The organism is Alistipes onderdonkii (assembly GCF_025145285.1).
GTDB lineage: Bacteria > Bacteroidota > Bacteroidia > Bacteroidales > Rikenellaceae > Alistipes > Alistipes onderdonkii.
Genome location: NZ_CP102251.1, coordinates 2361052 through 2418722, shown reverse-complemented (window position 1 = coordinate 2418722; position 57671 = coordinate 2361052). Strand labels below are relative to the sequence as shown.

51 protein-coding genes and 1 riboswitch (1 of these 52 running past the window's edge) are annotated in these 57671 nt (G+C 59.7%); of the genes, 23 read left to right on the top strand and 28 right to left on the bottom strand.

Annotated elements, in window-relative coordinates; translation table 11 throughout:
- The 5 genes in view from NQ559_RS09835 to NQ559_RS09815 are tightly spaced (at most 46 nt apart) and all read right to left on the bottom strand, a layout consistent with a single transcriptional unit that may run on beyond the window.
- A protein-coding gene (locus NQ559_RS09835) for a 4Fe-4S binding protein (RefSeq protein ID WP_018694765.1) crosses the window boundary here: on the bottom strand, positions 1-1441 show its 5' portion. Its footprint begins 512 nt before the window's first position; the window shows 1441 of its 1953 coding nt (coding positions 1-1441); the start codon lies at positions 1439-1441; the stop codon falls past the left edge of the window.
- Between the two features lie 46 nt (positions 1442-1487).
- The gene (locus tag NQ559_RS09830; protein WP_154653986.1) at positions 1488-3092 is read right to left on the bottom strand and encodes a fimbrillin family protein; all 1605 of its coding nucleotides are present in this window, start codon (positions 3090-3092) and stop codon (positions 1488-1490) included.
- Between the two features lie 17 nt (positions 3093-3109).
- Complete coding sequence (locus tag NQ559_RS09825; RefSeq protein WP_026318175.1) at positions 3110-4609, bottom strand: DUF6850 family outer membrane beta-barrel protein; 1500 nt, start codon at positions 4607-4609, stop codon at positions 3110-3112.
- Positions 4610-4612: 3 nt separating this feature from the next.
- Positions 4613-5845: a DUF4876 domain-containing protein gene (locus tag NQ559_RS09820; protein WP_026318174.1), complete on the bottom strand. Its 1233-nt coding sequence runs from the start codon at positions 5843-5845 to the stop codon at positions 4613-4615.
- Positions 5846-5850: 5 nt separating this feature from the next.
- Entirely contained in the window at positions 5851-8682 is a 2832-nt protein-coding gene (locus tag NQ559_RS09815) for a TonB-dependent receptor (RefSeq protein WP_026318173.1), read from the bottom strand.
- Positions 8683-9122: 440 nt separating this feature from the next.
- Between NQ559_RS09815 and NQ559_RS09810 the strand changes: the two genes are divergently transcribed.
- From NQ559_RS09810 to NQ559_RS09785, 6 genes are all read left to right on the top strand, one after another.
- Positions 9123-9812, top strand: coding sequence for an ABC transporter ATP-binding protein (locus NQ559_RS09810; protein ID WP_018694760.1), 690 nt, complete (start codon positions 9123-9125; stop codon positions 9810-9812).
- On the top strand, positions 9809-11062 hold the full coding sequence (locus NQ559_RS09805; protein ID WP_018694759.1) for an ABC transporter permease: 1254 nt from the start codon (positions 9809-9811) through the stop codon (positions 11060-11062). Before NQ559_RS09810 ends, NQ559_RS09805 begins: the two co-directional genes overlap by 4 nt.
- Positions 11063-11067: 5 nt before the next feature.
- Positions 11068-12327, top strand: coding sequence for an ABC transporter permease (locus tag NQ559_RS09800; protein WP_018694758.1), 1260 nt, complete (start codon positions 11068-11070; stop codon positions 12325-12327).
- A 25-nt stretch (positions 12328-12352) separates the two neighbouring features.
- The gene (locus tag NQ559_RS09795; protein WP_018694757.1) at positions 12353-13462 is read left to right on the top strand and encodes an efflux RND transporter periplasmic adaptor subunit; all 1110 of its coding nucleotides are present in this window, start codon (positions 12353-12355) and stop codon (positions 13460-13462) included.
- Between the two features lie 6 nt (positions 13463-13468).
- Positions 13469-14857: a TolC family protein gene (locus tag NQ559_RS09790; protein ID WP_018694756.1), complete on the top strand. Its 1389-nt coding sequence runs from the start codon at positions 13469-13471 to the stop codon at positions 14855-14857.
- Positions 14858-15242: 385 nt separating this feature from the next.
- Entirely contained in the window at positions 15243-16904 is a 1662-nt protein-coding gene (locus tag NQ559_RS09785; RefSeq protein WP_018694755.1) for a putative transporter, read from the top strand.
- Here NQ559_RS09785 and NQ559_RS09780 read toward each other — a convergent pair.
- The 7 genes from NQ559_RS09780 to NQ559_RS09750 all read right to left on the bottom strand — a co-directional run bounded on the left by NQ559_RS09780 (position 16873) and on the right by NQ559_RS09750 (position 26032).
- Positions 16873-18195, bottom strand: coding sequence for a mechanosensitive ion channel family protein (locus tag NQ559_RS09780; protein WP_018694754.1), 1323 nt, complete (start codon positions 18193-18195; stop codon positions 16873-16875). The genes NQ559_RS09785 and NQ559_RS09780 overlap by 32 nt on opposite strands.
- 246 nt (positions 18196-18441) lie before the next feature.
- A complete protein-coding gene (locus NQ559_RS09775) occupies positions 18442-18945 on the bottom strand; it encodes an NUDIX hydrolase (protein ID WP_018694753.1) in 504 nt (167 codons plus the stop codon).
- The gene (gene araJ / locus NQ559_RS09770; protein ID WP_018694752.1) at positions 18932-20089 is read right to left on the bottom strand and encodes an MFS transporter AraJ; all 1158 of its coding nucleotides are present in this window, start codon (positions 20087-20089) and stop codon (positions 18932-18934) included. The genes NQ559_RS09775 and araJ overlap by 14 nt, the downstream gene beginning before the upstream one ends.
- A 137-nt stretch (positions 20090-20226) precedes the next feature.
- Positions 20227-22731 (bottom strand): OstA-like protein, encoded by a 2505-nt coding sequence (locus NQ559_RS09765; protein WP_026318172.1) that lies wholly within the window; start codon positions 22729-22731, stop codon positions 20227-20229.
- Between the two features lie 3 nt (positions 22732-22734).
- On the bottom strand, positions 22735-24141 hold the full coding sequence (locus NQ559_RS09760; protein ID WP_018694750.1) for a peptidylprolyl isomerase: 1407 nt from the start codon (positions 24139-24141) through the stop codon (positions 22735-22737).
- Entirely contained in the window at positions 24141-25031 is an 891-nt protein-coding gene (locus tag NQ559_RS09755; protein WP_026318171.1) for a hypothetical protein, read from the bottom strand. The genes NQ559_RS09760 and NQ559_RS09755 overlap by 1 nt, the downstream gene beginning before the upstream one ends.
- Positions 25032-25090: 59 nt before the next feature.
- A complete protein-coding gene (locus tag NQ559_RS09750) occupies positions 25091-26032 on the bottom strand; it encodes a CPBP family intramembrane glutamic endopeptidase (protein ID WP_196012304.1) in 942 nt (313 codons plus the stop codon).
- 182 nt (positions 26033-26214) lie between these two features.
- Between NQ559_RS09750 and NQ559_RS09745 the strand changes: the two genes are divergently transcribed.
- Genes NQ559_RS09745 through mnmE form a run of 5 tightly spaced genes read left to right on the top strand, consistent with a single transcriptional unit; the run spans position 26215 to position 31766 of the window.
- On the top strand, positions 26215-26985 hold the full coding sequence (locus NQ559_RS09745; RefSeq protein ID WP_018694747.1) for a ParA family protein: 771 nt from the start codon (positions 26215-26217) through the stop codon (positions 26983-26985).
- A gap of 9 nt (positions 26986-26994) precedes the next feature.
- The gene (locus NQ559_RS09740; RefSeq protein ID WP_018694746.1) at positions 26995-27870 is read left to right on the top strand and encodes a ParB/RepB/Spo0J family partition protein; all 876 of its coding nucleotides are present in this window, start codon (positions 26995-26997) and stop codon (positions 27868-27870) included.
- A 1-nt stretch (position 27871) separates the two neighbouring features.
- Entirely contained in the window at positions 27872-29032 is a 1161-nt protein-coding gene (locus tag NQ559_RS09735; RefSeq protein WP_018694745.1) for a DUF5683 domain-containing protein, read from the top strand.
- Between the two features lie 3 nt (positions 29033-29035).
- The gene (locus tag NQ559_RS09730) at positions 29036-30409 is read left to right on the top strand and encodes a lytic transglycosylase domain-containing protein (protein ID WP_018694744.1); all 1374 of its coding nucleotides are present in this window, start codon (positions 29036-29038) and stop codon (positions 30407-30409) included.
- A 1-nt stretch (position 30410) separates the two neighbouring features.
- Positions 30411-31766 carry a tRNA uridine-5-carboxymethylaminomethyl(34) synthesis GTPase MnmE gene (mnmE, locus tag NQ559_RS09725; protein WP_018694743.1) on the top strand — a complete coding sequence of 452 codons (1356 nt, stop codon included), beginning with the start codon at positions 30411-30413 and terminating at the stop codon, positions 31764-31766.
- Positions 31767-32005: 239 nt separating this feature from the next.
- On the opposite strand, the gene NQ559_RS09720 is transcribed toward mnmE, so the two are convergent.
- On the bottom strand, positions 32006-32371 hold the full coding sequence (locus tag NQ559_RS09720; RefSeq protein WP_018694742.1) for a hypothetical protein: 366 nt from the start codon (positions 32369-32371) through the stop codon (positions 32006-32008).
- Positions 32372-32629: 258 nt separating this feature from the next.
- A riboswitch (cobalamin riboswitch) is annotated at positions 32630-32822 on the bottom strand.
- Positions 32823-32908: 86 nt separating this feature from the next.
- On the opposite strand from NQ559_RS09720, the gene NQ559_RS09715 reads away from it, so the two are divergent.
- A complete protein-coding gene (locus NQ559_RS09715; protein WP_018694741.1) occupies positions 32909-33481 on the top strand; it encodes a DUF2284 domain-containing protein in 573 nt (190 codons plus the stop codon).
- Positions 33469-34176: a Dph6-related ATP pyrophosphatase gene (locus NQ559_RS09710; protein WP_018694740.1), complete on the top strand. Its 708-nt coding sequence runs from the start codon at positions 33469-33471 to the stop codon at positions 34174-34176. The genes NQ559_RS09715 and NQ559_RS09710 overlap by 13 nt, the downstream gene beginning before the upstream one ends.
- A gap of 354 nt (positions 34177-34530) precedes the next feature.
- Here the strand turns inward: NQ559_RS09710 and NQ559_RS09705 are convergent, their stop codons facing one another.
- Positions 34531-34971, bottom strand: coding sequence for a DoxX family protein (locus NQ559_RS09705; RefSeq protein ID WP_026318169.1), 441 nt, complete (start codon positions 34969-34971; stop codon positions 34531-34533).
- A 175-nt stretch (positions 34972-35146) separates the two neighbouring features.
- Here NQ559_RS09705 and NQ559_RS09700 point away from each other — a divergent pair, with 175 nt between their 5' ends.
- Both NQ559_RS09700 and NQ559_RS09695 read left to right on the top strand, forming a co-directional pair.
- Positions 35147-35557, top strand: coding sequence for a secondary thiamine-phosphate synthase enzyme YjbQ (locus tag NQ559_RS09700; protein WP_018694737.1), 411 nt, complete (start codon positions 35147-35149; stop codon positions 35555-35557).
- Positions 35558-35644: 87 nt separating this feature from the next.
- Complete coding sequence (locus tag NQ559_RS09695; protein ID WP_018694736.1) at positions 35645-35896, top strand: DUF6582 domain-containing protein; 252 nt, start codon at positions 35645-35647, stop codon at positions 35894-35896.
- A 244-nt stretch (positions 35897-36140) separates the two neighbouring features.
- Here the strand turns inward: NQ559_RS09695 and NQ559_RS09690 are convergent, their stop codons facing one another.
- On the bottom strand, positions 36141-38276 hold the full coding sequence (locus tag NQ559_RS09690) for a GH92 family glycosyl hydrolase (RefSeq protein WP_018694735.1): 2136 nt from the start codon (positions 38274-38276) through the stop codon (positions 36141-36143).
- Positions 38277-38403: 127 nt separating this feature from the next.
- Between NQ559_RS09690 and NQ559_RS09685 the strand changes: the two genes are divergently transcribed.
- The 3 genes from NQ559_RS09685 to NQ559_RS09675 are packed head-to-tail and all read left to right on the top strand — an operon-like array spanning position 38404 to position 40048.
- Positions 38404-38862, top strand: coding sequence for a YqaA family protein (locus NQ559_RS09685; RefSeq protein ID WP_026318168.1), 459 nt, complete (start codon positions 38404-38406; stop codon positions 38860-38862).
- 1 nt (position 38863) lies between these two features.
- The gene (locus NQ559_RS09680; RefSeq protein WP_018694733.1) at positions 38864-39316 is read left to right on the top strand and encodes a GNAT family N-acetyltransferase; all 453 of its coding nucleotides are present in this window, start codon (positions 38864-38866) and stop codon (positions 39314-39316) included.
- 6 nt (positions 39317-39322) lie between these two features.
- Positions 39323-40048 carry a DUF5131 family protein gene (locus NQ559_RS09675; protein WP_018694732.1) on the top strand — a complete coding sequence of 242 codons (726 nt, stop codon included), beginning with the start codon at positions 39323-39325 and terminating at the stop codon, positions 40046-40048.
- A gap of 382 nt (positions 40049-40430) precedes the next feature.
- Here NQ559_RS09675 and NQ559_RS09670 read toward each other — a convergent pair whose 3' ends face one another.
- The 9 genes from NQ559_RS09670 to NQ559_RS09630 form a co-directional block, all read right to left on the bottom strand.
- The gene (locus NQ559_RS09670; RefSeq protein ID WP_018694731.1) at positions 40431-40955 is read right to left on the bottom strand and encodes a ferritin; all 525 of its coding nucleotides are present in this window, start codon (positions 40953-40955) and stop codon (positions 40431-40433) included.
- Between the two features lie 180 nt (positions 40956-41135).
- The gene (locus NQ559_RS09665; RefSeq protein WP_026318167.1) at positions 41136-41981 is read right to left on the bottom strand and encodes a PepSY-like domain-containing protein; all 846 of its coding nucleotides are present in this window, start codon (positions 41979-41981) and stop codon (positions 41136-41138) included.
- 30 nt (positions 41982-42011) lie between these two features.
- Entirely contained in the window at positions 42012-42455 is a 444-nt protein-coding gene (locus tag NQ559_RS09660; RefSeq protein ID WP_026318166.1) for a PepSY-like domain-containing protein, read from the bottom strand.
- Positions 42456-42560: 105 nt separating this feature from the next.
- Positions 42561-43841: a sensor histidine kinase gene (locus NQ559_RS09655; RefSeq protein ID WP_018694728.1), complete on the bottom strand. Its 1281-nt coding sequence runs from the start codon at positions 43839-43841 to the stop codon at positions 42561-42563.
- The gene (locus tag NQ559_RS09650) at positions 43838-44515 is read right to left on the bottom strand and encodes a response regulator transcription factor (RefSeq protein WP_018694727.1); all 678 of its coding nucleotides are present in this window, start codon (positions 44513-44515) and stop codon (positions 43838-43840) included. Before NQ559_RS09650 ends, NQ559_RS09655 begins: the two co-directional genes overlap by 4 nt.
- 201 nt (positions 44516-44716) lie before the next feature.
- Positions 44717-45745: a beta-ketoacyl-ACP synthase III gene (locus NQ559_RS09645; protein WP_026318165.1), complete on the bottom strand. Its 1029-nt coding sequence runs from the start codon at positions 45743-45745 to the stop codon at positions 44717-44719.
- A gap of 25 nt (positions 45746-45770) precedes the next feature.
- Positions 45771-46718 (bottom strand): phosphate acyltransferase PlsX, encoded by a 948-nt coding sequence (gene plsX, locus NQ559_RS09640; protein ID WP_083923804.1) that lies wholly within the window; start codon positions 46716-46718, stop codon positions 45771-45773.
- 148 nt (positions 46719-46866) lie between these two features.
- The gene (gene rpmF, locus NQ559_RS09635) at positions 46867-47052 is read right to left on the bottom strand and encodes a 50S ribosomal protein L32 (RefSeq protein ID WP_033395117.1); all 186 of its coding nucleotides are present in this window, start codon (positions 47050-47052) and stop codon (positions 46867-46869) included.
- An 86-nt stretch (positions 47053-47138) separates the two neighbouring features.
- A complete protein-coding gene (locus tag NQ559_RS09630) occupies positions 47139-47723 on the bottom strand; it encodes a YceD family protein (RefSeq protein WP_018694723.1) in 585 nt (194 codons plus the stop codon).
- 181 nt (positions 47724-47904) lie between these two features.
- On the opposite strand from NQ559_RS09630, the gene NQ559_RS09625 reads away from it, so the two are divergent.
- Positions 47905-48315, top strand: coding sequence for a hypothetical protein (locus NQ559_RS09625; RefSeq protein WP_018694722.1), 411 nt, complete (start codon positions 47905-47907; stop codon positions 48313-48315).
- Positions 48316-48458: 143 nt separating this feature from the next.
- On the opposite strand, the gene gap is transcribed toward NQ559_RS09625, so the two are convergent.
- The 4 genes from gap to NQ559_RS09605 all read right to left on the bottom strand — a co-directional run bounded on the left by gap (position 48459) and on the right by NQ559_RS09605 (position 51495).
- The gene (gene gap, locus NQ559_RS09620; protein ID WP_018694721.1) at positions 48459-49475 is read right to left on the bottom strand and encodes a type I glyceraldehyde-3-phosphate dehydrogenase; all 1017 of its coding nucleotides are present in this window, start codon (positions 49473-49475) and stop codon (positions 48459-48461) included.
- 115 nt (positions 49476-49590) lie between these two features.
- Positions 49591-50346 (bottom strand): ABC transporter ATP-binding protein, encoded by a 756-nt coding sequence (locus NQ559_RS09615; RefSeq protein WP_018694720.1) that lies wholly within the window; start codon positions 50344-50346, stop codon positions 49591-49593.
- On the bottom strand, positions 50343-51086 hold the full coding sequence (locus tag NQ559_RS09610) for an MlaE family ABC transporter permease (protein ID WP_018694719.1): 744 nt from the start codon (positions 51084-51086) through the stop codon (positions 50343-50345). Before NQ559_RS09610 ends, NQ559_RS09615 begins: the two co-directional genes overlap by 4 nt.
- Positions 51087-51090: 4 nt before the next feature.
- A complete protein-coding gene (locus NQ559_RS09605) occupies positions 51091-51495 on the bottom strand; it encodes a DUF4834 family protein (protein WP_018694718.1) in 405 nt (134 codons plus the stop codon).
- Between the two features lie 179 nt (positions 51496-51674).
- On the opposite strand from NQ559_RS09605, the gene purB reads away from it, so the two are divergent.
- From purB to NQ559_RS09585, 4 genes are all read left to right on the top strand, one after another.
- Positions 51675-53033 (top strand): adenylosuccinate lyase, encoded by a 1359-nt coding sequence (gene purB / locus NQ559_RS09600; protein ID WP_018694717.1) that lies wholly within the window; start codon positions 51675-51677, stop codon positions 53031-53033.
- Positions 53034-53045: 12 nt separating this feature from the next.
- Positions 53046-53396: a DUF3784 domain-containing protein gene (locus NQ559_RS09595; protein WP_018694716.1), complete on the top strand. Its 351-nt coding sequence runs from the start codon at positions 53046-53048 to the stop codon at positions 53394-53396.
- A gap of 430 nt (positions 53397-53826) precedes the next feature.
- Positions 53827-55740: a phage tail protein gene (locus tag NQ559_RS09590; RefSeq protein WP_018694715.1), complete on the top strand. Its 1914-nt coding sequence runs from the start codon at positions 53827-53829 to the stop codon at positions 55738-55740.
- A gap of 457 nt (positions 55741-56197) precedes the next feature.
- Positions 56198-57661 (top strand): amino acid permease, encoded by a 1464-nt coding sequence (locus NQ559_RS09585; protein ID WP_018694714.1) that lies wholly within the window; start codon positions 56198-56200, stop codon positions 57659-57661.
- Positions 57662-57671 lie beyond the last annotated feature (10 nt).

Genomic DNA, 57671 nt, shown 5'->3' with positions numbered 1-57671 from the left:
TTTCGGTAATACCGGCAGCCGGATCGACGTAGACCGTCACATCCACCGGACAGGCGAACTCCGACGTGAAGCCGTAGACTCCCTCGATCTTCTGGAGCACCATGCCGAAATAGATCATATCCATCCGGTCGTGGAGCCCTTCGACGCCGAGCTTCACCACGTCGAGCATCGGCACCTGCTCGCCCGGCATGGCATATTTGCGCAGCGTCGGCGCAAAGATCGCAGCCTGTATCTTCAGCGTATCGGTGGCAGCCGGGTCGTAAAGCACCTCGACACCATGGCGGCGTACGAAGGTCTTGACGCCGTATACGCCCTGCACGGCCTGCATCTTGGCCGAAAAAGCCTTCGACGAACCGAAGCACTTGATCGTCTGCAAGCCCTCCATCTCGAACGTCTGCAGGTTCTCGACCTTCTCGTAGTCGCCCCACTTCTCGTCGATCGTCGGCAGTTCCATGGTGGAACCCAGCCATATGGCCAGGAAGAAGAGCACCACGGCCAGCAACCCGGGCACCCAGCGCAGCGAACGGCGGCCGTTGACCTGCAAGGCATCCTTGGCACACGCACCGATGCAGTTGCCGCACAACGTACAGTCGACATGCTTCACCTTCACATAGTCATGGATCGGAAGCTGGTAGGGACATTTCTTTTCGCACAGTCCGCAATTATTGCAGGTGTTCAAGTCCCGCTTGATGTACATCAGGGGGAAGGTGCAGCTGCGCATCTTGGCGATCTCGACGATATAGGCGGCAAGACATGCGCCGCCGATCGTCCATACCCATGCGTTCGCAACGCCCAGCGCACCGAGCGCCCAGCCGCCGAGGGCGGCGATCACGAACAGCAGCGTGAATTTGAAAATGTTGCTGGCAGCTCCCAGCGGACAGATATACTTGCACCAGAACATCTTCACCACGAAGCCGCCCAGGAGCAGCAGCGCAAGGCTCGTGAGCGACATCCAAAGCACGATTTCGCCCTTGAAACCCGTAGCCACGGCATAGAACGGGTCGAGTTTCTTGCAGAACAGCTCGCTCGACGAGAGCGTGAAATAGAGGATCGTGAAGAGCAGCACGTACTTCACCACGCGCAGCAGTTTGTCGACGACGCTGCCCGAAGGGACATCGACCTGCAGGTGCAGTTTTTTCCCGGCACGCCCCATCCACTCGCCGACGGTGCCCAGCGGACAGAGGTATCCGCAAAAAAGTTTGCTGAACAGAATCACTCCCACGGCGAGCACGAGGCCCATCATGATCTGGAGCATCGACATCGAGCAGGCCAGCGAGTTGTTCACCACATAGGTACCGAAAGCCTGCAACCCGCCGAAAGGACAATATGCCTCGACATCGACGGGTTTGTCGCTCAATTTGGCCCAAAGCACCGTGCCCGCAATGGCGGCCAGTACGCCCCATTGCAGCAGGTGCTTCAGATAATTAGGTTTACGTTTCATTTATTGTTGTTTGTGTTGTGTGTGTTTGTGTGTGCGGGGGTGAGGATCACTCCTTGTCCTTGATACAGCGGACGGGAGCGGCGCAATAACCACCCTGGTAAGCGATTGTCATGCGATTGTAACTCTTGTTGTAAGTTATCATGCCGGCATAATACTGGATGTTCTTGATGCCGCTTTCCGGATCGTCGGCCGTATTGTAAGTAACCTTGTAACCCGTCGAGCTGGGGAAATATCCCATGCCGAACGCCGAAGCGTCGACAGCCGAGACCGTGGCCATATAGGCCGGGGTCGCCGTGGCGCTCGCCGCATTGATATAGCCGCAGCCCGCAATATTGAAACCGTCCTTGTTGAGCGCAGCAATCGAACCGCCGCTCTGCGTCTTGTCGAAATAGGGCGACGTCGGGTCGGACAGGCTGCCGCTGCCGACACCCGCCAGCTTGAGCCACTCGGCCATCGTCGGGATATGCCACCCGTCGGGGCAAATACCCTGCGCACCCTCGTATTGGTCGAAATTGGTGCCCGTCATCTCGTCGGTCATTCCCAGCATCACGGGATAGCTGTACAGCAGGCCCGCGGTCTCAGTCAACGACGGGTCGGCGGCTTTCGAGAGGTTGCAGGGGTACCACACCCCGTTGCCGTCCTTCGGGTCGCTCGATATGGTTTTGCCTTCGGGAACATAGCGCAGGTTCTCGGCCATCCACGTGCGGCCGTCCTTGAGCGTGACGATCTTGTACTTCACGCCGCCCCACTCGACGGTCGGGGTCTCCACTTCGCCGTCGCCGTCCGGCAGCAGGTCGTCTCCGTCGACCCAGCCCGCGATCGGGCCGCTGAATTTCACCTGAATGTCAGCCGGCTGCACGTTGCAGTCCATGCGGCGGTTCTCACCCGACTTGAGGTCGGTCGTGCCGAGCGTCTGCGTACGCATCTTACCATCGGCCGTGGTGACCGTAACCTTGAGCTGCACACCGTTCTGCGGCACCAGCAGCGCGTAGTAAACTTTCTCGGCAGTAGCCGTATTGGCGGTCACGTCGGATGCCTCGGCACCCGCCTTGGCCGTAAAATCGCCCGTGGCAGGATCGAGCACACCGGTGCCGACAGCACCCTTGATGACGATGTCCCGGATGTCGAAACCCGATTCGTTGGTCACGCTGATGACGATCCGCGACATTTTGTGCTTGAAGGTCATCTGCGTGGACGACAGCGTGGGCTTGACCCCCGTCTTCACGGCCACGATCAGGTCGGAAGCCGTGTAGTTCACACCGCTCTGATCCGCCTTTACCGAAAACTCCGCAGGCGCCGCGGCACCGGCCTGGTAGGGATAATAGGCGAAGAGCGTCGAGGTGGCGTTGACATCTTCGTACCAGAGGAAACCCTCGGTCTTGAAGTCCGTGCCGTCGAACGACATCTCTTTGTTCGCCACGAACGCCGAACCGTCCGCCGTCATCGTGATCGTGAGGCCGACCTTGTCGTTCAGCTCGAAATCGGTGTCCGTCGCCCGCGTGCCGGACGACATGCTTGCCGGCGTCAGCGCAGGGTTGGCGATCGTCGGGGTGATGCGCACCTGCTTGTCGCCCGTTCCGGTGCTTTCTTCCTTCGAGCAGGCGGTGAAAGCCATCGCCGCGACTGCCATCAATGTCAAAATCTTTTTCATAATCTATCCTTTTGAATTTAAAAATTATATCCTACACTCAGCGTCGCCGCGACCCGGTTGGGCTGCGCGACGTATTCCAGTCCGAAACCGTGTTCGTAACGCGCGAACACGTCGACATAGAACCGTTTGATATTGCGCCGCAGCCCGAGCGCCGCCCCCAGCCGTTTGGCCGTGAGGTATTCGTTTTCGTAATCGTAGTAAGCGGTCAGCTGCCCGGGATATTCGCCCGGCTGCACGCCGGGGGTTTCGAACTGCGTTTCACACTCCGAGAAACCTCCCAGGCGGTAATCCGCCGCGAGGGTCAGCTCCCAGAGGCCGAACGTGCGGATCAGCGAGGCATATATCTTGGTAAAGTGGAGCTTCTGCCCCTTGACATAGGGGTACATCAGCGTCGATTCGCGGTTGAGCTGCGAATAACCGACCCCGGCACGCAAATCCGTATGCGGTGCCACGAACTCGTATTCGCCCCCAAGGTCGAGCCCCTTGCGCCCGAAAGTCGGTGTCGAACCGTGTATGGTGATGGTCTGCACGCCGTTGATGGTCTCGGTGGTGATGATGTTCTCGTCGGTGCGGAGCGTCTGCCAGTCGAGATTCACGCGCACGAAATGCCTGCGCAGTGCCGTTCCCAGCGACAGGGCGGCGTTCGCCGTCACCTGGTGCGTTTCGAACAGATGCCAGATAATGCGGCTCTCGCCCGTCTCGCCCTGCCTGTTACGGTAGGCGACGTCGGCATAGAACGGCCCGTATTGCAACTGGACGCCCGCCCCCTGCGTATTCTCGCGGACGGGGAATCCCGAAACGCCGTTGGTCGAGAGGTGTATGTCGGTGCTCCCCCACTTCTCCAGCGACCCGTAGAGCAGTCCCCGGTCGAAGAATGCCTCGTACAGATCGGCACCGGGGCCCACGCCTTCCGCATCGACCTTCTCGCTGTTCGTACCCACGATATAGACCGCACCGGCGGCAAAACGCCCCGCGTGGTACATTATACCGGGTGAAAATTCGAAATCCAGCCGTGTGTTCTTATGGCGCAGGTCTTTGCGCTTGGCATAGTTGCGGGCTTCGAACTCTACGCGCAGGCCGCCCGTCCACCGGTTGCCCAGCACGGCCGACATACCGCCCGTGAAGGTATAATCCTCGCGCACCTTGCGCCCCGGCGTAAATTCGAGGATGTCCACCGGATAATACCCCGGTTCGGTGAACATCGAGCCGCACATGTTGCGGCCGTCGAAATAGTCGTAGCCGAACCCGCCCGCGAACGAGACCTTCTTCAGGTGGCGCACCGACTCGGTTTTCGCCCCGGCATTCCAGCTGTCGTCCGACGCGGAGTGGCCCGTAAGCCCGCCGTTCTCCTTGGTGAAATAGATTTCGGCATAGGAACGGCTCAGGGAGTCCTGCCGGATACCCGCAGCGTTCGGGCCGCCGTTCCAGGGGTTGCGGCGGAAAATATAGTCGAAACGCTCCTGCGCCGTGGCAGCAGAGACGGCGGCCAACATCAGTATCGTTAAAATCCGTCTCATAGGCTAATCTCGCAAAGATTGTGTCTCACGCTCATAAAAATCGTTCGACGAGTTATTGGTATCCACGTACCTTTCGAAGCCGGCAGCCGCCGTGGCCGCTTCATCCAGCTTCCGGTGCAGGGTATGTCCCTGCGCCTTGGCCGAGAAGCCGACGTAACCGGCATCCACATCGGTGTGCAGGCGTTTGTGCTTGGTCGCCTCGGTCATGTTGCATACCTCGACGCCGTCCACGATCCAGTCGTCCCACGGGATCTTCGAATAGGTGATGCTGCCGCTCTGAACCGTCGACTGGAGGTCGTCGGCCAGATAGGCATCCAGATCGAACCCTTCGGGCGCCCGGAAAAGGATCACGGCGGGCGAATTCTGCGAGATCACGTAGACGACGGCCGTATTCGTCCCGGTCTTTTTCAGCACCTTCATGTAATGCGCCTGGTCGATCTGGTCGCCCGGGACAGGCGTGGGGTGCAACTTGTTGCCGGGATAGTATACCATGTCGTAGAGCACGAAACAGCCCTTGCGGTTGAGGTTCACCGACTGGGAATAGGTCTGCGTATGGTCGACGCCATGGTAGGCCACCACGGCATCCTCGCCGGGTTGCAGCGGGAAATCCGTCCCCGAGCCCGGGAACATCCAGATACAGTCGGGTACGGCGGCGTAATCACGGAAAACGATGTTGCCCGAAGGGTCGGTGCTCGTCCAGGGATTGGCGGCCTGCGAGTTGTAGGGGGCGACCATCGCCAGGCACAGCCCGTCAAGGTAATAGGTCTCGAAACCGTTGTTGTGCAGGATGATATATTTGTCGTCGGCATAAGTCCCCGTCGCCGGCGGATCCTGCATGCAGCCGCCCGAGTAGATCTCCTTGATGAGGATCGTACCCGGCTTGGAAAATTTCAGCGCCACGTCGACTTCCTTGTCCTCGCCGACAAGGTCGACCTGCTCGATCGTACCGTTGAATACCGCCGAATCGTCGGGCAGGTCGAGCACCGAGAGACGGTAATGCCCGGCAGCGACGCGGAACCCGGCGTGGCCCTGCGCATCGGTCAGGGCGGTATAAACATTGCCCGTATTGCGGTCGGAGAGTTTCACCGCGACGCCTTCGCGCAGATAGCCGGCGTACCCCTCGGGATACACGGCCGTCACACGGAGTTCGCGCAGCGCACCGTCGTAAGGGTTCCTGTCGAACGACGTGCAACCGGCCACCAGCAGACAGGACAATATGCAAAGTATCTTTCTCATCGTTTTCAGAATTTAAGACGTACCGTAAGTCCGTAATAGAAATCGGGTGTGAAGACCGCCTTGACACCCGTGGCGTACGACGCGACGAAGGGCCGCGAATTGGTGAAGTTATTGGCGTAGAACGAGACGGAGACATGGTCGCCGATCTCCTTCGTGATGCTCAGGTTGGCCGAGAAATAGGGGTCGTAACCGTCGCCGTTGAAAGAGTAGGCATTGCCCGAACGCAACAGCAGGGAGGAGAAGGCCGGATCGTTCTTCTCGGCATCGGTGAAGGGATGGCGGTTGCCGTCGAGGTCGATGTAGGCCACAGGCCAGATCGCCGTATAGCTGTCTCCGTCGTAGATGCTCCCGCCGGTGGGGTTACGATCCTCGTCGACATTGAAGGCATATTCGCGCCCCCTGTACTCCGAGAGGTTCTGCGAGCGCTTCACGAGCGTGGCTTCGAGCCGCAGCGAGATGATCATACGGATCGAGGGCACATGCGTCGTGGCCGTGAGGTTCATATCCAGCGCATGCAGCTTCCGGCCGTTGTAGGTGACGTTGGAGCTGCCCCCGTTATCGAGATAAACCCCCACATAGGGGTAGAACTCGCCGCCGGTCGAGGTCGAGGGATAGTAGCATGCCTCACCCTCGTTGACGTATTTGGTATAGCCGTAAGCCCCGTCAAGCCGCAGCTGCGTGCGGATGGGGTTGATCTGCGGGAATTCCACGACGAACTCCAGCCCCATGCGGTCTACGGGCGAACCGTTGTTCTGGTAGGTATTCTTGACGAACGTCCGCTTCGTGGAAGTGGTCTGCATGGCGATCCAGCCGGCCGAGGGGTTGTCCTTGTCACGGACGAAGATTTCGCCCGTCTGGCTGTCGACCCGGAAAGCCGGGTTCGCCGGCATCGTGTATGCAGTCCCGTCGGGCAGCGTGGAGGGCACGCCCATCATATTATAGGAGAACGGCTCGAAGGCGGCGCTCAGCTTATAGGGGTATTTCGTGCGGTTGAAATAGCCGACCAGCGAGATCGAGGTACCCCCGATACGCAGGTCGACGCCGACCTCGGAATTGCGGTTGCGCTGCCATTTCAGGTTGTCGTTGTAGAGTATCTGGTAAGGCTGCGTGTGGTAGACATAGGCGCTCTGCCCCGACCCATAGTTGGTAGCGAACACGGGCGTATCGCGGTATTCGGGCAGCGGGTAAAGCACGTTGAACGACGGCAGTTTCTCGGTGATGCCCCAGCCTCCGCGGACAGTCAGACGGTCGTTGATGCGGAATTTCAGGTTGAAGCGCGGCGAGAGGCTCGACGTATTCTCGTATTGCGTATTTTTGATAAAAGTCTTTTCGGCACGCAGGCCCGCCATCAGTTGCAGCGTGGTCGCCCCCAGCGGCACAGTCAGCGTCTCCTCCACGTAGGCCGCGAGGTTATGCATATAGGGGATGTCCGTATACGGACGGGGGCGGTAACCGTTAGGCGCGAGGGAGGGAGTCGCATAGTACTCCCCGTCCCCGACATTACCGTTGGCCCGCCACGAAGCGCCGACCTTGGCATTGCTGTGCACGTCGCCCCAGCTGCGCACCCACGTGGCCTTGAGGTTGGCCGCATAGTCGAGCTGCTTGGAATCGACGTATTTGGTCGAATAATAGACCGGAGGGAGCATCTCGGCGATGTAATACCCTTCCTGTTCGGCATGGACGGCCGGAAGGGAGGTCGAATTGAGATTATAGGTGCGCTTGCGCGCAAGGTTGTCGGTATAGTTGAGCGACGCATCGAAATCCAGGCTCGTGATCCACGACCTGTTCAGCAGCCATTTGAACGAGGTGTTGGCACGCAGCACATTGTCGCGCACCTTCTCCCACTCGCCTTTCTGGGCATCGGGGTCGTCTTCGGTATTCATACCGCCGATATTGGCCGTCACGCCGAAGTTGAAGCGCAGCACCTTGGCGAAGGTATTCTGGTAGTTGAGCGCCAGCCCCGTGCGGGAATAGGAGGTGTAGGGCGACGCAGGGTTCTTCGTGGCCCGCGTATACTCGACGTTGCTGTTCAGCACGCCGCGGTTTTGACCCAGGTCGAAGCCCTTCGAGGCGGCGATCTGTTTGGTGCGCGGGTTGGTGGAGAGTGTCACCGTATAGGGCGTCTTGCCCTTGCGGGTCGAGATTTTCACCACGCCCGACGAGATGTCGCCGTATTCGGCCGAAGGTACGCCGGTCACTACCTCGACCGACTCGATGTTGGTCGCCGACAGGTTACGTGTGCTGGCACCCGTCGGGTCGCCCAGCGAAGCATTGGTGGAAAGGCGTACGCCGTCGACTTCGACGGCCGTACCGAACGCCGCATTGCCGGCCGTGCTCCCGCCGCTGCGCAGCGAGAAGACATTGTCCTTCATCAGGTCGGGGTTGACCGTCTTGCCGCCCGGCAGCAGTGCCGAGATGTCCGACGCATTGACCATTTGCAGGTGGTCGATGGCATTGCCGCCGATCGTACGCGACGTAGCCATGGCGTTGGGCGCCTCCTTGGCCGTCACCACGACGCTCTCCAGTTTCAGGTTATCCTCGGGGGCATAAAGCCTGACCGGCCCCATCCCCATACGCACGTCGACCTCGGCTTCGGTGGTAACGAACCCCAGGCAGGAAACGACAAAACGCGTTTCCCCGGCCGGGACTCCCTTCACCGTGAAGTTTCCGTCGGCATCGGCCACGGCCCACAATCCGGACTGCGGCAATTCGACGACTGCTTGTCCGATCGGCTTGCCGGTATCCTTTACAAGCACCCGTCCCGTAACGTCGAGACGCTGCGCCGACACGACAGCCGGGACAATCGTGCATAAAAACAGTAGTAAAAGTTTCCTCATATGCTTGACCTAACGCAACAAATATAACGAAAAAGCATTACCCATAAACCGTTTATGTTATTTTTTTAACATATAACGTAATTTTTGCCTGCAAAAATAGCGATTCGGGCCTCAGGCGGCAATCGCCATTTATGGGGATTTTCACCGGCCACCCTACCGGGATATGCGCATAAAACGGGGTTTTCCCATCTTTATATTATATAGGTCGGAAAGATTAATATATGATTTTCAGTACTCTGTATTGCATAGTATGCATTTTTTGCTTACATTTGCCGATATTATAACCACATTTATTGGTGTTTGGTAATTTTTTATTGATTTTCGATAAAAATAAATTGTTTTTCAAGATTATATTATTACCTTTGTCCCAAGCGCCTCACACACCGCTTACAGATTGTAACCCTCAACATCGCAAACCGCTTTATAACGGCAGACTGAATATGATAAAGCTGGAAAACATCAACAAGACCTATAATAATGGGTCACCCCTGCACGTGCTCAAAGGCATCGACCTCGATGTAGAAAAGGGCGAACTGGTCTCGATCATGGGCGCCTCGGGTTCAGGAAAATCCACCCTGCTGAACATCCTCGGGATTCTCGACGACTACGACAGCGGCAGTTACTACCTGGCCGGACGGCTGATCAAGAACCTCAGCGAAACGCAGGCCGCCGCCGCGCGCAACAACATGATCGGCTATATTTTCCAGTCCTTCAACCTGATCAATTACAAGAACGCCGTCGAAAACGTCGCCCTGCCGCTCTACTACCAGGGCATCTCGCGCCGCAAACGCAACGCCCAGGCACTCGAATACCTCGACATGCTGGGGCTCAGGGAGTGGGCCGACCACATGCCCAACGAAATGTCCGGCGGCCAGAAACAGCGCGTGGCCATCGCCCGGGCGCTTATCAACAAGCCCCAGATCATCCTAGCCGACGAACCCACGGGCGCACTGGACAGCGCCACCTCGCAGGAAGTGATGAACCTGCTGCGCAGCGTGAACGTTGATATGGGCATGACCATCATCTGCGTCACGCACGAACAGTCGATCGCCGACCAAACGGACAAGATCATCCGTCTTACGGACGGCGTCATCAGCAGTATCACCGAAACCGGACTCGGAAAGCGATGAGGGAACTGCTGCTGGAGATCTGGACATCGGTGCGCCGCAACAAGCTGCGCACGTTCCTCACGGGCTTCTCGGTCGCGTGGGGCATTTTCATGCTCGTCATCCTGCTGGGCTCGGGCAACGGGCTCAAGAACGGCGTAACCTCCAATTTCGGCAACTACGCCACCAACTCGATCAACCTCTACGGCGGCCGTACTTCGAAGCCCTACATGGGCTACCAGAAGGGGCGCCGCATCCGCCTGTGGAACAGCGACCTCGAAATCCTCGCCCGGGAATTCCCCGAGGTAGACGAAGTGGCTGCCAACTCGTGGTTCGACAACCATACGGCAACCTACGGGAACGAATACACCAAGGTCTGGCTGCGCGGCTCGCTGCCCAAGATCGAACAGATCGAGGGCGTGGAGATCGTAAAGGGGCGCTTCGTCAACGACGCCGACATCCGCGAATACCGCAAGTCGCTGGTCATCGACCAGGCCATGCAGTCCCTGCTATTCAAAGGAGCCGATCCGCTGGGGGCCAGGATCAAGCTCGACAGCACGGTATTCACCGTGGTCGGTGTCTACAAGGGCGACGCCCAGCGCAGCAGTTCGTCGTGTTACATTCCGCTGACCACCGGGCAGCTGCTCTACAACGCCAACAGCCCCGAAGTGAACAATGCCATCATCACCATCAAGGGCGTCCACACCACCGAGGCGATGAAGGAGTTCGAAAAGCGCGTCATCCGGCGCCTTTCCGCCGAGCACCATTTCGCCCCCGACGACGAAAGCGCCATCTGGCTCGACAATACGATGGAAACCTACAAGAATTTCATGATGGTTTTCGCAGGCATCAACGTCTTCGTCTGGATCATCGGCCTGGGGACGCTGCTGGCCGGCATCGTCGGCGTGAGCAACATCATGCTCGTGACGGTCACGGAGCGCACCTCCGAATTCGGCATACGCAAGGCGCTGGGCGCCAAGCCCGTGTCGATCATCAGGCTAATCCTCACCGAGTCGGTGATGATAACCGCCGTATTCGGGTACCTGGGTATGGTATTCGGCGTGGCGATGATGGAAGGGGTCAACTACATGCTCAACCAGACGCCGACGGGCGGCGGCCATGCGCCGTCGATCTTCCTCAACCCGACGCTCGACCTGGGCGTTGCGGTCAGCGCGACGGTCGTGCTGGTCATCGCCGGCCTGATCGCAGGCTACGTCCCCGCCTACCGGGCCGCACAACTCAAGACAATCGACGCCCTGCGTTATAACAAGTAGAAGCCATGGGATTTTTCGATACAGACCGCTGGAACGAGATATGGCAGACGATCTCCCGCAACCGCAAGCGCAGCATCATGACGGCACTGGGCGTCTTCTGGGGCATCTTCATGCTTACCGTACTGCTGGGTGCCGGCATGGGGCTGGGGCGCCTGTTCCGGGCGCAGCTGGGCGACATGTCGACCAACACGCTGCTCATACAGCCTTCGCAGACCTCGCTCCCCTACAAAGGCATGCCCAAGAACCGCTGGTGGCGCATGAACAACGACGACGTGGAAAACGTCCGGGGGCTCAAGGAGGTGCAGTACGCCTCGGGCGTCTACTGGGGCGGGGAGATCCATTGCAGCTACAACGAACGCAAGGGCGACTATTCGCTGATGGGCTATATGCCCGACTACCAGCAGATCAACCCGCAGAAGATCATCTACGGCCGCTTCATCAACGACGTCGACATGGCGCAGAAGCGCAAGGTCTGCGTCATCGGCACCCAGATCCAGAAAGACCTGTTCCCGGGAATGGAAGACCCGACCGGCAAGGTCATCAAGGTCAACAACAGCTATTTCACCATCATCGGCGTCATGCGGCGCCAGAGCACGGCCATGTCGTTCAGCAACGTCGAACGCACGGTCGTAGCCCCGATCTCGCTCGCGCAGCAGATGTACGGCGGGGGCAACTCGATCCACATGCTGGCCATCGCCGGCCGGGAGGACACCCCGAGCAAAGAGGTCGAAACCGCCTGCAAGTCGGTGATCTTCGCCAAGCACCTGATCTCGCCGGACGACGAGAAAGCCGCCTGGTGCATGGCCACGGCCGAGATGTTCGACAAGGTGATGAGCCTCTTCTGGGGCATCGGGTTCCTGACATGGATCGTGGGCCTGGGGACACTGCTGGCCGGCATCGTCGGCGTGAGTAACATCATGCTGGTGCTGGTCAAGGAGCGCACGCAGGAGATCGGCATACGCCGCGCCCTGGGCGCACCGCCCACGGCCATCATCTCGCAGATACTCTCCGAAAGTTTCATCCTCACCTTCATCGCCGGGGTGGTCGGCCTCACGGCCGCGGTCGGGGTGCTGTCGGTCGCCGACTCGATCTATTACCAGGCGGTGACCGTGGCCCAGGAGGGTGCCGAGATCTCGTGGCAAATATCGTTCGGGACAGGCATGCTGGCGCTTTTCATCCTCGTCGCGGGCAGCCTGCTGGCGGGCGTCATCCCCGCCTACCGGGCCCTGAGCATCAAGGCTGTGGATGCAATACGTGAAGAATAACAATCAAATTCAATAGATTACGGCTATGAAAAAATTTCTGAAAATCTTTCTGGGTGTGCTCTTTGCGGCGCTGTTGCTCGGAACGTTCGTGTTCCTGTGGCAGAAGACCCGTCCGGTAAAGGTAGTCTACACGATCGTACAACCCAAACTCGACACGCTCAAACAATTCGTGGTCGCCACCGGCAAGGTCGAACCCCGCGACGAGGTGCTGATCAAGCCCCAGATTTCGGGTATCGTTTCCGACGTCTACAAGGAGGCCGGCCAGATGGTGCGCAAGGGCGAGGTGATCGCCACGGTGAAGGTCGTCCCGGAGATGGGACAGCTTTCGAGCGCCGAATCGCGCGTCTCGGTAGCCGAAATATCGCTGGCGCAGACCCGCCGCGAATTCGGCCGCACGGAAACACTGCACGACAAGGGCGTCGTCTCGGACGAGGAGTTCGAACAGGGGCGCACCGACCTCCAGAAAGCCGAGGAGGAACTGCTGAACGCCAAAGAGAATCTGGAGATCGTCAAGAACGGCATCACCAGCCGCTACAAGGAGCTCAGCAACACGCAGATCCGATCGACGATCGACGGTATGATCCTCGACGTGCCGATCAAGGTCGGAAACTCGGTGATCCAGGCCAACACGTTCAACGACGGTACGACCATCGCCTCCGTAGCCGACATGTCGAACATGCTCTTCCGGGGCAACGTCGACGAAACGGACGTCGGCAAACTGCACGAGGGCATGCCCGTGAAGCTGACGATCGGCGCCCTGCAGAACGTCGAGCTGGACGCTACCCTGGAATACGTTTCGCCCAAGGCGACCGAGGATAACGGCGTCATCATGTTCGAAGTGAAGGCCGCCGTGAAGATTCCCGCCGACGTCTTCGTGCGCGCCGGGTACAGCGCCAACGCCAGCATCGTGATCGAAAGCCGCGAAGGCGTGCTGACGCTTCCCGAGAGCACCGTCGAATTCGAGGGCGAAAAAACGTATGTCTACCTGCTCACGAGCGCCGAGGACGCCGCAGAGCAGACCTTCGACAAACGCGAAGTCAAGATCGGCCTTTCGGACGGCATCAACATCGAGCTTACCGAGGGCGTGACCGCCGACGACAAAGTCCGCGGCGCGAAGGAAGACAAGAAGAAATAACCCCAAATGCACCGCAGCATGAAAACCAGCACCCTATTCGCCGCACTCTGCACAGCTGCCGCCACACTCTGCGCAATGCCCGCGGGGGCCCAGCCCGCACCGGCTGCACCTCAAGCCGACGCAGCACCGGCACCCGGCACGCCCTGGTCGCTCGACGACTGCATCGGGTATGCCCTGGCCAACAATATCGACGTGCAGCAACGCGCCCTGCAGGTCGAACAGAACGAGGTGGAACTCTCGACGGCCAAATACAGCCGCCTGCCCGACCTGAACGCCTCGATCGGAGGCGACGCATCGTTCGGCCGCGTACTCTCGAGCGACAATACTTATAAGGACAACAACCAGACCTCGGGATCGCTCAACATCTCGACCAGCATCCCCGTATTCCAGGGCATGCGCATCAACCGCCAGGTCAAAGGCGGCAAGCTCGACCTCGCCGCAGCCATGCAGGATCTGGAACGTGCCCGCGAAGATTTGTCGATCAACGTCATGACACTCTACCTGGAGGTACTTTACAACAAGGAACTCGCCGACGTGGCCGAACGCCAGCTCGCCCTGAGCACCCTGCAGGCCACGCAGAGCCGCGAACTGGTCGCCGCCGGCAAACAGCCGGAATCGGCCCGGTACGAAAGCGAGGCGCTTCAAGCCAAAGACCAGCTGAGCCTGACCCAGGCCCGCAACGACCTGCAACTGGCACTGCTCAACCTGAGCCAGGCCCTCAACCGCGAGAGCGCCGCAGGGTTCGACGTCGTGGTTCCGGAGCTCGACAGCGTGACGCTCGCCTCGCTGCACCGGCTCGGCACGGCAGACGAGGTCTACAACTATGCGGCGGAAAACCGTCCCCATATCAAGGCGGAGCGGCTGCGGCTCGAAAGTTCGGAGAATTCAGTCCTCATTGCCAAATCGGCACTCTATCCCTCCATCTCGCTTTCAGGCGGCTACGGCACGGGGGTGTACAGCGCCGACAGCGATAAGTTCTGGGCCCAGATGCGCCACAACAGCCGCGAATACGTCGGACTGTCGATGAACATCCCGATCTTCAACCGCCGCGCCACGCGCAACAATATCCGCTCGGCACAGCTTTCGGCCCGCAGCCAGCGGCTCGCACTGACCGAAGCCGAGCTGGCGCTGCGCAAGGAGATCGAACAGGCGTGGTACAACGCCGATGCGGCGTACAGCAAATACCGTTCGGCCGGCGTGGCCCTCGCCTCGGCGAAGGTGGCATTCGCCTACGAGCAGCGGAAGGCGGAATCGGGACGTTCGACCATTTTCGATTTCAACGATGCCAAAACCCGCATGGAAAAAGCCGAGTCGGAACTCGTGCAGGCAAAATACGAATTCGTATTCCGTTCGAAAATACTGGATTTTTACCGCGGAAGACCGCTGAAACTGTGATCCGGAGAGGTGAACACATCGTACACAATAAACAAATCAGGGCGGCCGTTATCGACCGCCCTGATGCTGTCCGGAATAACCAATCCCTAAAGTTTTCCGGCAGCGGCCGGGTAAGATTTTCAGACTCCCACCCGGCACAGAAGCCCTTTTGCGTCACTAATTACCCCCTCCATCCCCTGTGTGAAGTAGGGTAGTGCAAAGATATGTAAATTATCCTGAACTGCATACCTCGGGGCCTGTTTTGTCATAACATGGGGCTGAAATGATTTACCTTGCCGGCCGAAAATGTTGCACACAGGCACAATGAGCCCACAAAAGGTTCTGCAAAAAAGCGGCTATCTGAAAAATTTGCCCTACTTTTGCAGCAAATTCTCAAACGGAAAGGATGGAATGGCTTAAAAGTTTATTCGTCGAACACTCGGCTCTGCAGGCCGTCGTGGTTATTTCGCTCATTTCGACGATCGGGATCGCACTGGGCAGGATCCGCATCTTCGGCATCTCGCTGGGCGTGGCATTCATCTTTTTCGCCGGTATCCTGGCCGGGCATTTCGGGCTGTCGATCGACCCGGCGATGCTGAACTATGCCGAGAGCTTCGGGCTCATCATCTTCGTATACGCCCTCGGCCTGCAGGTCGGCCCCGGTTTCTTCAACTCGCTGCGCGCTGACGGGCTGCGCCTGATGTCGCCGGCTCTGGCCGTAGTATTGCTCGGCACGGGGCTGGCCGTGGCAATGAGCTATACGCTGCATGTCTCGATGCCCGACATGTCGGGCATCCTGTGCGGCGCCACGACCAACACCCCGGCACTCGGTGCCGCGCAGCAGGCGCTGCAACAGATGGGTGTCGACTCCAGCGGCGCCGCCCTGAGCTGCGCCGTGACTTATCCGCTGGGTGTAGTGGGCGTCATCCTGGCCATCGTCTTCATCCGCAAACTCTTCGTCCGCCCCGCCGACATGCCGGAGCCGGACGCCGAACACCGGAAAAACGTCTTCATCGCCAGCTACCACCTGACCAACCCGGCCGTCTTCGGCAAAAGCGTCCACGAGATCGCTGCGCAGAGCCACCACCACTTCGTCATTTCGCGGGTCTGGCGCGAAGGGCAGGTTTCGATTCCCACCTCCGACAAGACGTTGCAGAAGGACGACGTCATCCTCGTGATCACCACCCCGGGCGAGGCCGACGCACTGCGCCTGATCTTCGGGGAGCAGGAACAGACGGACTGGAATACGGAGAACATCGACTGGAACGCCGTCGACAGCCAGCTCACCTCGCAGCGCATCCTCGTGACGCGCCCCGAAATCAACGGCAAGAAACTCTCCTCGCTGCGCCTGCGCAACAATTACGGCATCAACATCAGCCGCGTCTACCGCTCGGGCGTACAACTGCTGGCCACCCCCGACCTGCGTTTGCAGATGGGCGACCGCCTGACGGTCGTGGGCGAAGCCGCCGCGATCAAGCATGTGGAAAAGATTCTCGGCAATGCCGTGAAGAACCTCGAAGAGCCCAACCTCGTGGCAGTCTTCGTCGGCCTGATCCTCGGGCTCACGCTCGGGAGCATCCCCGTAAGCATCCCGGGCATCAGCCTGCCCGTAAAGCTCGGTCTGGCAGGCGGCCCGATCATCGTCGGCATCCTGATCGGCACGTTCGGCCCGCGCCTGCACATGATTACCTACACCACATACAGCGCCAACCTGATGCTCCGGGCACTGGGCCTGTCGATGTACCTCGCATGCCTGGGGCTCGAGGCGGGCACGCACTTCTTCGAGACGGTCATGCGCCCCGAAGGGGCACTATGGCTGTTGCTGGGATTCCTGCTGACGTTCGTCCCCGTCGTACTGCTGGGCATCTTCGCCCTGCGCATCCTGCGCATCGACTTCGGGTCGGTCGCCGGCATGTTGTGCGGCAGCATGGCCAACCCGATGGCACTGAACTATGCCAACGACACGATCGAGGGCGACAACCCGTCGGTTTCGTACGCCACGGTCTACCCTCTCTGCATGTTCCTGCGGGTGATTATCATTCAGGTGATGCTGATGGTTTTCCTGTAACCGCCGGTTTCGCCGGTGCGCCCGGCTCCCTCAGGTGGCGGAGCGCCTCGATATCGCTTCCCGACGGGTTTTGGAACACCCTCAGGTCGAACTCGGGGATGACGGCCAGCACATGGTCGAAGACATCCGACTGGATGCGTTCGTAATCCACCCACACCACCGTATCCGTAAAGAAATAGAGTTCCATCGGCAATCCCGTCTCCGTCGGTTGCAGCTGGCGCACCATCAGGGTCATCCCCTTGTTGACAGGCACCTCGTTGCGCAGGTACCGCTCCAGATAGGCACGGAATACCCCGAGGTTGGTCTGGTGCAGGCCGTTGATCTTGCGTTCGCCGGGGCGGATGCCATGCGCGGCGTTGTACTCCTCGACCCGTTGCTCGGTCTGATCGATATATTCGCGGATGATGTCTATGTTGCGGTATCGGGCCAGCATCTCGGGCGTACAGAATTTCACGCTCGTCATGTCCAGGTTCACCGAACGCTTCACGCGGCGCCCGCCCGACGCCTGCATCCCGCGCCAGTTCTGGAACGAATCGCTCACCAGCAGGTAAGGCGGCAGCGTAACGATCGTATTGTCCCAGTTCTGCACTTTCACGGTCGTGAGCGACACCTCGATCACCGAACCGTCCGCACCGTATTTGGGCACGGTGATCCAGTCCCCCACCTTGAGCATGTCGTTCGCCGAGAGCTGGATGCCGGATACGAAGCCGAGGATACTGTCGCGGAAAATCAGCATGATGACGGCCGCCGAAGCGCCCAGCCCCGTAAGCAGGATGGCGGGCGACTTGCCGATCAGGATCGAGACGATCAGGATGCCGCAGATCAGCGCCGCGATCCCCTGCCCGGTCTGGCGCAACCCGTTGATCGGTTTGTTTTGCCACGCTGGACGCGCCGAGACGATGTTGAAAGCCGCATAAAGCAGGGCATTGATAAAACGGAAGACCGTAACGACGATGTACACCTGCACCAGGCGCGTGACGATCGTCCTGGCTTCCGACTGTTCGTCGAAGACTACGGGAAGGACGATGACCAGCACGATGGCGCTGACGATATTGCACAACCGGCTCAGCACGGCGGAACTGAACAGTTCGTCGTCCCACGTGGCTTTGGTGCGCATCACGATGCGCCTCATCCCGTGCACGAGCACCGTGCGGCACAGGAAATCGAAAAGCACGACAGCCAGCAGCACCAGGGAGAAAGCCACCCAGCGATCCCAGCCGTTATTCAATGCGGAAGTGAGCCCGAGCCATGCGAGCAGGGCGTCGGCCCAATGTGTAAGGAGAGACTGCATACGGTATTTCTATCAAATTTCAGACCTGTCGGAAACGGCCTTCGTGGTTATCAGCGGCGGAAACCCCGGCTACGGGACGACAACGGCGACTGGGAAAGCCCGGCGGCAGGCATCATCGCAAGACATGCGTTTCCGGATCGGCGTCAATCCCCACGGCTCGCACCGGCCAGTGCCGGATAATACCCTGCTGTATGCAGGGCAGTCGCTTCATAGTCAGTTTCCCGGTTACAAATATACGAAAAAAAATTATACCCCGAGCACCAGCTTCACCTCGCCCTCCAAATTGGGCGTGAATACTCCCTTGCCCAGGTTCGCCAGGATTTCGTCCCGGCTCCAGAAACGCCCTCCGTCGAGCTCGTCACTCGGGACGACCTCCCCGTCGTACACCGTGCGGTGGACATAGATCAATTCGCGCTCGCGCTCCGAGCGGAACACGTACACCGCCACGCGTTCGGGCACGAAACCCGTCACGCCGAGTTCTTCGCGCACCTCGCGCCGCAACGCGTCGTCCACCGTCTCGCCGTAGTCGACATGCCCGCCCACGGCCGTATCCCAGCGCCCGGGCTGGATATCCTTCCACACGGGGCGCCGCTGCAGGTACAACTCGCCCCGCGAATTGAACAGGTGCAGGTGCACCACGGGATGCAGCAGCCCACCCCCGCCGTGGCATTCGGCACGTGTCGCCGACCCGACCACGTTCCCGGCCTCGTCGACCACCGGAAACAGCTCCGCACCGTTATCGCATCGCATGGCGGGGATATTTACGGATATAAACCACGGCCGTCAGCAACCCCAACAGGGTGAACCCCGCACCGGGCAACGCCGTATATTCATAGCCCAGCCCGCGGGCGATCGGCAGGCCCCCGCAGTAGGCGCCCAGCGCATTGCCCAGGTTGAAGGCCACCTGCACGAGGGCTGCGCCGAGCATCTCACCGCCGCGCGAATTCTCCAGGATCAGCAACTGCTGCGGCGACGAGACACAAAACAGACAACCCGTGCAGAGCGTCATCAGCACGACGGAAAGGTAGTGGACATGTGCCCCGAAGAAAATCCCGAGCAGCGTCAGGGTGGCCGCGGCCAGCGTAAAACGCACGACCTTCTCGGGCGTAAAACGGTCGGAGAGATGCCCGCCGAGGATATTGCCTGCGAACATGCCGAAACCGGCCAGCATGATAACCAGCGTAAGGTTCTCCTCCGTGAAACCCGAGGTGTGGATCATCAGCGGGCTGACATAGCTGTACCAGCAGAAGATCCCGCCGTTGCCGAGCATCACCGATGCCAGCACGAGCCAGGGCGCAAGGCTGCGCAGGAACCGGAACTGCCCTTTCAGCCCCGTATCGGGCAGCGGCTCCATGCGGGGCACCCACATCCTTACGAGCGTCAGCGCCACCACGCCCCATACGGCGACGATCGCAAAGGTCGTGCGCCATGACAGCACATTGCTGATATAGGTACCCAGCGGCACGCCGAACAGGTTGGCGACGGTCATGCCGACGATCATGATCGAAACGGCTTCCGTGCGCTTCCCCGCATCCGCCACCCGCTCTGCGACGATCGACCCGACACCGAAAAAGGCGCCGTGCGGCAGGCCGGACACAAAGCGCATCGCCATCAGCATCCAGTAATTCGGCGCCAGCGACGCGCACAGGTTCCCGACGGCGATCAGGGCCGTGAGCACCAGCAGTATCTGTTTGAGCGGACGCGTCCGGGCTACCAGCACCGTAAGCGGCGCCCCGAAGCAAACGCCCAGGGCATAGGCCGAAATAAGATGCCCGGCCTCGGGGATGGAAACCCCGAGGCTGCGGGCGATATCGGGCAGGATGCCCATCATCACGAACTCCGACATTCCCAGGGCAAGTGTCCCGAATGCCAGTGCAATCAGACTTTTTTTCATATGTAAAACCAACTGACGAATAACCGGCTGCAAAAATAACACAAAAGGCGAAAAGTTTTTCGCTTTTCGCCTTTTGTTACGGTTTCCGTATGGTTGCATAGACCATCCGAATTACCGGCAGAGAGTTGCGGCGCCGGTTATTCGGCCTGCGGCGCGGGGCGTTGCGGCTCGCGCGGCTGCCCGACCTCGTATCCCAGTTCGCGCATCCACTCGACGGTGAGCGGGTCGACCTGGTCGTTGCGATCGGCCCAGCGGCGCTGTTCGATCAGGCGTTTCTTATGCTCCTCGATGCGCATCATGATCGGGAAATCGGGATGCCGCATTTGCGAACGCGCCGCCCGCTGCGAGGGGCGTATCCTGCGGTCGAACACGTCGGCCTGCGCAGGCCTCCGCGCGCCCTCCCATTTGAAGCCTTTCAGGTAGAGCTCCTGCGTGGGCGGAATCTTGTCCATCGGATAGAAGGCATCGGTGATTTCGTTGCGGTAGACGATCTGCACCACCTGCTTGTCCTCGATATAGAACGAGCAGTCGCCGCTCTCGATAACGCCCATCATCGTGATCTCGGGCGGCTCGCCGTCCTGCATGTAATAGATGGTCTGGGCATTGCCGTTGACGTCGTTGCGGTATATCTGGTTGTTGTAGAAGTAGGCGGTCATGGTCTTGCCCGCCACCTGATTGTAATGTGTCGTATCGAGCTGGCTGACCATCATCGGACTGCCGATGAATTCGGCGCGTTTGATCTGTTGCCGCTCGGTAAAAATATCCATTACGTCCGAAGTGATCTGGTTGCTCTGGTTCCACAACACGGGGTCAATATAGAGGTGGATCGTCGAATCGGTGCTGATCGCCACGATCGAGTCGCACACGGTCTGGAAATCCGACCTGAAGATCCTCACGTCGCGGTAACCTTTCATCAGGCGGTAGATGCTGTCGCGCGGCAGGGCGAGCGAGTCGACCGAATCGGCCGGGAGCGCCATCGCCCCCGTGTCAGCCAACAGCGAATCGGCCAGCAGGTTGAGCAGCGAATCCTGTTCGGCCATGTTCATCTCGATGAGCGAATCCAGTTCGCGCAGGGCCGCCGAATCGACCGGGATCACCTTTCCCTTGCGGGCGGCACGCGCCTGCCGGGCTTTGAGTTTCGCCGCAGCCTTCAGCCTCCGGGCGGCCAGACGCGCCTCCTCGCGCTCCTTTTGCGACAGCAGTTTGGCCGTGGCCTTCTCCTTACGTCTGACGGCTATCGAATCGAGCTGCGCCTTCTTGATTTTGGCTGCCGCGGCCTTCTTTTCGGCCTTGGCCTTGCGCGCCGCTTCCTTGAGCAGGGCCTTGCGCTGGGCAACGGTCAGCGTATCTGCAGCCCTGTCCAGCGAGTCGGGCAGGCTGCCCGGCGCGGAGAGCGAATCGGCCATGTGCAGCGAATCCGCCCCCGACGAACCATGCGCCGGCGAATCGGGGCCGGAAGCTGCGGCGAGCGAATCCGTTCCACCGGCCGACGAAAGCGAATCGGCTGCACTGCCGGGACGCAGCCCGGGCACAATACGTCCGCCCTCGGGGCCGGCCGTGACGGCCGATCCATCGGGATGCTGCCCCAGCGAATCGGGCCGTTGCAGGGAATCGGCCCTCATACGCGCAAGCGAATCGGCCGCGGCCTTCTCCGCAGCCCGGCGCCGGGCATTCTCGTTGACCGTAAAGAGGAACATCGAGTCGGCACGCATGAAGAGCGAATCGCCCTGCGTAAGGTCGTAGCTCACCACCGAGGGGCGCCGCGTGAGGAATACATCGCCCGGCTCCTTCCAATACTCGCCGTAATCGCCGAAGGCGAGCACCTTGTGCTCCGTATCGTCGATCTGGATGTCCCGCCACAGCACCACGTGGTCTTTGGCGCGGAAATAGTCGATGCTGTCGCTCCACATCTCCTGTTTCTCGGTCAGCACATAACCGTTGCGCGTGACCCGGTAAAGCGTATCGGCCTTGTCGTACGCGCCCCGGTCGGCATAGAGGTAGTCGCCGTCCTTGTTCCAGATGTTGGTATTCTCGAAGAAAAAAGCGTTGTCGGTGGCCATGTTGTAGACCACCGAGTCGCCCTTGAGTTCGTATTCGTCGTTACGCATCTCGACGCGGTCTACGCAAATGAGGTCTTTGGTGTTGGCATAATAGTAGCCGCGCACCGATTCGAGCCGGTTGTCCCGGTTTATCAGTACGCCGCCGTCGGCGAACTGGCCGATATTCTCCTTCGTGTTGAAAACAAACCGGTAGGTATAGAGCGTGGCATCGCCGTCGACGACCTTGACGATGTCGGAATAGACCCGCGCCTCGTTCAGCTCGCCGTTGTATTCGGCACGGTCGCCGTAAATATAGGTCGTATTCTTGTTGATGAGGACATTGCCGAAGAACTCGATCCGCATGTCCGAATAACGCACGGCACTGTCGCACGTAATGACAGCGCCGTTATGCTGCGCGGCGAAATTGCCGACCAGGAAGATCACCGAGTCGCCGGGGGCTATGGGGCCCATGTTGTCCGACTTCAGGTCGATGAGTTTCTTCTCGGCCTCGGGCTCCTGTCCGGGTGCCTGCATCCCGCTGCGGGCGAAAATCACACTGCCCGCAGCCAGCACGACGGCAGCTATGGTAAAGAGCCTGCGCACGGTTTATTTCACCCAACTTTTGTTCTCGAACTCCCCGTCGCGGAATTCGGGGTCGATGTAAACGTACATGGCGTCGATCTTCTTGGTCAGCCACTCCTTGAACACCCGCTCCTGCTTGGCATTGAGCGCCATCTCCTCCAGCCGGAGGTAGTCTTCGTTGAGCGATGCGACATGCGTGGGAATGATCTCCACGAGCTTGACGATCTTGGCCAGCTGGTTGCCCATGATGTCCTCGGTCAGGAATGCAGGCGAAATCTCGCCCGGTTTGAGGCGGATCAAGGCATTGTAGTCGTCCAGTGCACCGAAGTGCGCGAAATCCTCACGCAGGAACTTCGTCACGGTGAGCTTCGCCTCGAAGGCATTGAAACGCTCCAGGATGTCGTGGTTCGAGACGATACCGCCGTTCATCTTCGACGTGGCGTCGTCGGAGAACTGGAGGGCGGCCTTGTCGAACGAGAGGGAATCCTTGCGTATCTGGTTGGCGATGCTGTCCAGGAACACGACCCCTTCGTTGAGCTCGTCCATCGTATAGACCGGGCGCAGCAGGATATGGCGGAAATGGTAGAGGCTGCCGCGCTTGTCGAGCAACTGGATGATATGCTGTCCGTAGCGGGTCTCGACGACCTCCGATATCTGCCCCGGCTTCATGTTCTCGAGGGCGTCGGCGAACGGTGCTTCCAGTCCGTTGAGCTCGGTGGGATCCATCTCGCCGCCGCGCATCATCGTCCCGGGATCCTGCGAATACATGCGTGCCAGGTTCTCGAATTTCGCCTTGCCGGTAATGATCCGTTCGCGCATGTCGAGCAGGCGCTCGCGCGTGCGCTGCTTGGCCTCGGTGATCGACTTGGGGAAACGGGTGATCTGGGCGTAGACATATTGTTCGGCCACGGTCGGCAGGCTGTCCTTGTCGATCGACTTGTAGAAACGCTCGACCTCGCCGGGAATGACCGACACCTTGCTCACAACCTCGCTCTGCATGGAAGAGGCATACGACTGCTCCTCATAGCGCTGGCGCATGTTCTCGCGGATGCTGAAAATGGCCATGTGGTGCTTGGCCTCGAGCTTCGGGATCGACCCCTCGGTTTCGATCATATTCTGAATCTGCTGTTCCACATGCGTGGCGATGTCGCCCGCATTGATCTTCACCGAGTCGATCTGCGCCTGGTTGAAGAGCAGCTTCTGGGTCATCAGTGCCTCGAGCGCCTCGTTCATCGGGTCACGGTCGGAGGTATATCCTTCGGCACGGCGCTGGGCCGTGAGCTGCCGGGCATACTCCGCCACTTCGGAATGGAGGATGGACGAAGACCCTACGACGGCGACCACCTTGTCGAGCATCACCTGCTGCTTCTGCGCGAACGCCCCGGCAACGAGCAGGGCGAAAGCCGCCCCCAGCATACCTTTTTTCAACATTATTCTTTTTCTTTATCGTTTGTATTCTCGTTTTCGAAAATCTTTATGCTCCCGCCTTCGCACGCACGGTTATAGAGTTCCTCCTCGTGGCTGCGGATGATCTCGCTCTGGCGCTGGTTGAAGAGGATGCGGCGGATCGTCCCCCGCAGCCGTTCGAGCGGGATGGGCTCCCCCTCGCGGCGCACGGCGTCGATCTGGAAATAGTAGTGCGAATGGCTGTCGCGCATCTCCTGCACGGCCGTCGTTGCGAGCACCGGGTCGTAGTTCTGCGACCGGAGCGTGGGCAGGAAACTCAGGAATTCCGGGAAATCCACCCACTGATCGCTGAAATCGGTAACCGTAAAGTCGTTCTTCGCGCATATGTCCCGGAAATCCTGCTGCCGGGCTTCGCTCTTCGCCCCCATCAGCTCCCGCAATTTGCGCGCCTGGCGGTACCCTTCGCCGAACTGCACGATCCGTCCCTTGACCAACGTACGGTCGAGCCGGAAATCGGCCTTGTGCGCGTTGTAATAGGCCGCGATCTCGTTCTCCGTGAAGGTCGTGTCGATGCTGCGGTCGACGTAATGCTGATCCAGCTTGCGGATCAGCAGCGCCTGCCGGTACTCCTCGACCATCTTGTCGATATCGTCCGCCGAAGCGGAAAAAAGGATCTCGGCCTCCTGCAATTTGAGCTGTTTGCGCACCCAGCGGTCGACATAGACCTTCATGAAGGCCGCGCTGTCCTCGCCCGTAACCCCCTTCGGGACTACCGACTCGACATCGCGCATCTTCAGTTCGCTGCCGCCCGCCCGCGCCAGTGTGGTATCGCTGGCAAAATAGCCGGGCAGTTCCTGGCAACCGGCCAGGAACAACGTAGCCGCCACGACCGCTATTTTCGTTCGCAAAGTCATAATCCGGAGGACAAAGATACTGTTTTTACTCGTAACTAACGCAGCCTCTGCCGAGATTATTACGCCGCGCCGCGATTTTTCTCCTCGGCCTTCAGACGGCGCAGCGACACGAGCATCATGTAACCCGAAACGGCGAAGACGGCCAGCGCCGCGATATACAACAGCACGTAGAGCGTCCGGCTACCGACCATGTCGATGAGCATGGAATTACCGTGCCCGGCAATCAGCGCCAGGTAGGCAATGCCGTTGTTGACCGCATGGAGTATGATCGCAGACCAGAGCGAATCGGTGCGCAGATAGATGAAGGCCAGCACCAGGCCCATGACAAAGGCGTTCACCACCACTGTGGGATGGACATGCACGATGCCGAAGATGGCCGACGAGAGCAGCCATGCGGCCACCACGCCGTACCGTGCGCGCGTCGATTCGAGCAGCACGCCGCGGAAGATCACCTCCTCGAAAAGCGGGGCCATCACCACGACCGTCACGATCGCCCACGCCCCGCGCCCGTAGACGTTCGGCACCTCGGGCATCAGGCTCAGCAACGGCTCCAGCACGACCGAGGTCGAGAGCATGAAGAACACCCCCCAGAGCAGCAGCACGGGATTCAGCCCGCGCCGGGAGAAACGCGCCACGACCGCAGGGCCGTGCCTCCGCCTGCGGTAGAAGAGGAATCCCGCGAGCGTCACGGACATCGACACGAAATAGGTCACGGCATTGAAATGCCCGGCGGCGATCTGCTCCGCCGTGCTTATCGCCTCGTCGGGGCTGGCCAGCAGCTCCGGATCGGGCCATTTGCACCCCGCCAGCCATGCCACGGCAGTTCCCAGGCCCTGCGCCAGCAGGAAGATGCCGAAGAAAACCAGGTAGTCCACCACCACGGGGAATTTTCCGTTGTAGTGCCATATCTTATTATTGTCCGCCTTATTGCCCGCCGCCTTCGCAGGCTCTCCGGCGGGCATGGGTTCCCGAACGGGAGCCCCCTGTTTTTTTTCTGTCATAATAGGCTGTTACTATCAATTCGTTCCGAGTCCAAAGATAGTGCAAGTCAAGGGCAAAAGCAAATTTATTTGCTCCGGCAGGGGCGCAGCCCATTTTCCGAAAAGATAAGCAAATTTCGGTTACGGTTATGGATTTCCATTTTAAATCATTAAATTTGCCCGATTATAAACCCGATTGAAACATGGCAAAGGTTATCGCTTTAGCGAATCAGAAAGGCGGCGTGGGCAAGACCACAACGGCCATCAACCTCGCGGCATCGCTGGCCCTACTGGGCAAGAAGGTGCTGCTGCTCGACGCCGACCCGCAGGCCAACGCCACCTCCGGACTGGGCTTCGACATAAACCTCGAAGGCATCTACGAGTGTATCGCCGGCCTCAGGAAGCCCGAGGAGGTTATCCTGCAAAGCCCCGACGTGAAGAACCTGTGGCTGCTGCCGTCGTCGATAGACCTGGTAGCAGCCGACACCGAGCTGCCCAAGCTGGAGGACGCCCACCATGTGATGAAGCGCATCGTGGACGCCGTGCGCGAAAGGTTCGACTACATTTTCATCGACTGCTCCCCTTCGCTGGGTTATACCACCGTCAATATCCTCACGGCCGCCGACACGGTGCTCATTCCCGTGCAGTGCGAATACCTCGCCCTCGAAGGGCTTTCGAAGCTGCTGAACACCATCCGCAAGGTCAAGAGCGGCCTCAACCCGGCGCTCGACATCGAGGGTTTCCTGCTGACGATGTATATGCGCAACCGCCTGAACAACCAGGTCGTGAACGAGGTGCGCGAACATTTCGGGCCGTTGGCTTACGACACAATAATTCAGCGCAATATCCGTTTGGGAGAAGCACCCTCGCACGGAAAGCCCGTCATGCTTTACGACGCGGGCGCCGTCGGCTCGGAGAACTATCTCACGCTGGCCCGGGAATTCCTCAAGCGCAACCGCAAACCGAGAAAATAACATACCGAAATGAAACAACCGAAGGGATTAGGGCGCGGACTGGACGCCATATTCGGCACCGACGCCGTCGACGCCAAGCTCAAGCCGATGAGCCAGATGTCCGAGATCGACATCACGGAGATCATTCCCAACCCCACGCAGCCGCGTACGCAGTTCGACGAGGAGGCGCTCGACGAACTGGCCGACTCGATCCGCCAGCTGGGGGTCATCCAGCCCATCACGGTCAAGAAATCCGGCGACGGAAAATATATCATCATCAGCGGTGAACGCCGCTGGCGTGCGGCGCAGCGCGCCGACCTGACGAGCCTCCCGGCCTATATCCGCGAGGTGGACGACGAGAACCTGCACGCCATGGCCCTGGTGGAGAACATCCAGCGTCAGGATCTCAATGCCATAGAGATCGCGCTCGGAATGCAGCGCCTGATCGACGAGTGCAACCTGACGCAGGACGCCCTCTCGGAAAAGGTGGGCAAGAAACGCTCGACCATCTCGAACTACATGCGGCTGCTCAAGCTGCCCGACGAGGTGCAGCTGGCGCTCAAGGAGGGGCTCATCTCGATGGGGCACGCCAAAGCCATCGCCGGCGCCCCCGACGGGGTGCAGGTACGCGTGCTCAAACGCATCATCAAGAAAGGCCTTTCGGTACGCCAGGCCGAGGAGCTGGTACGCTCGCTCACCGAACAACCGGCCGCAGCGGCACAGAATGTGGAGGACGAGGAGTATCCCGAAAGCTATTCGCGGCTGGTGGAGCAACTCGAAAAGTTCTTCTCGCAGGACATCAGCATCAAGCGCTCGAAGAACGGCGGCGGACGCATCGTCATCGGGTTCGGCGACGACAAGGATATCGAACAGTTCATCGAACGGTTTTCGGGACGCATTAAATAATATGGGAAGTATCCGGTTCAGACACCTGCTGCCGATGCTCGCGGCGCTCATGTTGTGGCTCCCCGCCGAGGCACAGCTCCACCGCGGGGCGCGCACCATCGTACGCGGCGGCATGTTCGTCAAGCCGGATTCGCTGCGCCACAAGAGCGATTCGCTGGCCAACAACGCCCTCGCGCGCGAACTCGACTCGCTCATGGCACTGGACTTCACGGCCGATTCGCTCGCCGTGACGGCATTGCGCACGGACGACATCCGCGCCACGGACTCGCTCATGCAGCTCAGGCTGGCCGGCATCAAGACCGAACCGGATTCCATGCGGCACAAGAAAGGCTGGCTCATGAGTGACTCGATGTCGCTTTCGAAGGTCTGCTGGATCTCGACCGTTCTGCCCGGCTACGGACAGATATACAACAAACAATACTGGAAGCTGCCCATACTCTACGGTACGGTGGGAGCGGGGCTGGCGCTCTACATCAACGAAAACAGGACATACAAGCCGCTCAAGCGCGAGTATGACGCCTATACCGACAAAAACCTCACGCGTACGCCCGAACTGGACGCACTGCAGGCCAAGATGATCCGCAGCAACACCCGCCGCCAGGTCTACCTGGGGTTGACCGTCGCCTCGTACATCTATTTCATCGGCGATGCGGCGGTAAACTACTCGACCAACGATGTGTCGAACGTCAAGAAGGCCACGACGCTGGCCTGCATCTTCCCCGGCGCGGGGCAGATCTACAACAAAAGTTACTGGAAAGTCCCCTTCGTGGTCGGCGGTTTCGCGGCGATGATCTACTGCATCGACTGGAACAACCGCGGCTACCAGCGTTTCAAGAAGGCCTACAGGCTGCTGAGCGACTACGAACAAAACCCCGATAAATATCCGGACGGCCCCACCGACGAATTCCACGGCCGCTATTCGGCGGATTATATCCGCAACCTGCGCAATAACTTCCGGCGCAACCGCGACCTGTGCATCATCATCTCCGCGGGCCTGTACGTATTGCAGATCGTCGATGCCCACGTCGACGCCCACCTCAAGGACTACGACATCTCGGACGACCTGACGATGAACCTCGAACCGATGGTCGACTACACCTACGTGCCCTCGCTCGGCGGCAACCGCCCGGTATTCGGCTTCAACATGAGCATCAAATTCTAACCGATGAGAACCCTCCTGACCATACTGCTGCTACTGGCAGTCGCCGTCCCGGCCTCGGCACTCGACCGCCGCCCCCGCAAAAAAGACAAGAAGAAAAACAAGACCGAAGCCGTCGTAACGCCCCCGACCGCCCCCGTGGCCGAGCAGCAAGCCGCTCCCGAGCCGGAGGAGCCCGAACTTCCCGACCCCGCCGAGGTGCAGTACGACGACATGACGCTCGGACTTTCGGCAGAACAGGCCGATTCGCTGGTCGCCGTGTGGCGCGAACGGCAATGCGGGGATTCCTACCAGGAATTTTTCGACAACTACATCCTGGTCGACAGCACGGCCGAAAGCACGACTCCCGATTCGGTCTACATCCAGCGGCTGCGGGCGCTCGTTTCGCCGATCCAGTTGCCTTACAACAACATCGTACGGGGTTATATCAACCGCTACACCGATTCGCGCTACGGCACGATCAGCCGCATCCTGGGCATGTCGCAGTACTATTTCCCGCTCATCGAGGACGAACTGCTCAAGGAGGGGCTCCCCGTCGAACTGCGGGCACTGCCGATCATCGAATCGGCGCTTTCCACCACGGCCGTGTCGCCGATGGGCGCCGTAGGCCTGTGGCAGTTCATGCCCTCGACGGGCAAAAGCTACGGACTGGAAGTCAACTCGCTGGTCGACGAACGCCGCGACCCTGTCCGTTCGACACAGGCCGCCTGCCGCTACCTGAAAGACCTCTATGCCATCTATAACGACTGGTCGCTGGCCATCGCCGCCTACAACTGCGGCCCGGGCAACGTCAACAAGGCAATAGCCCGCTCCGGCGGCAACGGGCGCACATTCTGGGACATCTACGACTACCTGCCCCGCGAAACGCGCGGCTACGTCCCCGCATTCATCGGCGCCTCGTACGCCTATGCCTATCACCGCCAGCACGGCATCGAACTCACCGAAGCCCCGATCCCGCTGGCCACGGATACCATCCGCATCGACCGGCTGATGCACCTCGGGCAGATCGCCTCGACGATCGACATCCCGATCGAGACCCTGCGGCAGCTCAACCCGCAATACAAACTCGATATCATCCCGGCCACGACCAAGCCCTATACGCTCGTGCTGCCGCAGCGCAACATCACGCAATACATCGCCAACGAACCTGCGATCTTCGCCAAAGACTCGGCCTACCTCAAGGAGTACATCAACCCGGCGAACATCGACAAGAAACGCCAGGAACGCTCGGGTACGGTCTACGTGGTCAAGAAGGGCGATACGCTGGGCGCCATCGCCCGCCGCTACCGCGTGACCACAGCGCAGCTGATGCGCTGGAACGGCATCAAAAACGCCCATAAACTCCGTCTGGGACAGCGAATCCGCATCGAAGGAAGATAACATGATCCGGGATCACGATACCATCGCCGCCCCGGCAACTGCCGCAGGAGGGGCATTAGCCGTCATCCGCATCAGCGGGGAGGAGGCGTTGCGCATCTGCGACCGTATCTTCCGCGGCCGGGAACCGCTGGCCGCAGCAGCAGGCTACACGGTACACTACGGGGAAATCGTGGACGAGGGCCGCGTATTGGACGACGTGCTGGTCACGGTATTCCGTGCACCCCGCTCCTATACCGGCGAGGATGCCGCCGAGATATCCTGCCACGGATCGCAATACATCGTTTCCGAGATCCTGCGGCTGCTCACCGTCTCCGGCGCCCGCATGGCCGGGCCGGGTGAATTCACCATCCGCGCCTACCTCGCCGGCAAGTTAGACCTATCACAGGCCGAGGCCGTGGCCGACATCATCGCTTCATCGTCGCGCGCGGCCCATGCGCTCGCCGCGAACCAGATGCGGGGAGGTTATTCCGACGCGCTGGAAGGACTGTGCGCAAAGCTGCTGGAACTCACTGCGCTCCTCGAACTGGAACTCGACTTTTCGGAAGAAGAGGTCGAATTCGCCGACCGCGCGCAACTGCGGGAGGCGATGCAGCGGATCGGGGCGCATATCGACGCCCTGCGCAATTCGTTCACGCTTGGGAATGCCATCAAGGAGGGGGTCGCCGTAGCGATCACGGGAGCCCCGAACGTCGGCAAGAGCACACTGCTCAACCGCCTGCTCAACGAAGAGCGCGTCCTGGTTTCCGACATCGCCGGCACGACGCGCGACGTCATCGAGGAGCGGATCAACATCGACGGGGTCGTCTTCCGGTTCCTCGACACGGCGGGTATCCGCGCAACGGACGACCGGCTGGAACAGATGGGCATCCAGCGCACGATGTCGAGCATCGAGCGGGCGCAGATCGTGATTTACATGACCGATGCGGCACGCCTTGCCGCAGGTGCGCCCGTTGCCCCGGAATTCCCGCTCCGCGCCGACCAGAAACTGCTGGTGCTGGTAAATAAAACGGATACGGCACCGGACAGCCCCCTGCCCGAAGGCACGATCGGCATTTCGGCCCGCAACGGCGACGGCATAGACCGCCTGCGCCGGATATTGCGCTCCTTTGTAGATACGGAAGCCCTCTACCACGGCGACGCAATCGTTTCGAACAACCGCCATTACGAAGCCCTCACGGCCGCAGGCGATGCGCTCCGCCGGGCCCTCGACGGGCTCGGCAGCGGCCTTCAGACCGACCTGCTGAGCGAAGAAATCCGCCAGGTCATCCACCATGTCGGCAGTGTCACGGGACGCAATGCGTTAGCCTCCGAAGAGGTGCTCAAACACATCTTTTCAAAGCACTGTGTGGGGAAATAAAATTCTGGCATCATGAAAATAATGCCCACAGCAGACATGCCGGGCACCGCGGTCGCACGACGCTGCACGCGGGTATAACCCCATGCGGCGCCCCGCACCGACCTCAGGACACCCATACCCCAAACGGCCCGGCACGCAGAAATACGCAACAGTTCCGCCCGCGCACGGGAGGATATAATCCCGGATTATGCCGGCCGGGAACGGTGCACCGCAACTGCGGCGATACCTGCCCCCGGGACTTAGAAATTGATCTGGTTGCCTTCCGCAAACAGGGAATCGAGGATCACGTACAACTCCGACTCCAGTTCTTCGGGTTCGAGGTCACCGCCCAGCGAGAAGAATTTCCCCGGGGGCGTGCAATACTGCACCGTGCTGGCCGCCTCGCAGGATTCGATACCGCAGACGATCACCGCATCGACGTCGTCCTCATGGCGCAGCATGGCATTGTAGAAGGCGAGCAACTGCCGCGGGGTGCCCATCGGCGGCACCAGCACCACGGTTCCCGAAGGCTGGAACTTATCGGGTGTACTTATCAGTTTGAGGCCGTATTTCCCGGCGATTTTCCCGGCGATTTCCGCCGATACTCCATACAGTACGATATTCATAACCATCGTTATTTACAAAAGACATGGCCGCATCCCAAAATTCATTACAGCATCGTGTTCCATATTACCATGCCTTTCCGGTTTGTCAATTCTCAAAATTTCCGCCGCACGGCTTGCAGGAATACGTCCGGGTTCCGCCCGGCCGCGCGCCTGAACCTTGCATCGAAAAACAGGACAGTAATCCCTGCAAAACGCCGATTGCATAAAATCCCAAAGCATCATACGACCGAAACCAGACGCCCAGTCCGCGGGGCTTTCCGACAACGAATCGATCTGGCAGGTCTTCTGACTGACCCCTGTCCCGAAGCCTTCCCGCCCCGCGGGGCAGTGGCTGAGATATTCGGAACGTCACGGGGCTTCACAGCAGCGGGACTGTCCGGGATTTACACCCGATTCCCTTTTCACACCCTCCCGCGACGGGGAGCGGAGAACCAAATCTGAAGCAAATATAGCGGATTATTCCGAAAAATTGTCCGGAAATCCGGATTATTTTCACAAACCGGCACCACGGCACGGTAAAACCGCTATTTTTACCACGTGGATATTTCGCTTCCATATACGGCCCGGGATTTTTCGGCGGAACTTCCCGCTGCCGATTACATCGCCCGTTTCCGCGATGCCGAACGGATCGGGGGCTACTGCCTCGCCTGCCCCAATTACGGGCGCAGCTGGGGATGCCCCCCTTTCGGATTCAGCGTCGGGAGGTACCTTTCCGGCTACGCCACGGCACTGCTCACCGTCACGAAAATCGTTCCGCAAAAGCAGGGGCTCCCCTTTTCGGAAGCCGGACGGCTGATCCTGCCCGAACGCAGACGCCTCGAACAGCAATTGCTCGGGATGGAACGGCAGTACGGCGGCCTATCGTTCGCCTACGTCGGGACATGCCTCCACTGCCCCGAAGGCACCTGCACACGTCCCGACGGAAAGCCCTGCCGACACCCCGAACTGGTGCGCCCGTCGCTCGAAGCCTGCGGATTCGACATCGGCAAAACTACCGCCGAGCTCTTCGGCATCGACCTGAAATGGGGCACGGACGGCAAATTGCCCGAATACCTGACCCTCGTCTGCGGATTCTTCCACAACGCCGGACATGTGACATGGAACGGATAAAGGCGGTTTTCAACTGGAGCGGCGGCAAGGACTCCGCCCATGCCCTGCTGCGGGCGATGCAGTCGGGCAAATACGAAATCGTCGCATTGCTGACGACCGTAAACCGAGACACGCACCGTTCGACCATGCACGGCATCCCGACCGCCCTGCTGCAGGCACAGGCCGACAGTATCGGCATCCCCCTGCACATCGTCGACCTCAGCCCGAAAGGCAATATGGAGGACTACGGGGCTGCCATGTCCCGTGCCGTGGAGCATTTCAAGGCGCAGGGCGTAACCTGTTTCATCTTCGGGGACATCTTCCTGCACGACGTACGCAAATACCGCGAGCAGAAACTCGCACCCCATGGCATCGGGATCGCGGAACCGCTCTGGGGAAAATCCTCCGGCGACGTGATGCACGACTTCCTTGTCTCGGGGCTCAGGACGGTCATCGTCACCACGATGGCCGACAGCCTTGACGCCGACGCCGTCGGGCGCGAGATAGACCCCGCATTCATCGCCTCGCTGCCTGCGGGCGTCGATCCCAACGGCGAAAACGGCGAATACCACACATTCTGCTACGACGGGCCGATCTTCCGCACCCCCGTCCCGTTCCGGCTCGGCACGCCTTTGCGCCGAAGTTACCGCATCCGCCTTGACGACGGGTCGGAAAAGAGCTATTCCTATTGGTTCGCCGACCTGCAGCAGGCATAATACGGCACCGGAGCGGGAAATTAGCCTCAGGGCGCTCCCCCTTAAAATATTCCGATTATCTTTGCCCCCGTAAAACCGATGTAGTGATGAAAACAAAGACGAACGGACTGCGTGATTACCTCAAGGCCAACCGCAGGGCAAGCCGTGAGGCCGAGATCGGGAATCACGACCGCCCGGTCAATTTCAGCCGGGTACACAAGTCGAAAAAGGTCTATGACCGCAAAAAGCTGAGGGCAGATGATAAAAGGCATCTGCCTTCATCGTTTCCATGCGGCGGCCGCCTGGCCGGAAGCCGGGGACGAAACGGGTTCACGACACCCCTACTATCCTCCCCACCCTCGGCAAGAACCGGGGCTAACGCTTCGGCGCACGGATCCGTTGTGCAATGAGCGTATCGACGGCGTAGCGCCCGGGGCCGGCTGCGTACATCAGGACGAAGACAACCAGGTAAACCAGCGCCGGCTCACGTGCGGCAAAGGGATCGCCGCCGTGTACCGCAAAGAAAGCCACACACATCGTAAAGATCATCGGGATGAGCGCCAGCCGGTAGAGTAACCCGGCCACACACCCGGCCGCGCAGACGACCTCCCCGAAAACGGCCAGCACGAGCGACATCCGGCTCCCGACACCCAGCGGATCGGGGAACGTCGCCGAGAGCGCCTCGAAGTTCTGCAACTTGGCGATGCCGTGCGACATCAGCAGCAGGCCGAAAACGACACGCGCAGCAAGCAACAGCCACGAGCTGCGGGAATCCCGGGGTTTCCCCGGGAACAGGAAATTCAGGATAGCGGACATGATAGCGGCATTTAGTGCTACGAAGATCAAAATAAATACCGGATTTTCCAATATTTCGATGCATAATCTCCCGCTGCCGCACCATGCCCGACCCCGGCGGCAACATATACCCGTTCCCGGGACACGGCGGCCCGCAATTTTTCGTACCTTTGCACACGTACATCAATATTCCACCATGGTTCAGCAAGCAGAATTCACCCTCACGCCTCGCAGCCGCGGGTTCCACCTGGTTACGGACGAGGTGCTGTCCCACCTCCCGCCGCTGCCCGACGCCGGACTGGTACACCTCTTTGTCAAGCACACCTCCGCAGGGCTTTCGATCAACGAAAACGCCGACCCCGACGTGCGTAACGACCTCGGGGCGATCTTCGACCGGCTGGTAGGCGAACGCGAGGTCTACTACACCCATACGCTCGAAGGCGACGACGACATGCCCGCACATGCCAAATCGACGCTCACGGGCGTCGAACTCACCGTTCCCGTCACCCGCGGCAGGCTCAACCTCGGCACCTGGCAGGGGATTTATCTCTGCGAGTTCCGCAACCGCGCCCCAGGCCGCCGCATCGTCGCCACGATCATCGGGTAAACCGCGAATCCCGCCGCAGGTGGGGGGGGGCAGACACGCTGGCCGGGAATTTGCGTATCCACGCATAAAACCAAAACAGGAAAAACCATGGCCACACACACCGACGACCGCCTCACCGCTGCAGAGCGGCACGAACTTCCCGATTCGGCATTCGGCATCCCCGAAACGCGCGAATTCCCGCTCGTCGACGCCGAGCACGTCCGCGCGGCGGAAGCCTATTTCCGCTATGCACCCGACGCGAAGAAAGCCGCACTGGCGCGGCGCATACTCGCCAAAGCCGCCCAATTCGGCGTGCACGTACAAAGCCCTGCCATCCTCAGCCGGGCTGAAAAATCCTGACCCGCACGGCCGGAGCAGCAGCCGGGCTCCCCGCCAAACCCCAGCAACGCCCCAACCCCATAGAAACGACATGAAGCGGCGGCAGGAATACCCCTGCCGCCGCTTCATGCAACGATCCTCCCGGGCCCGGACACCCGGCTGCACCTTCCCGGCCCAGGTATCTTCCGGCACCTTCCGGCCGGCATCCGAAACTCCCGTCCGAGGTAGGCGAAGGGCGCGGGGTTACCCCCGCACCCCTGCGCCGTTATTCTTCGGAGGTCGAAATCACCAGTTCGCCCTTGTTCAGCGCATCGTGCGACACGAACCAACCGTCGACGGGCTTGCCGCCGCAGGTGATGCCCGTGATCTTACGCCCCTGACCGTCGTGGCGGATCGTCCAGCGGTTGCCGTCGCCCAGCGCGACCTGCACCTTGTCGAACAGCGGCACGGTCACGATATATTCGGGGTCGGCCGGCGAATAGGTGTAAAGGCCGATGGCATTGAACACGTACCACGACGACATCTCGCCCGCATCGTCCATACCGCACAGCGCCAGCCCTTCCGGCCCCATACCGTAGAAGCGGTCGAGAATGTAATCCAACAACTCCTGCGAACGCTCCTGGCGACCGATGAAATAATAGAGGTACGGGAAACTGTGGTCGGGCTGGTTGCCGTGGCAGTACTGGCCGATGAAGCACGAGAGGTTGTCCACTTCGTATCCTTTCCACGGAATCGAGAAGAGTTTGTCCAGCTGTTCGCCGAACGCCTCGCGGCTCGGGAAGAGGCCGATCAACCCCTCGGTATCGTGCGGTGCGAAGAACGCCTGCTGCCAGGCATTCGCCTCGCGGTACATATATTCATAGTAGGGATACTGGTCGTCGAAGGGCGTGATCCACTCGCCGTTTTCGAGGCGCCCGCGCATCAGCCCCGTCGAGGGGTCGAAGAGGTTCTTGTAGTTCGACGTGCGCTTCATCAGCATGTCGCGGTTCTCCTTATCGCCCAGCGCATCGGCCAGCAGGGCGACCGCATAGTCGTCGTAGCTGTACTCCAGCGTCTTGGTGACGGCGGCCTTGCAGACCGTCCACGTCACGGGGTTCTCGACGTCCATTTCCGAAATGTACCCCTTGGCGACATACTCGTCGAGCCAGGGGCGGCTCGGGCCCTGTACCGTAGCGTTGCGCAGCACGAGGTTGTAGGCACGGTTGACGTCGAAGCCGCGGTTGCCGCGCAGGTATGTCCCGGCCACGAACGCCGAAGCGTGGTCGCCGTGGAAGAACGTGGGCATGAACCCGCCCCGTTTCTCGCCCTTGTCGACATCGGAGCTGATGACGTCGGCCGCCACATCGGGAGCCAGCATCCCCAGCAGGATCAGCTTATTGCGGTAGTCGTCCCAATACGACGGGCCCGTATAGTAACGGAAACCGGGATTGATGACCTTTCCGTCGACATCGGTGAACTCACCGTTCACGTCGCTGCGCAGCGCCGGCCAGAGGAACGAACGGTAGAGGCTCGAATAGAACAGCCCCTTTTCCCGCTCCGTGCCGCCTTCGACGCGGATCCGCCCCAACAGGTCGTTCCACGTCGCCGTAGCCTCGGAGCGCACCTCGGCGAAGCTCTTGCCGAGCATCTCGGCCTCGAGGTTCTCGCGGGCGTTCTTCTCGCTCACGAACGAGAACCCGATCCGGAGCTCCAGTGCCCCGTCACCCTCGCCGAAACGCACGATGCGCACCTCGCGGTCGCCCTCGACGACGGGCTCTATCCCGGTCACGGGACGGTTCGCCACGGCGTAGAAATACATCTTCTCGCCGGTCTGCTGCCAGCCGGCGAACACGTTGTCGCCCTCCTTGCGGATATCCCACGCACGCACATGCTCGTTCGAACGCTGCAGGTCTGCCAGCACGGCGGGCGCGGCACCCGCGGGATAGGTATATTTATGGAATGCACAGCGCAGCGTCGAGCTGAGCTGTGCATCGACGCCGTAACGGTCGAGGAATACCTGGTAATACCCCGGGGCGGCCGACTCGCGCTCGTGGCTGAACGGCGAGCAGTAGTCACCCGGCGTGGGCGTCCCCGTCACAGGCAGCAGGGGAATATGGCAAAGGTTCCAGTGCCCCTTGTTGGTGTGCGTAAAGCCGTAGATCACGGAATCTTCATACTGGTACCCCGCACCGCTGTGGAACTTGGTGACGGGGCTGACCTGCACCATGGCGTTGGGCAGCGACGATCCGGGGAAGACCTCGGCGCCCCATGTCCGTTTGGTGGGTTTGAATCCCAGGTCGACGCTGTCCCACAGCGTCGCCGTCCCCAGCATGGGGTTCACATAGTCGGTAAGCGGCTTCTGCGCAGGGGCGCACCCCACGGCAAAAGCGAAAAAAGCGATACAAAGTCTCGATTTAAGCATAAGCGGTCAGATTTACGTTTCAGACAAAATTAGCGCATTTTGCAGGGCTCCTGCAAACCCATTCGGGCAAAAAAGCTATCTTTGTCCCGCAGGCAGACTACTCTTGCACAAAATCGGACACCAAGGCATGGAATCGCTTTCGCAAATACTGGCCGACTGGGGCTATTGGGGACTTTTCTTCTCGGCATTCATCGCCGGGAGCATCCTCCCGTTCAGCTCCGAAGCCGTGATGATCGTGCTCGTGCACATGGGGCTCGACCCGGTATTGTGCGTCGCAGCCGCATCGCTGGGCAACACGCTGGGCGGCATGAGCTGCTACTGGATCGGCACGCTGGGAAAAAGCGAGTGGGTCACCCGGCTGGGCGTGAGCGAAAAACAGCTGGCACGGGCGCGCAGGTTCCTCTCCGGGCGCGGGGCGCTGATGGCCTTCTTCGCATTCCTGCCCACGATCGGCGAGGCCATCGCCATCGTGCTGGGGCTGATGCGCAGCAACGTCTGGCTCACGGGCGGCTCGATGCTCGCGGGCAAGACCCTGCGTTATATCGTCGTACTGGCGACCTTCGAAGGCGCCGCATCGCTTTTCTGACATGGATCTCGAAATTGTAAAGACAGACACGCCGCAGCGCGACCTGCTGCTGCTGGCCGACGAATCGGAAGAGTCCGTAGCCGACTACGCCGACCGCGGCACAACCTATGTCGCACGTCGCGACGGGGAAATCCTCGGCCAGTATGTATTCCTGCACACGCGGCCGTTCACGGCCGAAGTGGTCAATATCGCCGTCGTCCCCGAACACCAGCGCAAGGGCATCGCCACGGCCATGCTCCGCCACGCCGTCGCCACGGCCCGTGCGGCCGGGTTCCATCTTCTCGAAATCGGTACGGGCGATCTGGGCGTGGGACAGATTGCGCTCTACGAACGCTGCGGGTTCGTCCGCTGCGGCGTCGACGTGGACTATTTCAGCAAACACTACCCCGTTCCGTTTTTCGAAAACGGCGTCGAGTGCCGCCACATGGTGCGCCTGCGCATGGAACTCAAATAACAGGTTATGTCGGTCAGTTGGAACCCGTGGCACGGATGCCGCAAGCTCAGCGAAGGCTGCCGGCACTGCTACGTCTACCGGCAGGATGCGCAGCACGACAAGGACAGCCGCGAGGTACGCAGGACAACGGCCTTTAACCTCCCCGTGCGCCGCACGCGCGACGGACGCTACAAAGTCCCGCCCGGCGAGATGGTCTACACCTGCTTCACGTCCGATTTCCTCGTCGAGGAGGCCGACGCATGGCGCGCCGAAGCGTGGGAGATGATCCGCATACGCAGCGACCTGCGCTTTTTCTTCATCACCAAGCGTATCGACCGCCTCATGCAGGTATTGCCGCCCGACTGGGGCGGAGGCTACGAAAACCTCGCCGTGGGCTGCACGGTCGAGAACCAGGCAATGGCCGACTACCGGCTGCCTTTTCTGCTGGACGCCCCCCTGCGCCACAAGCTGGTCATCTGCGCCCCGCTGCTCGGGCCGCTCGACATCGCACGATACCTCGTCCCCGGAATCGAAGAGGTTTCCGTCGGGGGCGAATCGGGCAACGAAGCCCGCCCCTGCAATTACGACTGGGTACTTTCGATCCGCCGCCAATGCGTCGCGGCAGACATCCCCTTCGTTTTCCACCAAACCGGCGCACGGCTTGTCAAAGACGGGCGCCTTTACCGCATCCGCCGCCCGTACCAGCATTCGCAGGCCCGCAAGGCCGGGATCGACTACAAGGCAAAGCGATGAGGTGAGCCCCCCCTATCCGCCCTGCAGGCGCTCCGGCATCCGGCCCTTGTTTTCCCACATCCCGCTCCCGGCCCTCTTCACAAGGCCATTCCCGCGCCTCCTTCCCGGCCGGTACGGTTCCGGCATGCGGTAACTCGCTCCCATATCAGCCCCGCAATCTCCCCCGGGAATCGCCCCTGCCCGACACCTCGCCCGATACCCCGGAATCGCTTTCCCCGGTATCATGCCTCTCAATAGCCCCTCCGGAATAGCTTCTCCCCAATAGCTTCCCCGGAACTGCCCCCGCCATCCGGCCCGGATGCGCAGGCTGCCGGGTCACCCGGCAAAAGCAGCCGCCCCGGGAAACCGGGGCGGCAGACTCAGCAATCAGGTTCGCTGCGAATTATTCGGTTGCCGTGGCAAGCGGCGAAGCCTGCTGGTAAACGCGGGCCGCCAGTTCCTTGTCGAGCGTATAAAGCCCGAACTTGTTACCCTCTACAGCCTCACAGGCGGTAATCATGTCGCGTGCCGACTCCTCCTCCTCGACCTGCTCGTCGACGAACCATACGAGCATGTTCGACGATGCGAAATCCTTATCTTCGGCAGCGATGGCTGCCAGGTTGTTGATCATCGAAGTCACCACCTTCTCATGCTCCAGCGTGTCCTTGAACATATCGAGCGGCGACGTCCACTCGGTACGCACCTCCTCGATCGGCTTCAGCACGACCTTGGCATCGCGCGAATTGATGTAGTTCATCAGGATGCGGGCATGATCCTGCTCCTCGCGGAACTGGACGAAAAACCAGTTGGCCACACCTTTCAGCCCCTTGTTCTCGGCGTCCATCGACATCGAAAGATAAAGATAGGCCGACCACAGCTCGGCGTTGATCTGCGCATTCAGTGCGTCATGTAATTTCTTGCTTAACATAGTAATATTGTTTTAAGTTTGTGTTTGTATTTTCTTTTCCTAATACAAATATACAATAGTTTCTACTAATTTGTACGAAAAACACATCATATTATTTTATAACGATATAGCTCTATGTTATAACAAAAAAAACGGGGCCCGCACCCAGGGATGCAGGCTCCGTACAAATATGCGGGACGATCAGAGCAGGGTGCCGTCCCCGAGGATACGCACCGTCGCCTCCCGTTCGGATCGCGGGTCTTCCATGTCGAAGGCGTACCATACGCGGTCGGGGCTTTCGTAGAGGTCGGCATCGTCGATCTCCCACGTGCCGTACTGCGATGACTGCAAAGCCCGCCTCACCACATCCGGAATCTCCGAAAGACGCAACTCGGTCTTCGTCCACAGCCAGGCGTCGCCCGTACCGAAGCACACTTCGAGCGCTTTCCCGGCGAAGATGATATCGACCTCGGTATTTCCCTTCTCCCGCTCCGCGTCGATGATACGGGCACCGGGGTATTTCCGGGCGATGAAATCGCTGACTGCCTTCGGCAGTTCCTGCGGGAGCATATCGCCGTGGTCGCCGTTGCCGTCCGTATCGGCCGCCTCGCGCAACAGCACGCCGTCTTCGGAATAATAGAGGTCGAATTCCTGCTTGGCGTGTTCGACTTCGATCACGTAGACCGTCTCCTGGCCGTTGCGCTGCAACTTGTCCACGTCGTCCACATGCCAGGCGGCATAATCGCCGGCCTCGTAGGCTGTACGCACCGCCTGGGGCAGCTCGGCATAGGAGATGTCCTCCTCGGTCATGTGCCATTTGCCGGCGGCATCGAACCATGCCTGCATGACCGTGCCCGCGCTGCGGAAATCGGCGACTACATATCCGCCCCTGTCTTCCCATTCGACATGGCTCGCAGCGGGGAACATTTTCCCGAAAGCACCCTGCACGGCGGCCGGCACCCTTACCGATTTCCTATCGTCGTCTTCACAACCCGCCATCGCACCCAGCGACACGAGTCCCATTACCAATACCGTGAATTTCTTCATACGATTCCGAATTTAAGGTTAATACCGGGATTAATCGTCGATGTCTATCAGACGGAATTTCAGGTCGAATTTCAGGTCGAGGCCGTTGTCCAGTTCAACTTCATAGTCGCGGCGGTCGCGGTCGATCGCCGTGACCTTGCGGTCGGGATAGTTCTTGGCGACATAGTCGCGGATCTGCTGCGGCACGATGGCGGCCGGCACCTCGCCGTATTTGCATTCGACATCTTTCCACTCGCCGTTCTTCGTGAATTCGACCTTCGCGCCGTTGACGAACACCACCTTGTAGTCCTTGTCAAAAAGTTCCTCGTCCACTTTGGACAAGGCGACCTCGATGCCGCCGAAATGCGTCTTGATAAATTGCTGTGCCGGGGCCGGAAGTTCGCCGACTGCGATCGGACGGTCGTTGCCCGCGAATGCGGGGGCGGAAGTTGCAATCAGGGCTGTGCCTGCGAGAATCATCATGAGCTTTTTCATAATCGTTTCAATATTAGGTTTGACTTATATTCACAGTGCAAAGTTGCGACCCAAAGCTGAAACGAATTTGAAATAATCGGCCCCGATCCGTTTTTTTTCGTTTTTTTATATCCGGAAATGCACCGAGAAACAGTGACACCTATTTATATAGGAGTATCCCACGCGCAGCCCGTAAAGGCGGCACACGGCGTCGACGATCGAGAGGCCGAGCCCCGTCGAGCCCTCCTTCTTCGTCCCCTGGTAAAAGCGCTCGAAGATATGCTCCGCGTCGAGTGCGCCCCCGCCGCCGCTGTTGCAGACGCGCAGTTCATGCGGGGCAACAGTGACCGACACCGTCCCGCCCCTGTCACCGTGGACATAGGCGTTTTTCAGCAGGTTCGACACCAGGCTGGCCGCCAGCGACGGATTCATCCGCGCCGACAGGTGCCCCTGCTCATGCAGTTCGAAACGCATTTCGCGCCCGGCGTAGATCTCCTCCATATCCTCGGCCGTGCGCCGCACCTGGGCGTTGAAATCGACCTGTTCCGTCTCGGGGAACTGCCCGTTCTCGATCTTCGAAAGCAGCAGCAGCGAGCGGTTGAGCCGCACGAGGTAGTCCAGCGTCCCCTGCACCTTCAGAATTTCGCCGAGCTGCGCCTCGGTCAACGCCGAACCGTCGTCCACGAGCATTTCCAGCCGGTTGCGGCAAATGGCCAGCGGGGTCTGCATCTCATGCGAGGCATTGCCGATGAATTGTTTCTGGCGTTCGAACAGGGACTCCGCCCGCTCGGCATAACGGTTCGCCGCCTCGTTCAGCCGCCGGAACTCGATGACCTTCGTGTCGTTCACCAGCGGGGCGTTCTTCCCGCCCACGGTATAACTGTCGAACCATCGCAGCAGGGCATAGAGCGGCCGCAGGGTACGATGAAGCACCAGCACGTTGACCAGCAGGATCGTCAGCAACAGGAAAAGATAGAGATATACGATCCACCAGAGGATGGCCTCCTGCAGGTCGTCCTTTTCGATGGTCGGGGTCATCACGGTCAGCTCCTTGTAACGTCCCCCGCTGTCGCGGAATATCGTCCGCAGCACCCGCGCCGGCTCGTCGTCGTCCTTGTCGGGAATGAAAAACACCTCGTCCGAGAACTCCATCCGGGGCCGCTCTTCGGCGTACTCCGCCGACACGTCGTGCAGGTAATAGCCGTTGTTGCTGCCCGAATAGGCCGCAGGCAGCTCCCGCCCTGCGAGGCTCCGCGTGACCAGCATCTCGGCGTAATTCTCCAAGGAATCGTCCACCTCGTCGTTGATCTCGTCGATCATCGTCAGGTAGAACAACACGGCCCACCCCGCCAGCAACAGCGAGAGGGCCCAGGACATGTGCAATACGATACGATAGACCAACCTCATGGGGCAACGAGTTTATAGCCGAACCCATAGACGGCCCGGATCTCGATGTCGGCCTGCGCGTCGTGGAGCCGGCGGCGCAGGTTCTTCATCTGGGCGTATACGAAATCGAAATTATCAGCCTGGTCGATATGGTCGCCCCACACGGCTTCGGCCAGCGTGGCCTTATCGACCATATGGTTCGGGCGGCTCATGAAATAGTAGAGGATGTCGTACTCCTTGCGCAGCAGTTCCACCTCGCACCCGGCCACCTCCACACGGCGGCTGTCGGGGTAGAGGCGGACATTCCCCACATCGAGGCTCTGCTGCCCGTCGCGCTGGTGACGGCGCACGACGCTGCGGATACGGGCGCTCAGTTCCGCCAGGTGGAACGGCTTGGGCAGGTAATCGTCGGCCCCGAGCTCGAGCCCCTCGACCTTGTCATCGAGCGAATCCCGGGCCGAAATGATGATCACGCCGGCAGGTTTTCGCTGCCGCCTGAGCTCTTCGAGTATCCGCAGGCCGCTGCCGTCGGGCAGCATGATGTCCAGCAGGATACAGTCGTAATCGTATCCGGCGATCTTTTCGAGCGCCGATGCGTAATCGGACGCCTGCTCGACCACATACTGTTCGCGGCGCAGCGTCTGCACCATGATCTCCCGCAGGGAGGGTTCGTCTTCCACGATCAGGATTTTCATAAGCAGCAATATTCTTCGGGGCAAAGTTAGACCGCGAATCCGAAAAGAATCTGAAACCGCGGCGGCAATGCCCAAGTCCAAATATACGAAAAAATCCCGCATCCGCCGCTCCGGCACGTGCGGTTCCGGTACGGAAAGGGCGGAAACCGTATAAGTTTCCGCCCCACCTGTGCTTTCGGGCGGGCTCCCGCCCGCACCGGATTATTTCTCGGCAGGATCGACCTGGCAGGCTTTCGAACCGTCGTAAGCCCACTTCACATAGATGGCACCCCACGTATACCCGCCGCCGAATGCCGACAGGATCAGGTTGTCGCCCGGCTTCAGCTCCTTCTCGTAGTCGTAGAGGCACGAGGGGATCGTCGCCGCCGTAGTGTTGCCGTTGCGGTCGATATTGATCATGCACTTGTCATGGTCGAGCCCCATGCGGCGTGCCGTAGCGTCGATGATGCGCAGGTTGGCCTGATGGGGAACCAGATAACGGATGTCGTCCGAGGTAAGGTTGTTGCGCTCCATGATCTCCACCGATACGTCGGCCATCTTCGAAACGGCGGCCTTGAATACGGCGTGTCCGTCCCACATGATCGTGTGCCAGTTGTTCTGCACGGTCTCGATCGAAGCCGGATAGCGCGAACCGCCGGCCTTCATGTAAAGCTGTAACTCGCCCGAGCCGTCCGAACGCAGGATCTCGTCCAGCACGCCGTAACCCTCCGTATTGGGTTCCAGCAGCACGGCTGCGGCACCGTCGCCGAAGATCGGACAGGTAGAACGGTCGGTATAGTCGACGATGGTCGACATCTTGTCGGCGCCGACCACGACTACCTTCTTGCACGATCCCGACTCGATGAACTTGGCGCCCGTCGTCAGTGCGAAGAGGAACCCGCTGCAAGCCGCCGAAACGTCGTATGCGAAAGCGTTTTTGCAACCCGCCTGGTCGGCGATCAGATTACCCGTCGAAGGGAAGAACATATCGGGGGTCACCGTGGCGCAGATCACCAGATCCACCTCCATCGGGTCTACACCCGCCTTGTCCAGCAGGTTGATGACCGCGCGGGCACCCATATAGGAAGTGCCGACGCCTTCGCCCTTGAGGATATGGCGCGTCTTGACGCCGATATGCGACATGATCCACTCGTCGGACGTGTCGACCATGGTGCTTAATTCTTCGTTGGTGAGGATATAATCGGGGAGATATAGACCCACACCGGTAATTGCTGCTGTTATCTTGCCCATTAACTGTTTCTTTACCTAATGATTATTAATTTTTGAAAGCGCGCTGCAACTTGGCGGTCAGATCCGCCGTAATGCACCGCTCGGTCGAAAGGATCATGCTCCTGATTGCCTTGGGCGATGAGATGCCGTGGCCGATGACCACAGGCGCATTAACACCGAGCACGGGCGTGCCGCCCACGTTCTCGTAATTCATCGCATCCCAGAAAGCGTTTCCGCCGCCGAGTTTCTTGTTGATGTGGTAGAGGCCCTCGGCCATCTTCAGCACCGTGTTGCCCACGAAACCGTCGCAGACGACCACGTCGGCGACCTTGCCCGTGAAGAGGTACGATGCCTCGACGTTACCCACGAAGTCGATGCAGCCGTCGGCCTTCAGCAATTCATACGTGGCCTTGGACTGCGTATTGCCTTTGGTCTCCTCCTCGCCGATGTTGAGCACGGCTACACGGGGTTTCCGGATCCCGAGTACGGCTTCGGCATAAATCGAGCCTATCAGCCCGTACTGCGCCAGCACTTCGGGTTTGCAGTCTACGTTCAGCCCCACGTCCAGCAACAGCGCGGGATGCCCCGTGACCGTAGGAATGATGGATGAGATCGTGGGACGGATGACTCCTTCGATCGGTTTTACGGCGTACATCGACCCGACCATCATGGCGCCCGTGCTGCCGGCACTGGCAAAACCGTCTATGGCCCCTTTGGCCAAGTAGCCGAAACCCACCGTGATGCTGGAGTCGGCCTTGGCCTGGAACGCCTTGGCGGGATGATCGCCCATTTCGATCACCTCGGTAGTGGCGACGATGTCGAACCGTTCGGCAGGACAGCCTTCGGCCGCGAGCACGGCCTTGACCTTCGCCTCGTCGCCGAACAATACGATACGGCTGTCCGGCCCGATCGCATCGAGTGCCATGACAGCCCCCTTGACCGCAGCCTCGGGCGCATAATCGCCCCCCATGGCATCTACACCAATCTTTAACATAATCGTGCGATTTGGTTAAATTTCATCTCCCGCCCTCCCTGCGCCGGCATCCCGGCCATAGGCCGGACGGCCGCACGCAACAAAGACAGGTGCTTGCATAAACTAAAAAGAGGGCAGCCTCGCGGATGCACTCTTTAACCCTGCCGATTTATTCGGCAGCCTTTTTCTCGATCGCCAGCTTTCCGCGATAGAAACCGCATTCGGGGCATACGCGGTGATACAACGTAGCTGCGCCGCAGTTCGAGCAGATGACCACCGTCGGAACGACAGCCTTGTAATGAGTTCTTCTCTTATCGCGTCGCGTCGACGAGACTTTGTGTTTAGGATGTGCCATTTTACAATATAAATTATAAGTTTAACGTATTTCCAGTCAAATATTCCCCGGCCCGGGACAAAAGCGCCTCCCCGGCCGGAAATAGCTTATTCCTTTCGTTCTGTTTGCGTCCCGTCCCCCCGGTCGGCCTCCATCTGCTCCTTGAGCGCGGCCAGCTTGGCCCATTCGCCCTCGTTGCGACCCTCGGCCTCGGCCCGGGCTTCGATCCCCCCGAACTCCTCGTCGGAAACGATGCGGAAGCGTTCCAGCATCTCGGGATTGCACTCCCCGTCGGGATGCACCCGCTGATAAGGCAGCGCAAGCACGATACTTTCGTAGATGTACTGCGTCAGGTCGACTTCGTCCTCCATCGGCAGCAGCCACATGACTTCGCCGTCGTACTCGTGCACCTCGTCCGAGAATTTCACCAGCAACTGCCCCTCGTAGTGGATCGGCACATTGCAGTCTTCCAGGCAACGGTCGCACTCCACGACGACACTACCGTCCACGGTAACATCGAGCGTAAGCATCGACTCGCCGCGCTCCAGGGCGACCGAGACATCGCAGTCTCCGTCCTTGATCTCCGTACTGCCGTAAGCCCTGAACAACCCGCCGTCGACCTTGAAATGAAAGTCGTGCAGGCCGCTCCTGAGCCCCCTGTAAGCAATCGTATATCTTTTTGTTTCCTCCATAGGAGCGCATTTAGGGCACAAAGTTACGAAAATATAAGACATTTGCAAAGAAAATGCAGAGTTTTAGCATCCCCGCACTCCCGGATATCCGGTCGCCCGCCCGCAGAAGAGGCACGGCACAGGCTCCGGAAATTCCGGCCGCGGATTCCATCTTCGGTAAAAATCGCTATATTTGCACCGTATGGCAACAAAAGAGGGATTCACAATCGAGATTTCGAGCCGCTACGAAGGTTGGTGGCGCTACAACGTCGCACTGATGTGCGGCTGCTTCGACACGGCGGGCAACCGCACGGGCTTCGCATCGGCCGAGGCGCATGTCGCCGACGTCGGCTCGAACCTGCGGGAAAAGCCCGCCGGGATTCCCGGCGACGGCCGCGCAAGCCTCGAAACCGGGCCGTGCGACCACCTTCTGCTCTACATCTATATCGTACCCCATACGCTGCCGGCCGGCAACGACATCGGCGACACGGCACCCTTCGAAGTCGAAATCCGCATCGCATACGGCGGGCGGCGGCTCCGCGCGGAGAAGCGCCTCATCAACCAGTGGTCGGGCGCCTCGATCGAGATGCGCGTGGATTCCGAAGCCCGGTAGCGGGCATCTCGGGACAACGCCCGCCGCCCCGGGACACGCCGCCAGGCAGCCCGGCAGCCCGGCAACCTCAGCCCTTCCCGCTGCCACAAAAAAAAGAAGGAACCCACGCGGGTTCCTTCTTCCATTATAGCGACGGCTTACGATTATTTGTTGTTGTAAGCGGCCATCTTCTGAATCAGCATCACGACCTTGTTCGAGTAGCCCCACTCGTTGTCGTACCAAGCCACGAGCTTCACGAAGTTCGGGTTGAGTGCGATACCGGCCTTTGCGTCGAAGATCGAGGTGTTGGCGTCACCCGTGAAGTCGGTCGAAACCACGTCGTCCTCGGTGTACTCGATGATACCCTTGAACTCGTTCTCCGAAGCCTTCTTCATGGCAGCCTTGATCTCGTCGTACGAAGCGCCCTTCTCCAGACGGCAGGTCAGGTCTACGACCGAAACGTCGAGCGTCGGAACGCGGAATGCCATACCGGTCAGTTTGCCGTTCAGGGCGGGGATCACCTTGCCTACGGCCTTTGCAGCACCGGTCGACGAGGGGATGATGTTGCCGCCGGCAGCACGGCCGCCGCGCCAGTCCTTCATCGAGGGGCCGTCTACGGTCTTCTGCGTTGCGGTGGTAGCGTGTACGGTGGTCATGAGACCCTCGACGATGCCGAAGTTGTCGTTGATGACCTTAGCCAGCGGAGCGAGGCAGTTCGTGGTGCACGATGCGTTCGAAACGATCTTCTGGCCGGCGTAGCTGTCGGTGTTCACGCCGCATACGAACATCGGGGTGTCGTCCTTCGAGGGGGCCGACATAACGACATATTTGGCACCGGCTGCAATGTGAGCCTCGGCTTTCTCCTTGGTCAGGAACAGACCGGTCGACTCTACGATATACTCGGCGCCGACTTCGTTCCACTTCAGGTTTGCGGGATCCTTCTCGGCGGTTACGCGGATCACGTTGCCGTTCACGATGAGCTGGCCCTTCTCCACGTTATAGTCGATCGTACCGTTGAAACGGCCGTGTACCGAGTCGTACTTGAGCATGTAAGCCATGTAGTCTACCGGAACGAGGTCATTGATACCTACAACCTCAATGTCTGCATTGTTGCATGCAGCGCGGAATACCAGACGGCCGATACGACCGAAACCGTTGATACCAACTTTGATCTTTGACATAGTTTTATGATTTATTTGTTAATAAAAAAATGCACTATTTTTTCACTACGCAAAAGTACATACTTTATGTATATTACGCAAATAAAAAATTAAATTTTTTTAGGAACCCGGCTGCCTACTTTGCAGCCAGCTTGGCCTTTTTGGCCATCGCCGAGGCGAATACGAAATCGTTGAGTTCCGGGTTGTCGGCATGCAGGATATCGTCCTTGGTACCCTCCCACCACTTGCGGCCTTCGTGGATGTATACAATTTTCTCGCCGATCTCCATCACCGAGTTCATATCGTGCGTATTGATGATCGTCGTGATGTTGTACTCGCGCGTGATTTCGTGGATCAGGTTGTCGATGACGATCGAGGTCTGCGGGTCGAGGCCCGAGTTGGGCTCGTCGCAGAACAGGTAACGCGGGTTGAGCACGATGGCGCGGGCGATGGCCACGCGCTTGATCATTCCGCCCGACAACTCGGCGGGATAGAGGTGGTTGGCGTCTTCCAGCCGCACGCGCTGCAGGCAGAAATCCACACGTTCCATCTTCTCTTTCTCGCTCTGCGAGGTGAAGAGGTCGAGCGGCAGCTTGACGTTCTCCTCGACGGTCGAAGAGTCGAGCAGCGCCCCGCCCTGGAAAATCATGCCGATGTCCTTGCGGATGGCGCGCCGCTCGCGGAAATCGAGACGCGTGAAATTCGTATCGTCGTACCACACGTCGCCCGAATCGGGTTCATGCAGCCCTACCAGCGTTTTCAGCAGCACGGTCTTGCCCGAACCGCTGCGCCCGATGATGAGGTTGGTCTTCCCGGTCAGGAACTCGATCGAGATGTCGTCGAGCACCACGCGCCCGTCGAACGATTTGGTGATGTGCTCGGCACGTATCATATCAGCAGGACTTGCGTAAGGATCAGGTTAAAGATCATGATTACCACGGAACTGGCCACCACGGCGCGCGTCGAGGCGGCGCCCACTTCGAGCGAATTGCCCTTGGCATAGTACCCGTAGAACGCCGAAATCGAGGTGATGATATAGGCGAACACAGCGGTCTTGATAAGCGAGTAGACGATCGAATAGGGCTTGAAGTCCATCAGCAGTCCGTCAACATAGTCGGCCGGGATCATGATGCCGGTCAGGTAGGCGATGGCCCAGCCGCCGATGATTCCGATGGCGATGCTGAGGATCGTCAGGAACGGGAAGAAGACCACCGCGGCGACGATCTTCGGCAGGATGAGGTACGAAGCCGAATTGACACCCATGATCTCCAGCGCGTCGATCTGTTCGGTAATGCGCATCGTGCCGATCTCCGAAGCGATGCTCGAACCGACCTTGCCGGCCAGGATCAGCGCCACGACCGTCGACGAAAATTCGAGGATCATCGTCTCGCGCGTGGCGTAACCGACCAGCGAACGGGGGATGAACGGCGAATCGAGATTGATGCACATCTGCAGGGTGATGACCGCACCGATGAATACCGAAATAATGGCCGTCAGGCCGATCGAGTCGATTCCCAGAGACTCCATTTCGTAAATGATGCGCCGGCGGTAGATGGCAGCCTTCTCCGGACGGGAAAAGACCTTTCCCATCAGCATGAAATAACGGCCGATCAACTCAAATATCTTCCACATGGCGCTACTCCTCTCCGGGCTCCTTGGTCTCTTCGAATTCGACATAGTCGCCCACATCGCGCGAGACCCGTTTCTCGGGCGTTTCCGAGGTTTTATATACCTTCACTTCGCCTTCGCGACCCTTGCGGGGCTCCCCTGCAAAGGGCGAGCCGAAGCCCTGTCCGCCGAAGTTCCCTTCGCCGAACTGTTCTTCCATCCGGCGGCGCATCTTATAGACGCGCCAGCGGAACAGCAGGATCGCCGCTACTACCAATACGATGACTCCCATAATGAAATAGAGAAAAAAAAGTGCGATTCCCCTGAGCAGCGCCGGGGCGCCGACAGCCAGGATGAGGATGACCAGGGTCGTCAGCGGATTGCGCTGCACGAACCTCACCAGGCCATCTATGATCGCTGTCAGAAAATTCATTGCATTTTCGGTTTACAACCCTACAAAGGTAGGGAAAATTATGCGTATTTCAATTAAATGTCGTAAATTTGGTGCCGGAACTTTGCCGGCGGGCGGGGCAAAGCCTTCGGGCAGGCCCTGCCGGGCGCAGGCGGAGTCCGGACGCCGGAGGCGTATTATATAAAACCATACATAAATCCATGAACTCCAATCCGCTCAACAGCCTTACCGCCATCTCCCCCGTCGATGGCCGCTACCGTAATACAACGGGGAAATTAGCCGATTATTTTTCAGAACAGGCGCTCATCCGCTACCGCATCCGCGTCGAAGTGGAGTATTTCATCGCGCTGTGCGAGTTGCCGCTGCCCCAGCTGGCGGACATCGACCATACGAAATTCGCAGCCCTGCGCGCCCTGTACCTCGATTTCGCACCGGCCGACGCCGAGCGCGTGAAGGAGATCGAATCGGTCACCAACCACGACGTCAAAGCCATAGAGTACATCATCAAGGAAAAAATGGACAGCCTCGGACTGGGGGCTTACAAGGAATTCGTACATTTCGGCCTCACCTCGCAGGACATCAATAACACGGCCATCCCGCTCTCGCTCAAAGACGCCATGGCAGGGGTTTACTACCCGGCCGTCGAAGAGGTGCGCGACAAACTGGCCGCCTTCGCCGACGAATGGCGCGACGTGCCGATGCTGGCCCGCACCCACGGCCAGCCGGCCTCCCCCACGACGCTGGGCAAGGAGTTCATGGTCTTTGTCGAACGCGTGGAGAAACAGCTCGCCATGCTGCACGACATCGCGGTGCCTGCCAAATTCGGCGGCGCGACAGGCAACTTCAACGCCCACCGGGCAGCCTACCCGCAGTACGACTGGGTAGCCTTCGCCAACAAATTCGTGGGCGAAACGCTGGGGCTCTGCCGCTCACAATATACCACGCAGATCGAGCATTACGACAACCTCGCGGCGATCTTCGACAACATGAAGCGCATCGACACCATCCTGATCGACCTCTGCCGCGACATGTGGACGTACATCTCGATGGAATACTTCAAACAGCAGATCAAGGCGGGCGAAGTCGGTTCGAGCGCCATGCCCCATAAGGTCAACCCCATCGACTTCGAGAACGCCGAGGGGAATTTCGGCATCGCCAATGCCATCTTCGGACACCTCGCGTCGAAGCTCCCCGTTTCGCGCCTGCAACGCGACCTGACAGATTCGACCGTGCTGCGTAACATCGGCGTCCCCATTGCCCATGCGGCCATCGCGCTCCGCTCGCTGATGAAGGGGCTGAACAAGGTAATCCTCAACCGCGAAGCCCTCGAGCGCGACCTGGAGAACAACTGGGCCGTCGTTGCCGAAGGCATCCAGACCATCCTGCGCCGCGAAGGTTATCCCAAGCCCTACGAGGCGCTCAAGGCCCTGACCCGCACCAACGCCCATATCACGCACGAGTCGATCGCCGCATTCATCGAGACACTCGACGTGGCCGAGGCGGTGAAAGAGGAGCTGCGCGCCCTCTCGCCCGCGACCTACACGGGCATCTTCCGGTAAAAACACGGGGGCATGCTCCGGGCATCCGTCATTATGACCGCCATCGCGCTCTTGCTCCTGCCGATGGGCATCGCCCTGGTCAGGGAACGGGGCAGGTGGCTCGTTACGGGTTACAAACACCTTTTCAAAGGATACGGGGCGCTGACGGGAAAAGACCGTGCGGCATTCGAACGGAGACTGTGCCGGTTTACGGGCAGGTTATTGCTGCTCATCTGCTGCGGGCTGTTCCTGTGCGGTGCCGAAGCGCTCTTGCGGGGATACGGACTGTTCGCCGCAGGCGTGGCACTCGCCTTAACCGGAATCCTTTTCTCCGTCATATATCCGGCCGCAGGCGGCACCTTTCCACCTGCGGGTTCCGAATAACACCCCGCCCCCTGTCCGCACAAAACGACCCGGCCTGCAATCTTCCGATTGCGGGCTCTTTTTTTGGCATGCGTTTTGCAACAGATATAGTCAACTGCGGACAGCAACCGCAGTGAGGTTTCTTCATTTATTTAAGTTTGGGTTAGTAGTTTTAGGAGGGCAATCCTCCAAGGGCAGCAGGCAATCGTGAGATTCCCTGCTGTCTTGTTATATATTGTCCTCCACCCTTTCGCCCCGGCACCCTCACCCCCGATTTATCGCACTTTCAGGCAACACGGATAAAAAAAATTTGGATTTTCTTGGCAGAAAGGTTACTTTTATCCCGTCACACATTGCACGGCTGCCCCGTAACCTGATTGAATATCCAAAGACGGCCGGCCCTGCGCCAGAATAACAGTATTAACCCACTAATTTCCAAAGTTTAACCACTATGATCAAATCTTTCCTGTCATGGGGAACGGCACTGTTGGTGCTGTGCTCCGGTCTGCTAAGCTCATGCGACGACAAAAACGAGGGGGGGGGAAATCCTGACCCGACCGTTACAATCGCCATCGGCGACGCCGCATTCAACGCGCTGAAATTCACGCTCACGCTCAAGGATGCGGACAAATGCAGCTACATCTGCGCCAAGGCCTCCGAAACCGTCCCCACGGCCGAGCAAATCCTCGCCAACGGAAAATCCGTAACCGCATCGGGCGTCATCGAGGTCGGCAACCTCGAACCCAATACGGCCTACCGCCTCTCCGCCGTCGCCCAGAAAGGCAATATCAGCGGCAAGGTCTACTCCATCGAACACACCACGTCGGCACCCGGCGTACATCCCGCGGTCGTCCTGACACCGGGCCAGTCCACCACAACGACCCTTACGTTCAACGCCGCCCTGACCGACCCCGAAACCGCAGCCTATGTCTGCCTCGAAAAGACAGAGGGGCTGACCCTTCCCACAGCCGAGGAGATCCTGCGCGACGGCAAAGCCATCGCCGCAACGGGCGAAATCCTGATCGAAAACCTGAAACCCTCGACCACCTATGTCATTGCGGCTGCCGTCGCCAACACCGGGATCTACTCGGAAGTCAACAGCATCGTGATGGCAACCGGAACGCCGACGCCCGTGGTGACGCTGGCAGCCGGAGCCCCCGGCATAACGGCGCTCACCTTCACCGTAGGGCTGACCAACGCTGAAAAGGCCGCCTACCTCTGCATCGAAAAGGTAGCGGGTGCAGTCGTCCCGACTGCCGAGAAGATTCTCGCCGAGGGCACCGCCATCGCACAGGCCGGGGAAATCACCGCAGACAACCTGAAAGAGGGCACGGCCTATATCATCGCCGTCGCAGCATCCAACAAAGAGGTCTATTCCGAAGTCAAGTCGATTGAAATGGCCACCGACAAGGATCTGAGCGGCCCGGCCGTATTCGACCGCCAGGTAGCAGGCGGTTATTACGGCATCCCCGAAGGCGGCAGCTACGGCGAATACATCGTCGTACTGGCCGACGGCGAAACGATCGATGCCGGCGGCGTCCACGCCACCGTCAACGCCGGCCGCGCCATGAGCCTCGATTTATTCCAGATGAAACCCTACAAACTGGACAACATTACCTTGCCGGATCGTACATACAGGTACGCGACCAGCCAGAGCCTTTCGACATTCCACCCGGACAAGACCTACTGCATGGTCAACGACGGCAAGGGGAACATCACGAAAGTGGAATTCAAGGCCGGAACGATCGCAGTGACAAAATCCGGTTCGGCCTTTACGATCGAGGCCACGCTGACCACGACCGACGGCAACGAGTTCACGGCCAGCTATACCGGCCCGATCACGATCGAGGACAAGACTGCCAGTGCCATCGAGCCCCTGCCCGACCTCGAAAACGACGTCACGAACGCCACCTTCATCCGCGCCCTGGGTAAATACTATAACAACGATGCCGGCACGGCAAACGACTGCGTCGTGAACCTCTACGATGTCCAGCCGACGGTCGGCGACGATTACGACTACCTCATGGGAGCCGGGCACATGGTATCGCTCTACCTCACGACCGCACTTTCCGAAGAAATGGTACTCCAGGAAGGAACCTACACCGTGTCCGACACGGGCACGCCGGGCACCTACACACCGGGCGAGCAGATGGAATTCATGGAATCCATGCTGGCCACGGGTACCTATTGCGAGGAACGCAACGCCTCCAACGAATCGGTTTACGGGTTCATCACGTCCGGCACGGTGACAATCACCAAAGTCGGCACCGACTACCGCTTCGTCCTCGACTTTACGACCGACAAAGGCCGCAAGGTCAGCGGCACCTACGAAGGCGCCGTGGAGATGAGGGACAAACGCCGGTAAGCGCATCCCCCTTCCGCAACCCGGATATTACCGGGAAAGCACACGCAGGATGTCCCCACGGGCATCCTGCGGTTGTTTATGCCCTTTCCCGCCGGCATGTATCATAGGCCGCACCCCCGCCGCACACACAAACGCCTTTCCGACACGGCGCCGCGGCACGGGATTTGCAACATACCGGGTAACTGCGGAACAGCAACCGCAGTGAGGTTTCTTCATTTATTTAAGTTTGGGTTAGTAGTTTCAGGAGGGCAATCCTCCGGAAGGCAGCAGGCAATCGTGAGATTCCCTGCTGTTTTTTTGCGCCCCGCCCGCAGGCGGTCAACACGCAGGCGCAGAGGGCCCCGCGGGGCGCGGAAACGCCCGCATAAACCATGCACACGCCCGAAAAAACATCCGCCCGGCCGCGTTGCGGCATAGAAACTGATTGACGGCCAGTTGTAAAACACAATTCCACATTATGGCAAAACGTAAAAATATCACGACGACACAGCTTGCCCTGATGACCGCGGCGGCGGTTATCAGCCTGCGCGGACTCCCGATGATGGCGCAGGAGGAGCTGACGATGTTCTTCTACATCTTTTTCGCCACGTTCCTGTTCCTGATCCCGGCGGCGCTGGTAGGGGCCGAACTGGGAAGCGCCTTCGCCTCGAAGGGCGGCGGGGTCTACACCTGGGTCAAGGAGGCGTTCAACAAACACCTGGGGTTTACGGCCATCTTCCTGCAATGGATCCAAAACGTCGTATGGTACCCCACCGTGCTGGGCTTTGCCGCAGCCTCGATCGCCTATATGATCGGGATGCCCGGCCTGGCGCAGAACGGACTTTTCGTGGGGCTTTTCTCGATCGCCATGTACTGGTGCGCCACGCTGGTCACGCTGCGCGGCACCTCGGCCATATCGGGCATTACGAGCAAAGGGTTCCTGATCGGCACGGTGCTTCCCGGCATCGTCGTAATCGTCATGGCCGTCATCTGGATGGCCGGAGGCAACCCCGTCGCATTGGAGCACATCCCCGACACCGTCAGCCAGGTCGTCAATATCGACGCGGCGCACCACGTGCATCCGCGCCTCTTCCCGCACATCACGGGCATGAGCGACATCGCATTCCTGGCCGGGATACTGTTGCTCTTCGCCGGCGTCGAGGTACACGCCGTACATGCCCCGGAGCTCGATAAGCCGCAGACCCAGTTCCCGCGCGCCATGTTCCTGGCGGCGCTGATCTCGTTCGGGCTCTTCACGTTGGGTGCGCTGGCCGTGGCGATCATCACCCCCTACGACCAGATCAACCTCCAGTCGGGGCTGTTCACCACGTTCCAGATCGTCTTCGACCACTACCACATCGGCTGGCTCTCGAACGTCATGGGGCTTCTCGTGGCATTCGGCGCACTGGCAGGCGTCATGTCGTGGATTTCGGGCCCGAGCCGCGGCCTGCTGTGGACGGCTCAGGAGGGCGTGCTGCCCTGTTTCCTGCAAAAAACCAACAAAAACGGCGTACAGGTCAACATCCTCATCATACAGGGCTGCATCGTCACGCTGCTCTCGTCGCTCTATATCGTCATGGACGACGTGAGCGTGGCGTTCTTCCTGCTGAGCGCACTGACCGTAGGGCTCTACCTGGTGATGTATATGATGATGTACGCTGCGGGCATCCGCCTGCGCTACACGCAGCCCGACCTGACCCGCAGCTACCGCGTCCCGGGCGGGAACGCCGGCATGTGGGCCATCGGGGGCATCGGGTTTCTGGCCGTGCTCTTCTCGTTCATCGTCACCTTTTTCCCGCCGTCGCAGCTGCCCGTAGGCAGCCCGGCCACCTACACGTGGCTGGTAGCCGTCGGCACGCTCGTCTTCCTCTCCATGCCGTTCATCATCAGTTTCGCGATGGATCGCAGGGGCGGTACGAATACCCCGGGCACCGGGAAATGACAGCCGGCAC

Bases quoted from the DNA above. Each gene is read 5' to 3' on its own strand.
- mnmE (WP_018694743.1), top strand. From the start codon at position 30,411: ATGATCCGGGATCACGATACCATCGCCGCCCCGGCAACTGCCGCAGGA.
- NQ559_RS09775 (WP_018694753.1), bottom strand. From the start codon at position 18,945: ATGCGATGCGATAACGGTGCGGAGCTGTTTCCGGTGGTCGACGAGGCC.
- NQ559_RS09735 (WP_018694745.1), top strand. From the start codon at position 27,872: ATGGGAAGTATCCGGTTCAGACACCTGCTGCCGATGCTCGCGGCGCTC.
- NQ559_RS09800 (WP_018694758.1), top strand. From the start codon at position 11,068: ATGGGATTTTTCGATACAGACCGCTGGAACGAGATATGGCAGACGATC.
- gap (WP_018694721.1), bottom strand. From the start codon at position 49,475: ATGTCAAAGATCAAAGTTGGTATCAACGGTTTCGGTCGTATCGGCCGT.
- NQ559_RS09675 (WP_018694732.1), top strand. From the start codon at position 39,323: ATGTCGGTCAGTTGGAACCCGTGGCACGGATGCCGCAAGCTCAGCGAA.
- NQ559_RS09590 (WP_018694715.1), top strand. From the start codon at position 53,827: ATGATCAAATCTTTCCTGTCATGGGGAACGGCACTGTTGGTGCTGTGC.
- NQ559_RS09740 (WP_018694746.1), top strand. From the start codon at position 26,995: ATGAAACAACCGAAGGGATTAGGGCGCGGACTGGACGCCATATTCGGC.
- NQ559_RS09730 (WP_018694744.1), top strand. From the start codon at position 29,036: ATGAGAACCCTCCTGACCATACTGCTGCTACTGGCAGTCGCCGTCCCG.
- NQ559_RS09760 (WP_018694750.1), bottom strand. From the start codon at position 24,141: ATGTTGAAAAAAGGTATGCTGGGGGCGGCTTTCGCCCTGCTCGTTGCC.
- NQ559_RS09645 (WP_026318165.1), bottom strand. From the start codon at position 45,745: ATGGGCAAGATAACAGCAGCAATTACCGGTGTGGGTCTATATCTCCCC.
- NQ559_RS09820 (WP_026318174.1), bottom strand. From the start codon at position 5,845: ATGAGAAAGATACTTTGCATATTGTCCTGTCTGCTGGTGGCCGGTTGC.
- NQ559_RS09605 (WP_018694718.1), bottom strand. From the start codon at position 51,495: ATGAATTTTCTGACAGCGATCATAGATGGCCTGGTGAGGTTCGTGCAG.
- NQ559_RS09670 (WP_018694731.1), bottom strand. From the start codon at position 40,955: ATGTTAAGCAAGAAATTACATGACGCACTGAATGCGCAGATCAACGCC.
- NQ559_RS09755 (WP_026318171.1), bottom strand. From the start codon at position 25,031: ATGACTTTGCGAACGAAAATAGCGGTCGTGGCGGCTACGTTGTTCCTG.
- purB (WP_018694717.1), top strand. From the start codon at position 51,675: ATGAACTCCAATCCGCTCAACAGCCTTACCGCCATCTCCCCCGTCGAT.
- NQ559_RS09790 (WP_018694756.1), top strand. From the start codon at position 13,469: ATGCACCGCAGCATGAAAACCAGCACCCTATTCGCCGCACTCTGCACA.
- NQ559_RS09615 (WP_018694720.1), bottom strand. From the start codon at position 50,346: ATGATACGTGCCGAGCACATCACCAAATCGTTCGACGGGCGCGTGGTG.
- NQ559_RS09745 (WP_018694747.1), top strand. From the start codon at position 26,215: ATGGCAAAGGTTATCGCTTTAGCGAATCAGAAAGGCGGCGTGGGCAAG.
- NQ559_RS09795 (WP_018694757.1), top strand. From the start codon at position 12,353: ATGAAAAAATTTCTGAAAATCTTTCTGGGTGTGCTCTTTGCGGCGCTG.
- NQ559_RS09685 (WP_026318168.1), top strand. From the start codon at position 38,404: ATGGAATCGCTTTCGCAAATACTGGCCGACTGGGGCTATTGGGGACTT.
- NQ559_RS09655 (WP_018694728.1), bottom strand. From the start codon at position 43,841: ATGAGGTTGGTCTATCGTATCGTATTGCACATGTCCTGGGCCCTCTCG.
- NQ559_RS09810 (WP_018694760.1), top strand. From the start codon at position 9,123: ATGATAAAGCTGGAAAACATCAACAAGACCTATAATAATGGGTCACCC.
- NQ559_RS09710 (WP_018694740.1), top strand. From the start codon at position 33,469: ATGGAACGGATAAAGGCGGTTTTCAACTGGAGCGGCGGCAAGGACTCC.
- NQ559_RS09750 (WP_196012304.1), bottom strand. From the start codon at position 26,032: ATGACAGAAAAAAAACAGGGGGCTCCCGTTCGGGAACCCATGCCCGCC.
- NQ559_RS09625 (WP_018694722.1), top strand. From the start codon at position 47,905: ATGGCAACAAAAGAGGGATTCACAATCGAGATTTCGAGCCGCTACGAA.
- NQ559_RS09585 (WP_018694714.1), top strand. From the start codon at position 56,198: ATGGCAAAACGTAAAAATATCACGACGACACAGCTTGCCCTGATGACC.
- NQ559_RS09830 (WP_154653986.1), bottom strand. From the start codon at position 3,092: ATGAAAAAGATTTTGACATTGATGGCAGTCGCGGCGATGGCTTTCACC.
- NQ559_RS09630 (WP_018694723.1), bottom strand. From the start codon at position 47,723: ATGGAGGAAACAAAAAGATATACGATTGCTTACAGGGGGCTCAGGAGC.
- NQ559_RS09720 (WP_018694742.1), bottom strand. From the start codon at position 32,371: ATGAATATCGTACTGTATGGAGTATCGGCGGAAATCGCCGGGAAAATC.
- NQ559_RS09700 (WP_018694737.1), top strand. From the start codon at position 35,147: ATGGTTCAGCAAGCAGAATTCACCCTCACGCCTCGCAGCCGCGGGTTC.
- NQ559_RS09815 (WP_026318173.1), bottom strand. From the start codon at position 8,682: ATGAGGAAACTTTTACTACTGTTTTTATGCACGATTGTCCCGGCTGTC.
- NQ559_RS09665 (WP_026318167.1), bottom strand. From the start codon at position 41,981: ATGAAGAAATTCACGGTATTGGTAATGGGACTCGTGTCGCTGGGTGCG.
- NQ559_RS09805 (WP_018694759.1), top strand. From the start codon at position 9,809: ATGAGGGAACTGCTGCTGGAGATCTGGACATCGGTGCGCCGCAACAAG.
- NQ559_RS09705 (WP_026318169.1), bottom strand. From the start codon at position 34,971: ATGTCCGCTATCCTGAATTTCCTGTTCCCGGGGAAACCCCGGGATTCC.
- NQ559_RS09695 (WP_018694736.1), top strand. From the start codon at position 35,645: ATGGCCACACACACCGACGACCGCCTCACCGCTGCAGAGCGGCACGAA.
- NQ559_RS09785 (WP_018694755.1), top strand. From the start codon at position 15,243: ATGGAATGGCTTAAAAGTTTATTCGTCGAACACTCGGCTCTGCAGGCC.
- NQ559_RS09660 (WP_026318166.1), bottom strand. From the start codon at position 42,455: ATGAAAAAGCTCATGATGATTCTCGCAGGCACAGCCCTGATTGCAACT.
- NQ559_RS09595 (WP_018694716.1), top strand. From the start codon at position 53,046: ATGCTCCGGGCATCCGTCATTATGACCGCCATCGCGCTCTTGCTCCTG.
- rpmF (WP_033395117.1), bottom strand. From the start codon at position 47,052: ATGGCACATCCTAAACACAAAGTCTCGTCGACGCGACGCGATAAGAGA.
- NQ559_RS09780 (WP_018694754.1), bottom strand. From the start codon at position 18,195: ATGCAGTCTCTCCTTACACATTGGGCCGACGCCCTGCTCGCATGGCTC.
- NQ559_RS09610 (WP_018694719.1), bottom strand. From the start codon at position 51,086: ATGTGGAAGATATTTGAGTTGATCGGCCGTTATTTCATGCTGATGGGA.
- araJ (WP_018694752.1), bottom strand. From the start codon at position 20,089: ATGAAAAAAAGTCTGATTGCACTGGCATTCGGGACACTTGCCCTGGGA.
- NQ559_RS09680 (WP_018694733.1), top strand. From the start codon at position 38,864: ATGGATCTCGAAATTGTAAAGACAGACACGCCGCAGCGCGACCTGCTG.
- NQ559_RS09690 (WP_018694735.1), bottom strand. From the start codon at position 38,276: ATGCTTAAATCGAGACTTTGTATCGCTTTTTTCGCTTTTGCCGTGGGG.
- NQ559_RS09650 (WP_018694727.1), bottom strand. From the start codon at position 44,515: ATGAAAATCCTGATCGTGGAAGACGAACCCTCCCTGCGGGAGATCATG.
- plsX (WP_083923804.1), bottom strand. From the start codon at position 46,718: ATGTTAAAGATTGGTGTAGATGCCATGGGGGGCGATTATGCGCCCGAG.
- NQ559_RS09825 (WP_026318175.1), bottom strand. From the start codon at position 4,609: ATGAGACGGATTTTAACGATACTGATGTTGGCCGCCGTCTCTGCTGCC.